The sequence below is a fragment of the Candidatus Polarisedimenticolia bacterium genome, from assembly GCA_035764505.1.
In the GTDB taxonomy this organism is placed as follows: Bacteria; Acidobacteriota; Polarisedimenticolia; order Gp22-AA2; family AA152; genus AA152.
Window position 1 is genome coordinate 1 of sequence record DASTZC010000174.1, and the last position, 53,436, is coordinate 53,436.

Here is a 53,436-nt window from a genome sequence, read left to right on the forward strand (position 1 = left end):
TCCAGGACCCTGCTGCATCTGGACCATGGCATCGAGGGAGACGTGATCTCGCGCGGCTGGATCGGCGAAGGGAAGGCACTCCTGGCGCTGCACGCCTCGATCAATCCCGACTGGAGCGAGCGTCTCGAGGTGCTGCGCATCGACACGCTGGGAAATGCCTCGAAGCTGGGGATGATGGATCAGGCATGGGGCGGGACGGCGCGCCTGGACCCGACGGGCGAGCGGATGATCCTGATCGGCATCGATGCGCAGTCGGGCGCCGACAATGTCTACGAATTCCGGCTTTCGGACGGCCGGGTAACGCCGCTGACCGACAACAAGTCGCTGCGCGCCAGCTTCTCGGGCATCGAATTCCTGGCCGACGGCCGGGTGATCTACTCCGGGCAGGAGAGGGACTCGGAGTTTCGCGTGATTCGCTATCCCAAGCCGCCCCCTTAATGAGTCCCACTTCAACGCAAGGAGGTTCCATGGCCGTTCCTCACGTACACGATCCGATCGACATTCTCGAGCTCGAGATCACCTGCACGACTCTGCAGAATGAGGTGCTGATGCGCTATGTCACCTCGCCGGACGCGAACCTGCCGCGGATCCGGCGAATCCTCAAGCGCGCGTTCGACGATCTCGCGGGTCTCGCTGTCGCAAAGGACATGGTCCGCTGCCCGGACGGCTGGGTTCACGCCATGTGCCGATGCGTAGTCCCCACGTTGAAGGATCTCAGCTACAAATCCAATGGCAAGGGGATGCAAACAAGCAAGCGGCGGACGGTATTGCCCATCGCCACCAGCTCGCCCTCCGGGTCGAGCGGACCGCGGGCCCCGAAGGGGAATTGAGCCCGGACAGCAGGGAAGCCAGTGGAAATACCGGTGCTTCCACAGGGAGGCCGCCTTTCGGCTAGGATCCGCGGGTGGACAACGTCACCCACACCCTGTCCGGGGTCGTCCTCGCGCACGCCTGCTATCGGAGGCGTCTCGGCCCGCGCGCCGTGCCAATCCTGGCGGTCGCGGCGAACCTTCCCGATCTGGACGCCGTGGTCATGCTGTCGGGAGACCCGCGGGCGGTTCTGCTGAGACGCACCTTCGGGCACTCGCTCCTGCTGCTGCCGTTCTGGATTCTGCTGGGTGTTCCGCTCCTGCGGAGGCTCGCGCCGAAGCTGGGTTTCCGGGAGGTCCTGGCGCTGGTGGCGGCCGGGGTCGGGCTGCATCTGTTGCTGGACCTGGTCAACTCTTTCGGCGTCGTGCTCCTCTGGCCGCTCAGCGACTGGCGGCCGGAGCTGGCCAGCGTCTTCATCCTGGATTTCATCCTGACGGGGTTGCTGGCCCTGCCACTGCTGATCTGCCTGCCGCGGAGCCGGCGGGAGAAGCTGGAAGGGGCCGCGCGCGCGTCGCTCGCGTTGGTGGCGGTCTACCTGCTCTTCTGCAGCCTGAGCCGGGGGCTCGCGGGGAGTATCCTGGCCCGCGAGGCGGCATCGATCCACCCGCCGCCCGAGTTCTCCTACGTCTTCCCGGAGCCTCTGGGGCCGCACCGCTGGCGCGGCGTCCTGCGCCAGGGCAACACTTATCGACTCTACCTGATTCACTCTCTCTCCGGCAGGATCGAGCCGCGCCGCGAGCTGACCACCCAGCTCGGGGACCTTCAAGTGGAAGCGGCACGCGCCAGCCCGCCGGGACGTCGCGTGGAGAGCTTCTTCAAGGCGCCGGTGTGGGAGGTGGAGGCGCGCGGAAACCCGAGCGACATCCAGGTCAGCGACCTGCGCTTCGGCTCGCTCCTGCTGGACCGGGAGCCGGTCTTCGTCTTCGACTTCGAGGTCTATCCGGACCTCAGGGTGGAGGAAGCTCGTTGAAGCTTGTCGAGCTTATTTCCAGGCCACGAGATCGTCCGTGTATTCGTGCTGCGTCGTCTTGTGGAACCGCTTGACGCCCATACCTTGATCGTCGTACCACCATGTCGTGTAAACACCCTGCGTTCCAACGGGATCTTCGCGAACGCGATGCACCTTGACCTTGCGGCCGGCCAACGTCATCTCTTCGTCGCCCTCATAGGTGTATCGAATCTGCGAGGTCTCGATCACGTTCTGAGCCAGATAAGTGACGACGACGCTCTCGTTCACCTTGGGACGGGTGCGCCAGAACCAGAGAACGGTGGGGTCCCTGAAGGTGCGATTCGGCAGGGTCGTCTTGTTGATCTTCTCGTTGATGTGCTGTTCGGCGCCTTTGCTGCCGTAGCGCGTCTCAAAGCGGTTCCAACGGTTGGACCAGGCCCCTTCCTGCCACGATGAGACCGGCGTCCCATCCATCTTGTATTCACGCTGGCTGAAAAAGACGGAGCCGTCTGGCTGAATCGTGCGACTCATGAGAATGATCTTCCCTTCGGCGACGGTTCGCTGATTGAGAATCAGATGGACCCCCTTTTCCTCGGGCGCGACAGGAGCGAGCGTCCGGGTCTCGATGGAGATACTCGGACCGGTGGCGAGCGAGGCGAGCAGCGCCAGGGAGGCGAGCTTCAAGTCAGACCACATGGCCATCTTGTTCTTCCCGGGTCCGCCGGTGGATTCCGAGCTGGACGATGTCGCGCTTGAAGAAGAGATCGGCGGTCCAGTCGAAGGCGAGACGGAGCTTGCGCGACCAGCCGGGCATCATCATCCAGTAGTAGGTGCGCCACAGGAAATAGGCGAGGAATCCCGAGATCTTGAAGCCGAAGACCTCCGCGACCGCCGATCGGCACCCCAGCGGCACCAGCGATCCCTTCGACGTATAGCGGAAAGGCCGCGGCGTCCCACCCGAAAGGACCCGCTTCAGGTTTGCCGCCACATGTTTCCCTTCGCGCAGCGCGTGCTGCGCGGTGGGCGGGTAGACGCCGCCATCGGGGTTGGGAATGGAGGCGCCGTCTCCCACCGCCCAGATGTTGTCGTGCTCCCGCACCCGCAGGAATCCGTCGCATTGCAGGTATCCCTGGGGTGTCGTGGGAAGTCCCATGCCCGCGATGAGCGGGTGCGGCCGGATGCCGGCGCACCAGATCACCGTGAGGCAGGGGAGCTTCTCGCCGCCGGAGAGCGTCGCTTCTTCGGGGTCGATCCGCGCCACCGAGCTCTTCAGCCGGATCCCGATGCCGCGGCGCCGCATCTTCTCGGCCGCGTAGCTCGCCAGCGAGGCGTCGAGCGCCGGCAGGATCCGGTCGGCCATCTCCACCAGCGTCACGTCGATGTCCGCGACGGCGACGTTGGGGTAGCGCCGCAGCGCCTGCTGCAGGAAGACTTGCAGCTCCGCCGCCACCTCCACGCCGGTGAAGTTGGCCCCCACCACGAGGAAGCGCAGCAGCGCCCGCCGCCTGGCCTCGTCCGGCGCGGCGTCGGCGCGCTCCAGCATCTGGATGGCGCGGTCGCGAATCAGCACGGCGTCGGGGAGGCTCTTCATCTCGAAGCCGTACTGTCGCAGGCCTGGCACATCGGGCAGGCGCGTGACGCTTCCGAGCGCCAGGACCAGGTGGTCGTAGGGGATCTCGGAGGAAGAAGGCTCGCCCGGGACGCGCGCCGTGACGATCCGGCGGGCGAGGTCGACGGAGGTGGTCTCGGCCATCCGGAAGCGGACCTTTCGCAGGAAGGACCTCAGCGGTACGACCGCGTGGCGCGGCTCGAGGCTGCCGGTCCCGGCCTCGATAAGAAGGGGATAGAAGACGAAGTAGTTGTTGCGGTCGATCAGCAGGACGTCGGCCTGGATGCCATCCAGGCCACGCTGCAACGCCTGGGCGCAGTAAGCCCCGGCAAAGCCGCCACCCAGGATCACGATTCGCGTCACGCGCGTCACCGTATTCGGATAAAGTTCCCGCGGGAGCGTATCAGACCTTCCCCGGAGGCGCGACAGGATGCTGCCGATCGTTCTGATCCATGGCTACAGCGCCGAGAGCCGCGATACGAGCATGTCGTCGATTGCCGCGATCTACGGGACCCTGCCGCAGGCGCTGCGCCGGGCCTTCCCCGGCAGCGTGGTGGAGATCGACCTGGGCCGCTACCTGACGCTGGAGGACGGCGTGCGTCTGGACGACATCTCGCGCGCGCTGGATCGGGCGCTGCGCGAGGATTATCCCCACCTGATGAAGCGCGGCTTCCATGCCGTGACCCACAGCACCGGCTCCCTGGTCCTGCGCAACTGGCTGCGTCGTTTCTCGCCGCGGCCGGCGCCGCTGCAGAACTTCGTCCATCTGGCCGGAGCCAATTTCGGCAGCGGCTGGGCCCACCTCGGGGAGGGGCAGCTGGCGAAGTGGGCGCGGCGTGTCTTTCAGGGAGGCGCCGAGCGCGGCATGCAGGTCCTGCAGGCACTCGAGCTGGGCTCCGAATGGAGCCTCGACCTGCACCTCCACTTCCTGGAGGCGGGCAACGGCATGCTCGAGAAGCTCGGAGTGCGCGAGCATGTCGTGGTGGGCTCGCAGGCCGACGTCGATTGGTTCTCCTTTCCAATCCGCTATGCCAAGGAGGACGGCTCCGACGGCGTCATCCGGGTCGCCTCCGCCAACCTGAACTACCAGTACTTGAAGTTGGCGCCGACCGAAGACGCCCTGCAGCTCAGCTGGACGAAGGCCGCTTCGCAGGCGGACCTGCACCTGGAGAGGCGCGGCAGCCGCCAGGGGTATTACGAAATCACCTCCGCCTCGCGCCCCGGGGTTGGCGGGCGGGCGGAGGTGCCGCTCGCCATTCCGTACGCCTGCGCCCATTCAGGGGAGAAGATGGGGATCGTGACGGGAGAAGAGCCGCGTGAGCAGGTCCTCCGTCTCCTGAAGCTGGGGCTGACAACCCAGGGCGGGCGGAGCAGCGAGAAGGGAAAGCGTGCGAGGAAAGCCGGACTGCAGGATCGGGTCGAGGCGTTCCGCCGGGAAACCGAGGAGACCTACCGCCGTGTGCGGCAAGAGAAGCCGCCCTCCTGGTGGCTCAAGTGGCTGGACAATCCCAAAGGCCAGTACGACCGCCATGCCCAGGTGATCTTCCGGGTGCGCGACCAGGACGGCCATCCCGTGACCGGCTTCGACATCTACTTCGACTCTGTCAAGGGCCGCAGGGATCCTTCCCGCGCCTTCAAGGACCTGATAGAGGACAAGCACGTCAATTGCGCTTCCCCCAACATCATGAACTTCTACCTGCGCACCGATGCCTACTCGAAAGAGGCGGACGAGTGGATCTCCCGGGTCCCGGAGGTTGAAGGCTGCTTCCTCGAGATCTCGGCGGTCGACCCTCAGACACGGGAGATTCTCTACCTTCCCTTGAGGTTCGAGTTTTTGAGTCAGGAGCTGGACGCTTGGATCTGCGGCAACCGCACCACGATCGTCGACGTTGAGCTGTTGCGTCTGCCATCCCCCGCGGTTTTCGCCCTCAAGAAACTCCCCTGATCCAAGCCCGGGCAGGGGACACTCTTATAGGCGGCGGCTGGAAAGCGGCCGCGCCTGAACGGCCGGCATTTGAACGGTGACGGCGGGGGAGAGGGATGTACTCTCGCGCGAATTCGAAGTTCGTGCGCTAGTGTTCGTACGTTTATTGCTCTAGCGGTATTTCATCTCAGCCGCTGGTCAACTCCCAATCTCTCACCTCTAGCCATGGGGAAGCCTCTAACTGAATCTGTTCAAGCGAGACAAGTGTGTTGACCTGCCTGCGTACTGAGCAGCCCTGATCCGAATGAAGAATCCTCTTGTGGTCTCAGCAGGAGTCCATCGTTCGTAACGAGCGATGGACTTCGCATTTTGAAGCTTGGCACCACATGTGGTCTTTTTGAACATTACTGGGGCTGAGTCGATTGCCAGGAGTTCTCTGCACTTCTCGGATCTTCTGTTTCACAACAGGAGGTTCCCAGAGGTCGAGAAGGAACAGTCTGGAAGCCGTCCTTGGAAGGTCGAAATGCTTCCAAGAGAATAAACAGACGAACACCAGCGCATTTACTTCGAAATCGCGCGAGAGACACCCCTCTCTCCCGCCGTCACAATTCAAATCACGGCCTTTGACGCGCGGTCGCTTTGTGCCGTCGCGTCCAAGGGTGCGCCTGCCCGGGCTCAAGTGGCGAGATGTTCGGCGAGGGCGGTGAGATCGGGGAAAAGGAGGTCGGGAGAGACGCCGCCCGGCGGCAAGCTTTGGCGGCGACGATTGATCCAGGCGACAGGTATTCTCAAAGACCGGCAGGGAGTTACATCGTGAAAATAGCTCTGCGCCGCGTGCAGCCACCGCTGTCCCTGAAGACGCTCGCCTGCCGCGAGGAAATGGGGAGGGGCCGGCTTGTAGGAGCTGAGCTGCTGTGCGGTGATGATGATATCGAAGCGGACCGAGAAATGGCGGCAGGTGGCGGCGAGGAGATCGTCGTCGACGTTCGACAGGATCCCGAGGCGGTACCCGGCCTTCGAGAGACGGAGCAGAGCGGCATTCGTGTCGTCGAAGGGCTTCCAGCCGGGAAGGCTCTCCGGCAGGAAGTCCTCGCGCCCGGCCGGAGGCTTTTCTCCGAGCGTTTCCAGCACCCGGTGTGAAGCTTCCTTCAAAACCTGGCGATAGGGTAGGTATCCCTGCGACTCGATGGCGGCCTCGACGCGGCCGTATTCCTCCAGCAGCGCTCCGGCGGGAGCCGCGCAGCCGACAGAAGCGAAGGCGCCGGTAATCCCGGCCTCCCAATCGATCAGCGTGCCGTAGCAATCGAAGGTTACGACATCGAATGGTTTGATCATGGGCACCCTTGCACGCGGCGGCAAAGGGCGGCCGCGCGTGAAGGGCCGCCGCTTGATCGGAGAAGCAGATCTGACAAGTGCACTGTTACACTCGACGGCAAAAGGGCGGCCGCGCGTGAAGGGCCGCCTTCAAAGCAAACGGGCAGGCCGTTGGCCGGCCTGCCCGCCTGCGAGGTCAGCCTCCGGAGCTATTTCATCCGGGTGTAGGTAATCTCCATCGTCTTTACTTCCTGCCCGTCGTGGTTCTCGAACATCTCGAAGCGGTGCGAGTTGGCGTCCACGAAGGTGGTCACCATTTTCACCGGGGCCTTCGTTCCGGTGGTGGGATCCTCCATGTCGGCGGTCATCGTCAGCACCTTGCCCGACGCGTCCATCGAGCCATGTGAAACTATCGCTCCCGTGCCCATGGTGTCGAACCAGACGCCGACGTATTCCTTGTGCTGGTTGTCATAACCGGTGAAGCCCATCCCTTCGAAGGGCTTGTTCATGAAGGTACCCTTGAACTGGTCCATCAGGAACCGGCCGCCCAGGGTCGGCTTGCTGACGGTAGTCCCCTCGCTCATCATCGGATCACCGGGGCCCATCCACATCTTTGAGACGGTCTTCCACTGGCCGGCCTGCTTCATCAGCTCCGCATGCTGCGGGCCCGGGGCGCCCATCTTCTCCATCATGTCCATCATCTGCTGCATCTCGGGCGGCACGGCGGGGGCCGCAGACTTGGTGCTGGCCGGCTTTTCCGCCGCCAGCGCCATCGCGGAAAGAACCATGGCCGCCGCCAGCATCCCGGCGAAGATCATCCGCCGTCCACCTTCACGGGTCCATCTCATCTTCGGGCACCTCCAGAGTAAGGGGAGTAAGGGGGTCGTGTCTCGGCGAATACCGCGCGGCGGCTCAGCCTCGCGCCCAGCGGAGAATCTCTGGAACCGTGGGACGCTTGCCGTACATCAGGACGCCGATGCGGAACACCCGCGCCACGCCGCGGAAGAAGAAGTAGATCGTGACCAGGAGGATCAGAATCGACAGGGCAATCTGCCACAAGGGAGGCGTCAGGATCGTGATCCGCATGAACATGACCATCGGTGCGAAGATCGGAATCAGCGAGGCAACGACCGCCGCCGGCGAGTCGGGATTCTGCACGAAGAAGAAGGTCATCACCATCGGCACGACCAGGCACATGACCAGCGGGCTCTGGAGATTCTGGGCCTCCTGCTCCGAGTTGCAAACCGCCCCCACGGCGGCGAACATCGAGGTGTAGAGAAAATAGCCGAGCAGGAAGAAGACGCAGAAATAGCCCAGGTTGGCCGGCGAGACGGCATCCAGCGCTCCGGTCCAGCCGGTCTGCAGGGAAGCGAGGCCCACGTACACGCGCAGGAAAGTGGCCGTGGCGACATAGATGGCCAGCTGCGTGAGGCCCACCAGGCCGATCCCCACGATCTTGCCGGTCATCAGCTGGTCGGTCGACACGGAGCCCAGCAGGACCTCCATCACCCGGTTCGATTTCTCCTCCAGGATCCCGCGCATCACCGCGATGCCGTACAGCAGAAGCGACATATAGAGGATCAGCACGAAGGCGAAGGTGCCCATGTAGGCTTCCATGAAGCCGCGCTTCTTCGCCTCCCCCTGGGCCTTGATCTCGAAACTGTCGATCTCGACCGGCTTCAGAATCTTCAGGCGCAGATCCGGGGACAGGCTCACGTTGCTCTGTTCCAGCCGGAACGCCACGACCGCCTGCCGCAGCGCGCTGCGCAGGGTCCTCAGGGCGTCGATGTTCCCCACGCTGCGCGTGTAGAAGCGGAAGTTCGAGTCGGAATCGAGGTCGGTGCCGGCCGTCAGGACGCCAAAAAGATTGCCGGACAGCACCCGGGGCTCGGCCCGCTTGCGCGTCTGCTCGAGGTCTCCCTCTAACGGCAGTATCTCCAGCAGGATGGTCGGCTTTTCCTCCCGGCCCGTTTTTTCGTTGCCGGCTTCATCGCCCTTGCCCTGCCGCTTCGTCTGCGGTCCGGCGGCTTCAGCCTCTTCCCTGGTGAGAGCGGCTTGCAGCTCCGGACCCAGCTTGCCGGTAGCATCCGCGAAGCCCACCTTGAGCTCTTTGGCGGTTTCCACGTCCGCCAAGACGATCTGCAGGACCACCAGCCCCAGCATGAGCAGCGGGAACAGCAAGGTCCCCAGCCAGAACGAGCGGGTGCGGATGCGTTCCAGGTACTCGCGGCGGATCACCATGAGCAGCTTATGCATCGGCGGTCCTGCCTCCCACCTGCTCGAGGAAGATGTTGTGCAGGGTCGGCTCGACGATCTCGAAGCGGCGCAGCGTGACGCGCCCGACGGCGGCGCGCAGGAGCGACTGCGGATCGGCGCCGTCGGTCAGGCGAATCTCCTGGTAGCGGCCGTAGTCGTCGACGCGGGCGACGCCCGGCAGCCCCGTCAGGAAAGTCCCGTCGCCGTCGAACTCGACCAGGACCGAGTTCTTGCCGAAGCGCGCCTTCACCTGCCCCAGCGGACCCTGCAGGACGAGCCGGCCACGGTTGATCAGGGCAATCTCCTTGCAAAGCTTCTCGGCGGTCTCCATCTGGTGGGTGGAGAAGATGATCGTCGCCCCGCCGCGGTTCAGATCCAGCATCAGATCCTTGAACATGTCCTGATTGACCGGGTCGAGGCCGGAGAAGGGCTCGTCCAGGATGAGCAGCTCCGGCTTGCGCAGGATCGCCCCAATGAGCTGGATCTTCTGCTGCATCCCCTTGGAGAGGTCCTCCACCTTGTGCGTCTTCCAGTCGGCGAGCTGCATCCGGTCGAGCCAGCCGGAGGCTTCCTGGCGCGCCTCGGAAGGGGAGCCGCCGCGCAGCGCGCCCAGGTATTCCAGCATGTCGAGGACCTTCGTCTTGCGATAGAGCCCGCGCTCCTCGGGGAGGTAGCCGATGCGATCGTTCGCCTTGTCGCCGGCCGGCTGGCCCATGATCCGGACCTCCCCGGAATCGGGCCTCAAAATGTCGAGGATCATACGGATGGTGGTGGTCTTGCCGGCCCCGTTGGGGCCGATCAGCCCGAAGATGATCCCCTTCGGGATGTCCAGGCTGACGCCGTCGACCGCCCGGTGGGTCCCGAAGGTCTTGACGAGGTTCTGGAGGGAGACCGCAACGTCCATGGCTCTTCCTAATCGGGGCTGTTCCTGGAAACGAGGAGCGGGATTATACCGGAATGTCAGTACGGATTTTCAAGCGCGGGGTTTCACGGAAGGCGAACACCTCCACCTGCACGTCATTACCCATGTTGATCTTGCGGCCCTGGAAGGGTTGCGGCGAATCATTGCCGGCGTGCAGCGCCCAGCGGAAGCCGGCCCCCGAGAGCAAAGCAAGCAAACGTGGTAGCTCCTGGGGGTCCGAGGCGGCCCCATGGTGCTCGACGAACAGACGATCCACGTTTCCCAGCCTCCCCACGCAATCCTCCAGGAGGCGCGTTTCCCCCTGCTCGATGTCGAGCTTGAGAAAGTCGACGCGGCGATCCAGGTAATCGCTCAGCCGCACGGTGGAGACCGGATTGCCGGCGGGGTCGCCCGGCCGCGCGATCCGGCCGGCGTCGCTGCCTTCGGCATAGAAGGGGAGCGTCGCGGCCTCGATCCAGAGCGCTTTGGGGACCAGCTCCACGTTGCTCAAGCCCCAGCGGCGGACGTTGCGCTCCAGCACGGCGAAGATCGCCGGGTCGGGCTCGAAGGCCACGACGCGGGCGAGCGGGTAGGCCTGCTTGAAGAAGACAACGCTCAGTCCCACGTTGGCGCCGCCGTCCAGGACCAGCGGGTCGGGACGCTCCGCCGGAAAGCGGTAGATCTGCTGCTCCCAGATCGAGCCGTACATCTCGAGGAAGGTGAGGGCGTCGACGATCTCGAAGGGTTTTCCCAGGAGGCTCGTAACGGTGGGGGTGTAGCGGGGGAGCCGCTCCAGCCGCCGGATCTCGAGGCGGTGGCGCAGGAAGGCCGGCTCCTTCGCCAGGCGGGCCCAGTGTCCGAGATGTCCTTTCAGCGTGAGTCTCAACGGTTGAGGCCTGCCCGATAGACGTCGGTGTCGGGATGATAGGTGTGCCAGTCGAACCAGTAGTCGACCAGTCCCGTTCGGCGCGTCAGGAGCTTGCCGGCCAGGGGGCCGGAAATCCCGCGGCCCGTCTCGTCCCAGATCGTGCCGGTGGCGGAATCCACCAGCTTGCCTTCCTCCTCCCCGGTGCCTGCGAAGAACTCCAGGACTTTCCCCTCCACCTCGCGGTCGAAGAGGCGGATCGACTTCGCTCCTTCGAAGGGCACGATCAGGATCGACCGGCCGCCGAAATCATCGTTCAACGGCACCCGGTCCGCAAACAGCGCGAAGGGATAGGCGCGGGAGGAGCCGTCGGGTCCCACCACCCCATAGATCAGATCGCGGCTCTGCAGCGGCTCCGAAGGGGAATGGGGCGTGACCACCGGGAAGCGGGCGACCTCCTCCTCCCAGTTGGCGGGCTCGTAGTGTGGCGCGAATTCGGGATTGGGAGCCAGGACACGTGTTTCCGGATGCTCGCGCTTCCAGGCGGCGAAGGTGACTTCATCGTGCAGGACGCCGGCGAGCTGTGTCCCTTTCATCGGTCCCTGGATCGCCTTGCCCGAGACCTGCTGCCACCAGGAGCCGGTGCGCTCGTCCTTCATCAGGAAGTTCTGGTTGTTGATCCCGGAGAGATGGAAATGCAGCGGCTTCCCGTCCAGTTTGCTCTCCCACACCAGACCGGTGTGGCAGAGCGTTCAATAGGTCACGACCAGGTCGACGCCGCCGACCCGATCGTGCACCAGGTGATGGTAGGCCATCTGGCGTACCGGATAGGCCGCCGCCTCGCCGTTGAGCGCCACGCCCAGAACGCGGTCGGCCCCGTCGAGGAACCGGGCCTGTTCGGCGGGGACGAATCCGGGCCGCGCCAGCGGGTGGAACATCGCCTCGAAATGATTCTGGCGCGCCGCCCAGGCGCCGAGCACCGGCACGATCACGGCCAGGACGATGAGTCCCCGGCGAAAGATTCCGCGCTTGCGGTTCCAGAGGGCGGCCGCGCCGCCCAGCGCCAGGGCCGCGAGCAGCAGGGTCAGCCAAGGGGACCAGGAGCGCAGCAGGTAGGAGATCTCGAGATCGCGCGGGCTTTGCCGCCGGAAGGGCTGGATCAGCCAGGCGGGGACGATCACCAGGATCGCGGCCAGCACGGCCGGGAGGAACAGCGCGGGCAGCCCAAGGCGACGTGTCACCAGATTTTCCTATCCAGCGAAAGGGTCCAATGTGGCCGGGGTTGGCAGGAAATCCACTCTCCGATCGCGGAGAATGCTCATGGCCCGGGCCCGGGACAATCCCGGCGCCGCGCGGAGGCCGCGCGGGCGGGGCTTATTCTATAACGGCAATCGGCAGGATTCGGTGGAGACGAAGGTGCGGCGATCGATTGCGGTCGCGATCCTGGCGGGCCTGGCTTTCGCCTTCGCCCCGGCCCAGGCGCAGGAATGGCTCGAGACGCGTCGCGGTCCGATCCGAATTCTCTACCGTCAAGGGAACGGCGCCGAAGCCGCGTCGCTGGCGCGCGGCATCCCGCCGGTGCTCTCCGATATTGAAAAGGATCTGGGGCTGCCGCTGCCGGGTGAGATCGTGGTGCGCATCCTGCCGCCCGGGGACCCGGGCTCCGAAGCGCCGCACTGGGCCGTGGGCTACGTGCGCGGCGGCTCGCGCGAGATCGTCTTGCGGGGCGATTTGATCCGCACCTACCCCTTCGGCGATCTCCTGTCGCTGTTCGGCCACGAGATGACCCACGTCCTGCTCAATACCCTGCCGGCGGCCGGCACGATCCCACGCTGGTTCCAGGAGGGGGTGGCGGTATGGGAATCGCGCCGCTGGAGCCTGAGCGACGCCTTCGCGCTCGGCTCTTTGGTGATCATCGGCCATCCGGCGCCGCTCCACTCTCTAACCCACTCATTTCCAGATGACGCGAGCGCCGCCCGTGCGGCCTATGCCGAATCCTTCCACTTCGTCGGGTCGCTGGAGAGCGAGCTGGGCCCCGGAGCGCTCCGCCGCATCGTGGCGGAGATGCAAGCCGGGACTCCGTTTCCGGAGGCGTTCCGCCGGGCCCTCGGCCGCTCGCTGCAGCAGCAGGAATCCGCCTGGCTCCGCCAGGTGAATTTCGCCTACCGCTGGATCCCGGCGCTGACCAGCACGGGTGCGCTCTGGCTCTTGATCACGGCGATGGTCCTGCTCGGCCGCCTGGCCCGCCGCCGCCGCGACCGGAATCTCCTGGAGCGCTGGAAGCAGCAAGGCCTCGAGTAAGCCGCCAGACACTCATCAGAAGTTCATACGCATGCCGAACTGGAAGCGCCTGCCGAATTGCCGCTGCTCGACCGACTGCAGGCTGACGGACTGATCGTCGATCTCGAAGACGCGCAGGTCGTCGGTGTTCAGCAGGTTGAAGATCTCGAAGAAGGCGCCGGCCGACATCTTGCCCAGGACCAGCTGCTTCTCGGTGCGCACGTCGATCGTGTAGGCCGCCGGGTTCCGGTGGGCGTTGCGGTCCTCCTCGAAGAACAGTCCCGAGTTGACCTGGTGCGCTCCGTAAACCCGGCGCGTCTGCGGGAAATCGACGTTGTCCGCGGAAGTGAACCGGTTCACCTGGGAGTAGGGGAGTCCCGAGGACCAGGTCACCCCGCCGCCCAGCCGCCAGTCCCCGGGCAGGAAGGCGGTGGCGAAGAACTTCGCCACATGGGTCTGATCGAAGTTCAAGTATCCGTTGCGCAGCTCCGTCAGCGCCGGATCGTCCCCGCTCTCCGCGTTGAAGCCTTCGGCCTGGCCCGTGGCCCGCGAATAGACGTAGCTGGCGTCCATCTGCCACTTGCGGCTGAGCCGGCGGACGAGATGCAGCTGGTAGCCGGTGTAGTCCTGGGTGTTGAGGTTCCCAAGCCGGAAGATCTGGTTGAAATTGTAGTTGTTGATGTAGAGATCGGGATGCCCGTCGGGCACCCGCTCGTCCGGTCCGTTGCCCGCCTCCCCGCCGTTGCCCTGGGGTGGTCGGACCAGGTTGAGCCCGAACTCGTCGCAGTATCCTGAAGGGGTCAGGTTGCCGCAGGCGAAGAACTCCGACGGCCGGCGCGTGGAGTGGTTCACGTCGACGTCTTGCAGCTGGTCGCGGAACTTGCGCCGGATGTAAGTGAACGACACCGTCACCTCCGGGGCAATCTCGCGCTCGTAACCGAGGGTCAGCTCGTCGCTGTAGGGGGTGCGCAGTCCACGGTCCACCTGGTTCGCCGAGGGGGGCGCCTGCGAGATGACGCGGCCCACCTGGTTGTCGGGAAAGCCGAACGGGTTGATGCCGTCGGAGTCGTAGCCGTAGTAAGGAGTGAGGAAATCGGGTCCTTCCTCTCCGATGACCGTCTGCAGGAAGAGCCGGTCGTAGAAGCGTCCCCAGCTGACGGTGGCTTTGCTCTTGCCGTCGGCGGCAGGGTCCCAGGACAGGCTCAGGCGCGGGGACAGGTTGTTGTTCGTTAGAGTGAGATCCTCCGGCTGACGGGGCCGGCCGGCGCGCAGCAGCCCAGGGTCGGCGATCCCCTGGCCACCGAGCTGCGTGCTCAGGATGTCGCTCACGAAGTTGTGGCGCGTCAATCGGCCGGCCGCCGCGACGCTCAGATGGGAGTTGAGGACCGGGACGCGCAGCGGGTCGGCCGGCGTGGTCACGATCGAGCCGTACAGTGGGTCGGCATCGAGGCTGCGGGTCAGCATGCCGTCGGCGTTGAGGTCCCCGCTGCTCTCGATTCCGGTGAGATTCGCGAGCGTGTCGAACTCCCGCCTCTGGCCGGCCGGATCGAAGAACTCATAGCCGTGCGAGGAGACCGCTTCACGGTCGAAGCGGATACCCACGTTCAGGGTGAGATTGGAAAGAGGCTTGAAAGTGTCGTTGAGATAGATCCCGAAGTTCTCGCTGCTGGCCGAGTTGGCGGCCTCCTGCCGGGTGGGGAGGAAGGCATTGATGGTCCCGCCGATCTGGCCCGTGGTCGGGTTGAGGGCGCCCAGCCGGACCTGCCAGATCGGCCGCGCGCTGAACTCGGCGTCATAGCCTTCCCGCTCCACCGCGAAGCCGGCCCGCAGCTCGTGCGTCCCTCCGAGATCGCTCAGGAAGTAAGACAGGTCTTCCTTCCAGCTGTCCCGCGTGCGCGAATCGGAATAGGTGCGGAAATACGGCCCGCTGGTGCGGTTGGTGTTGGTATTGATGGTGTAGCGCCCGTCCCCGGATGCCGGCGCGGTGAACTCGCCCCGCTCGGGGATGCCGTTCCCGTTGGCGTCCATCCAATTGGGAAAAGGAGTGTCGTCGAGAATGTGGTTGGCGTTGTGGTCTTCCGTGTCGAACCGGCCGTTGCCGGCGGTGGACCTCCCGGACGAATCGGGCATCATGCCGTCGTGGCACAGCGCGGGATTGCTGCACTGAATGCCGATATCTTCCTCGGGATCGAGGATGCCGTCCTCGTCGAGATCGGCCTCGAAGTCGAGCTTGCCGTTGCAGTTGAAGTCTTCGCGGTTCTGCCCCTCGCAGCCGAAGACGCCGGTCAGCCGGCCGTCCCGGTCGCGGTCCTCGGCGCAGGTCCTGGCCCCGGTGATCTCATCCACGGTGCAGCCGTCCAGCGTGCCGTTGTGGTTGGCGTCCTCGAAGACATCCCATCTCCCGTCGTCGTCCCAGTCGGACCCGGGATCCCCTTCCTTGAGATTCACGAAGCCGTTCTGGTTCCCGCCGAGATCGGGACGGTCGTCCACCGTGAGGATGCCGTTGCCGTTGGTGTCGGGATCGATGGTGGGGATCTGGCGGAAAGTCTGATCGAAGCGCGCCAGCGTCGTTTCCAGCGAGACCGTGGGTGAGAAGACCGCCGAGTCCTGCAGCGTGAGGGTCGGGCCGCCGCGCTGGAAGGAGAACCCCGATTCCAGCGCGACGTTCGAGGCGACCCCCTGGTGGTTGACGTCCTGGCCGTCGTACAGGCCCGTCAGCGAGAGCTTGTTGGTCGCGGTGACCTGCCAGGTCAGCTTGGCGGTGACACGCGTATCGGTGAGGCGCTGGACGTAGGCCTGCGTGCCGGCGTTGATCGGCGTCTCCTCCTGGATGAACTCCGGGGCGAAGTAGTACCAGGCGCGGTCGTGCACGATGGGCCCCGACACCGACAGGAAGGGATAGAGATTGGTGAACTTGGTGTCGCTCAACGAGTCGGTCTGTCCGAGGCCGCCGCGGATCTCGGCCGGGTCGATGCCGGCGCCGTCGCCGTCCAGGAGGTAGGAGCGCATCGTGAAAGTGAAGGTGCCGCGGAACTCGTTGCCTCCCGATTTCGTCACGATGCTGATGAATCCCGCCTGCGCGCGGCTGAACTGGGCTCCGGCCCCGGCGCTGATGATCTCGATCTCCCCGATCGACTCGGCGTTGAGGTTCTGGCCGAAGTGGCCGTCGAACGGATCGGTGGTGCTGGCTCCGTCCACCAGGGTCATGACGTCGGTGTCCCGTCCCCCGTTGATGTTCGGGTTGCCGGTCCCGTTGCTGTCCTGGACCCCGGGGGCCGCCGTCAGGATGTCCTGGTAGTCGGTGCCCAACAAGGGCAGGTTGTCGATGAATTCCGCGCTCAGCTTCGTCACGGTCGCGGGCTTGTCAATCTCGACGGCCGGCGTCGTGTCGATGACCTTGACGATCTCGGTGATGGCCTGAAGCAGCGTGACGTTCTGGCGGATGGTCTTTCCAGCCGGGATCTCGAGGGTGAACTGGAGGACCTGAGAACCGGGCATCCGGACGCCCAGCAGATACCCCTTGCCGGCGGGGATTCCAGAAATGCGGAATTCTCCCTGGGCGCCGGTGACGAAGCCGACTTGCTTGAAGCCGAGCTGCGGATTTTCCAGGGTAATCGTCACTCCGGGCAGGACCTCCCCGTTCTTGTCGACCACGGTGCCGACGAGGGTGCCTAACGTGGATTGAGCGTGAAGCACGGCGGGAGAGACGAACAGCAGGATGGCCAGCAGAATGCACGAACGGCGCGCGCGGGCTCCAGGCATCGGAACCTCCTCATGGCCCCGAAGGGCGGAGCGGATGGGAGGGACAGGAGAGGTCCGCCCCCCGGCGGATCACCCCGGTCGTTCGATCTGGACTCGGTGTTGGATGGGAGCCGTCCCACGGCTGCGGCCGCGGCCGCGGGATGACGACGATGGAGGACTTCCCCCCGGAAGTCTTCGACAAGCTACTCCCGTTCGGGAGAATGTCAATTCAGGGAATTGTCTCGGTGCGGAGCGAGCGCAGCAACCGGCGCGGCATGCGGGAGCGGATCCGGAGAAAAGCGTACGAAAGACGACCAGCGCCGGTGCCGCGCCCGCTCTCAGCCGCGCCGATCGGTGCCGACACGGTCCTCCAGGTTACGGACGCCGTGCTGGCCGGCGCAGTGGGCGCAGCAGAAGAAGGCGTTCGCCGTCTCCATGCCGTGGCCCACGATGCGGCAGCCGCAATGGGCGCAGGTCGGGGCGAGCGCGTGGATGGCGCATTCGAAGCTGTCGAAGACGTGCCGCTCGGCTCCCTTGTGGATCTCGAAGCACTTGTCATAGTCGTTCCCGCACACTTCGCAGGTGCCGTGCATCGCCTGGCTGGAATTCATGGCAATCCCTCGTTCCGGGAGATGGGGTTCCTCAGAAGCTCGAGCGCGACACGCGCCGCGCGGCTTCCCGCCTCAGGGCCGGCCTGCCACAAAAGGGGACGGTCGGCGCCCTTGCCTGCGAGTCTAAACCCGGGGGCGGCATCGAGAAAGAAACGGGCGGAAAAGGGGAGGGATTACTCGTAACGCAGCGCTTCAATCGGATCCAGCAGGGAGGCTTTGCGCGCCGGGTACAATCCGAAGGCGATTCCCACCAGCGAGCTGAAGCCGACTGAAATCAGGATGATGTCGGGCCGCACCAGCATCGGCCAGTCGAACTGGGTGGCGAGGCGGTTGGCGACGAAGAGGCCCAGCCCGACGCCGAACAGTCCCCCGGCGGTCGACAGGGCCAGCGCCTCCGCCAGAAACTGCGCCAGGATGTCCTTGGGCTTCGCGCCGACCGCCATACGAAGCCCGATCTCGCGCGTCCGCTCCGTGACGCTGACCAGCATGATGTTCATGATGCCGATGCCGCCCACCAGCAGCGACACGGCGGCGATGCTCGACAGCAGCAGCGTCAGCGTGCGCGTCCCTTCCTGCTGGGCGCTGGCGATTTCGGTCAGGTTGCGGATGGAGAAATCGTCATCGGTCCCGGGCTGAATCCGGTGGCGGTCGCGCAGCAGCGCCGTCACCTCGCTCTCGGCGCGGGCGGTCTCGCCCGGGGAGACGGCGCCCACGAAGATCGCCCCGTTGATGAACTTCTGCAGCCCTCCCTGGATCTTGGTCTGGAAGGTGGAGGCCGGGACGAGCACGGCGTCGTCGTAGTCCTGACCCTGGGGCGACTGCCCCTTGCGCTGCATGACGCCGACCACCTGGAACGGGATGTTGCGGATGCGGACGATCTGTCCGACGGCGTCGTTGCCCGGCCCGAAAAGGCGGTCCGAGACCGTCTGTCCGAGGACCGCCACCTTGGTCGCGCCATCCACGTCGGAAGAGGTGAACGCGGCCCCGCGCTGCATCCCCCAGGAGCGGATGTCGAAGTACTCGGGGGTCGTCCCGGTGATCGTGGTGGTCCAGTTCTGATCCTCGCTGAGGACCTGCGAGACGGAGCGCAGCGAGGGGACGGCGAGCCGCACGCTCGGCACCTCCGTCTGGATGGCGCGCAGATCGTCCCAGGTGAGCGTCGGCATCGATCCGAAGCCGCCGCGCGCCCCTCCCGAGGTGGTCGTCCCCGACATGACGATCAGCATGCTCGTCCCCATGGCGGCGAACGACTGCTCGACGCGCGCCTTGGCCCCCTCGCCGATCGCCACCATGGCGATCACCGCCGCCACGCCGATGATCACCCCCAGGGTGGTGAGGAAAGAGCGCATCCGGTTGCGCAGCAGCGCCTTCCAGGCGACGCGCAGGATTGAAAACGGGCTCATGCAACGTCTCCCTCTTCCGGCGCCTCCTCGGGGCGCGCCACCATCGGCGTCTGTCGCCGGTCGGAGCGCACCTGCCCGTCGCGCATCACCACGACGCGCGAGGCGTAGGAGGCGATGTCCGATTCGTGGGTCACCAGGACGATGGTGATGCCGTCGCGCCCCAGCTCCTGCATCAGCGCCATGACCTCGACGCCGGTCTTGGAATCGAGGTTGCCGGTCGGCTCGTCCGCCAGGATCACCTTGGGACGCGTGACCAGGGCGCGCGCGATGGCGACGCGCTGCTGCTGGCCGCCGGAGAGCTGGCCGGGGGAGTGGTCGAGCCGCCCGGCGAGGCCGACTCGCCCCAGGGCTTCCTCGGCGCGGCGGGCGCGCTCGCGGGTGCCGACGCCGGCGTACAGCAGGGGCAGCTCGACGTTCTCCAGCGCGCTGGTGCGCGGCAGGAGATTGAAGCTCTGGAAGACGAAGCCCAAGGTGGCGTTGCGCACCTCCGCCAGCTCCTCGCGGGTGAGCCTCGAGACTTCACGTCCTTCCAGGAGGTAGCGGCCCGAAGTGGGGCGATCGAGACAGCCGACGGTGTTCATGAGCGTCGTCTTGCCGGAGCCCGAGGCCCCCATGATCGCGACGAATTCCCCCTGCTCGATGGAGAGATTGACGCCGCGCAGCGCGGGCACCTCGACGTCCCCCATGCGGTAGACGCGGGTGACGTCCTCCAGGAGGATGAGCGGCGTCGCGGACGCCATGTCAGAAGATCCTGCGGAACGAGCCGGGACCGCCCCCTCCGGCGCCCGCGGGATTGGAGGAGCCTCCGGAGGCGCCGATGATCACGCGATCGCCTTCGCGCAGCTCTCCTTCCACCACCTCGGTGAGGCTGCCGTCACTGACGCCGGCCCGGATCGACACGGGCGTGGGCTTGTCGCCGCGCATCACCCAGACACTCTTGCGGTCGGGAGTCTCCCCGCCTGCGCCGCCCGGGCCTCCTGCTCCTCCGGCCCCGCCGCCACGCCACGCGCCTCGTCCGCCGGAGCGGCCTCCTCCGCCGCGCGCAGCGCCGCCAGCGGCCTCACCGCCTGAGGCGCCACCGGCTGCGGCAGCGCCACCCCCCTTTCCACCGCCCAGCATCTCGGGCGGCGGCCGGAAACGCAGCGCCGCGTTGGGGACGCGCAGCACTCCCTCGCGCTCGGCGACCAGGAACGTGACGTTGGCCGTCATCCCCGGCTTGAGCTTCAGGTCGGGATTGTCGACGTCGAGCACGGCGTCATAGGTGACCACGTTCTGCACCGTCTGCGGGGCGTTGCGAATCTGGCGGACCCTCCCCTTGAAGCGCTCGCTCGGGAAGGCGTCGACGAAGAAAGAGGCCTCCATGCCCGCTTGCAGCTTGCCGACGTCGGCCTCGGCCACGCTGGTGTCGACCTGCATCTTGCGCAGATCCTCGGCGATGGTGAACAGCGTCGGGGCCGACAGCGAGGCGGCCACCGTCTGGCCGACGTCGACGCTGCGCGAGATGACGGTGCCGTCGGTGGGGGAGACGATGGTGGTGTAGGCCAGGTTGATCTGCGCCTGGTGCAGGGAGGCGCGCGCCTGCTCGACCTCGCTCCTGGACGCGACCACCGAGGCGTTGGCGGAATCGGCGGTGGCCCGCGCCGTCTCCAGATCCGACTCGGAGATCAGCTTCTGGATCTCACTCGTCTTGGCGCGCTCGTACTTCAGCCGCGCGTCCTCCGCGAGTGCCTGGCTGCGGGCCAGGTTCGCCTCCGCCGCGCTCAGGTTGGCCGAGCTCTGGCGCACCGCCGCTTCGAACAGCTGCGGATCGAGCCGGGCGATCACCTCACCTTTCTTGACGGTGGAGTTGAAATCCGCGAAGAGCGCCTGGATGCGGCCGGAGACCTGGCTGCCGACCTGCACCTGCACGAGCGGCGACAGCGTGCCGGTGGCCGTGACCCGGGCGGCGATCCGCCCGCGGTCGACCGCTCCGGTGTCGAATTTCAGGTCGCTCTTCTTCTCGGAGCGGCCGAACCCCAAAACGGCGAGGACCAGGATGGCTGCCGCCAAGGCGAGAAGCCAGAAAGCTCGGCGTGAGCGCTTTCGGTTCGGCTCCGGCATCGATCTGTCTCCCGGCTCAGGGGCCGTGCTCGAGCGGCGCGGGGGTGGCCACCCCGGTGGCGGCCACGGCGTCGGCGTAAGACCTCTCGAACGCTTCGCGGCGCGTGCCCATCCAGGCGTCGAAGAGGTGGTAGGCGGCGGGGACGGCGAACAGCGTCAACAGGGTAGACACCAGCACTCCGCCGATCACCGCCAGGGCCATCGGCTGGCGCAGCTCGGCGCCCGGACCGAGCGAGATGGCGGCGGGCAGGGCGCCGGCGATGGTGGCGAGCGAGGTCATCACGATCGGCCGCAGGCGCACCGGGCAGGCCTCCAGCAGCGCCTCCTCCCGGCTGCGGCCGGCGCGCCGCAGCTGGTTGGTGTAGTCCACCAGGATGATCGAGTTCTTCTTGACGAGTCCCATCAGCAGGATGATGCCGATCATCGAGTAGATGTTCAAGGACTTGCCGGTCAGGAACAGCGCCAATACCGCGCCGGTGAACGAGAAGGGGAGCGCCATCAGGACGGTGATCGGATGGATGAAGGAGTTGAACTGCGAAGCGAGGACCATATAGGAGACGATGACTCCGAGGATCAGGGCGAAGATCAGGCTCTGGATCGACTCCTGGAAGGTCTGGGCGCTGCCGGAGAGGACCACCTCGTAGCCTTCGGGCAGGACCCCTTTGGCGATCTTCTGGACCTGCTGCAGCGCTTCGGCCTGCGACTCGCCGGCGGCCACGTTGGCGAAGATGCCGATGGCGCGCGCCTTGTTCTTGCGCGTGATCGACAGGAGCGAGGGTTTCACCTGCACCTCGACCAGGTCGGTGAGGCGCACCAGCTGGCCATTTCTGGCGCGCACGAAGAGGGGGGCGATGTCCTCGGGGCGCAGCCGCTGATCGGCCAGCAGCCGCACCCGCACGTCGTAGCGCTTCCCCTTGTCCTTGAACTTGACGGCGCGCACGCCGCCGATGAGGGCGTTGAGGGTGTCGCCGATCTCCTGCATGGACACCCCCAGGTCGGCCGCCAGCTTGCGGTTCGGCATGATCTGCACCTCGGGCATGCCGAGCTGGTAGTCGGTGTCGACGTCCACGAACAGGGGCGAGGCCTTCATGCCGCTCATGATCTTGGCGGCGCTGTCGGCGAGGACGCCCCAGTCGCCGCCACGCACCGTGAACTCGACGGGGAAGCCGCGCTGGGCGGTGAAACCCGCCTGCGAAAGGTCCTGGATGGTCACGCGCAGCGACGGAATGGTGTTGAGCGTCTTGCGCATGTCGGCCATGAACTGGGCCTGGGTCACCGTGCGCTCGCTGCGTGGCTTGAGGGTGACGAACAGGATGGCGTTGTTGACCTCGCCGCTGCTGCCGCCCCCGCTGCTCCCCACCGCCACGAAGTAGCGCTCGACTTCCGGCCGCGTCACGACCCACTGCTCGCACTTCTTGACCATCTCGTCGGTGTAGTCGATGGACGAGCCGACCGGAGTCTGGATGCGCGCCAGGACACGCCCGATGTCCTGCGACGGGACGAACTCGCGGTTGACTCCAAAGAGCAGCAGCAGCGATAAGGCGAACACGGCCAGGGTGCCGCCGAGGACCAGGAAGCGGTGGCGCAGCGTGGGGCCCAGGACGCGGCCATAGAGCCTGGCCAGCGCGGCAAAGGCGGCTTCCGCCGCCTGGCCGATGCGGGTGGTGCGCTCGCCCACCGACAGGAACTGCGAGCAGCGCGACGGGGTCAGCGTAATCGCCTCCAGCAGCGAGAAAGCGACCGCCACCGACACGGTCACGCCGAACTGGAAGAAGAACCGGCCGATGATCCCCTTCATGAACGCGACGGGCAGGAAGATGGCGATGATCGCCGCGGTGGCGGCCATCGCCGCGAAAGTGATCTCGCGCGCCCCGTCGATGGATGCCTTCAGCCTGGAGGCGCCGTGCTCGGCGTGGCGGTAGATGTTCTCCAGGACCATGATGGCGTCGTCCACGACGATGCCGACGGCCAGCGACAGCCCCAGCAGCGTGAAGGTGTTGAGGGTGAAGCCGCAGAAGTACATGACGGCGAAGGTGCCGATGATGGAGGTCGGAATCGACAGCAGGACGTTGAACGTCGACGAGAAGGACCCCAGGAACAGCCAGCAGACCATCCCGGTCAGCAGGACCGACAGGATCAAGGTGAACTCGATCTCGTGAATCGCCTCCTCCACCGGCTTGGTGCCGTCGAAGACGATGTCGAGGCTCAGGTCGGAGGGAAGGCGCTTGCGGATGTCCGCCATCTTCGCCTTGACCGCCTGGCCGACCTCCACGGCGTTGGAGCCGCGCTGCTTGACGACCCCCATCCCCTGGGCCGTCACCCCCATCGTCCGGCTGATGCGGCGCTTGTCCTCCAGCCCGTCCTGCACCACCGCCACGTCGTTCAGAAGAATCTGCGACCCGTTGTGCTCCGCGACCACGATGCCGCCGAACTCCTCCACCGTCGGCGCCTCGCCCTCGGCACGCACGTTCATCTCGCGCTCCGCCGATTCGATCCGGCCGGCGGGAATCTCCACGTGCTGGCGGCGCAGCGCGTCCAGGACGTCGCTGACCGACAATCCGTAGGCTTCCAGGCGGCGCGCGTCGAGCCAGACACGCACACTGCGCTCGCGATAGCCGCCCAGGAAGATGTTGCCGACCCCGGGCACCGTCTGGAAGTCGTCCTTGAGCTTGTTCTTGACCAGATCCGCCAGCTCCTGCGGCGGCCGGTTCCCGGATAGGGCCACCCACATGATCGGCTGGTCCTCGGGGTTCACCTTGGTCACGATCGGCGGGTCGATCTCGCGCGGCAGGTTGCGCTGCGCCTGGGCGATCTTGCTCTGCACGTCCTGCAGCGCCGCGTCGATGTCGCGCCCCAGCTCGAACTCGATGGTGATGTTGGTCGTCCCCTGGCGGCTGTTGGAGGAGACCTCGCGGATCCCCTCCACCGTGCTGACCGCCTCCTCGATCACGTCGGCGATGTCGCTCTCCATGATCTCGGGGGCCGCGCCTTCCATGCTGACGCTCACGTTGACCACCGGGAAGTCGACGTCGGGCATCTGGCTGACGCCCAGCCTTGCGAAGGAGATGCCGCCGAAGATGATGAGGGCGGCCATCAACATCCAGGCGAAGACAGGATTGCGGATCGAGAGGTCGGAAAGAGTCATGGCGTCTTCTCGGGAGCGGTCGGCTTGACGACGGAATCCTCGGTGAGAATGCTGGCGCCCCGGGTGATGACCCTGTCCCCGAGGCTCAGTCCCTCCAGGACCTCCACGTCGCCTTCCTTGGTGAACAGCCCCAGCTTGAGCAGGCGCCGCTCGACGCGGTCGTCGCCCTTCAGGACGTAGCCGACGAAGCCGCGGTCGGTGGGGAGGACGGCGGTCTGCGGGACCACCACCGACGCCTTGCGGTCCTCCAGGTGGATGGCGACATCGGCGAAGGAGCCGGGGCGCAGCTCGCCCGTCTCATTCTCCGCCCAGGCGAGGCACTGGACCATGCGCGTGCCCGGATCGGCCGTCTGCCCGAGGTGGTAGAGCTTCGCCGGGAACTCGCGTCCCGGCAATCCGCGGATCTTGAAGGACACCTTCGAGTCGGGAGTCAGGCGCTGCGCCTCCGATTCGGAGACCCGGAAGGAGAGCTTCAGCTTGCGCGCGTCCACCATCGTCGCCACGGGTGTGCCCGCGGTCAGGTATTGCCCCGTGTCCGCCAGCTTGTCGTCGATGTAGCCGGCCGTCTCGGCGCGCACCTCCGAGTCGCGCGCGTCTTTGCGCGCCAGGTCCCACTGCGCCTTGGCGGAGGCCACGGCGGCCTGGGCTCGGTCGAGCTGAGCCTGGAAGTTCGACAGCTCCTCGGCGGTCACCCATCCGGCATCCTTCTCGCGCAAGGCGTGCCGCTTGTCGAGCGCCGCCTGCGCCTCGCGCGCCTGGGCCTCGGCCTGCTGGTACTCCGCCTCGGCGCGCTGCGCCGCCAGCCGGTAGTGCTCCGGATCGATGCGGGCCAGGACCTTCTGGGGCGTGACCTTCTCGCCTTCCTGGAAATTCAAGCTCTCGATGACGCCGGCGACGCGGGCGGGAATGCGCACGATCTCGCGCGCTTCGAGCGAGCCGACCGCCGACAGCGAGTAGTCGACGTCGCGGCGCTGCACCGTCTGCACCTCGACCGGAACGGGCGGCGGCGCGAAGCCGGAGCCGCCGGCCTGCGCCGCCGGCTTGCCGGCCGGAGAGGCGGCGGCGGTGGCCGCCTTGTCCCGGGCGCAGCCGGCCGCCGTCAGCAGAACAAGCGCCGCGACAGAGCCGCGCAGCAGGCGATCGAGGGCTCGGTTCATGGTTCCCCTTTCTGGGAGGAGTCGGGAGCCGGCCCGATCCAGGGATCGGGCTGCGCCCCTTCGGGGACGAGCCCCTGGACCAGCTTCAGGAGGACGTAGTCGAGGCGGACCTGGTATTTCTGGTGCTCCTGGTTGAGGCGCGCCGAGAGGAGCTGGTTGCCGCCGGTCACCACCTCCAGATTGGTGGCCAGGCCGCGGCGATACTCTTCATTCACCAGGTTGTTGTTCTCCTCCGCCGCCGTGACGCTGGCCTGCAGCGTCCCAAGCGTCGCCAGGTCGGATTGCAGCGTGAGGTAGGCGTTCTGGACGTCGAGCTCCACCTGCCGCAGCAGCTCGTCGCGCTGCAGGCTCGCCTGGCGCATCTGCGACTTGGCGGTGAGGACATTGGCGCGAATCCGCCCGCCGTCGAACAGGGGAACCGTGAAGAAGATCTGGGCGGACCAGTCGGTCTCCTCCGCGAAGGTGGAGTAGTTCTTGCGGCTGAGGTAGTAGTTTCCCTCGAAGTCGATGGCGGGGAAGAACTCGCCGCGGGCGGTCGAGACCTGGTACTCGGCGGCCTCCACCGCCTTGTCGGCGGCGCGCAGGTCGCTGCGGTTGGCGCGGGCGACCGCCATCATGGCGCCGAGCATTTCCTCCTGGCCTGCCGTCCCGGGGGGAGGCACGGGGACATCGGGGAGGAAGAGATCGTCCTCCAGGGGAAGCTCGACCGGCGCCGTGGTCCAGAAGGCGAGCTGGAAGCGTGTTCCCTGCAGCTGGTTCGTGGCGCGGATCAGGTTCGACTCGTCCTGCTCCAGCTCCGATTTCACCAGCAGCACCTCGGTGCGCCGGGCCAGCCCTGCCTCGTGGCGCGCCTCCACCTCGCGCAGGCGCTCGCGCTCCAGCTCGACGGTGTCCTGCAAGGCGCGCATCTGCCCCTGCACCTGCAGCGCGCCGTAGAAGGACTCGGCGACGGCCCCGTAGATCAGACGCCGCGCCTCCTCCACCCGGTAGCGGTTCGACTCGAGGTTGCTCTCGGAATACTTCAGGAAGCTGCGGTCGCGCAGGCCGTGGAAGATCGGCTGGGTGAGGGTCACACGCGTCTCGTTGCGCCATTCCGCCACCGAGAAGACGTTGCCGGCATCCGTGATGTTCACGGGATTCTGGCGGTAGTAATCGTCGTTGAGCGTGAGGTCAGGGAGGACCTCGGCGATGGCGCTCTTGCGCAGCAGGCGCGCCTGGTCGAGATCCTCGCGCACCCGTTCGACCCGCTCGTTATAGGCGGCGGCGAGGACAAACGAGTCCATCAGGGTCAAAGAGCCGCGCTCGCGCGCCTTGGCCAGGGCCGGTGAGGACTGCGCCCCCGAGGGCACCGGCGGCGCGGCGGCCGCGAGCAAGGTGAGCGCCAGGATGCCGGCGGCGCAGATCAAGATCGCCTCCCCGGTGCGCCGGTGCCTTGCAGGAATACGCGCACCACCGCCCGGGCCAGCGGATCGATGGGCGTGCGCATGATGACCTCGTCGTTGAAGAACCGGCGCTGCATCATCGAAGAGAGAATCATCCCGTTGAAGAGCCGGGCTGCGAGGGCGGGGTTGAGCCCATCGCGGATGCCCAGCCTACGATAGCGATCCTTCAGGCGCCGCGCTATCCGGGTCAGGAGCCGGCCGGCGCGCGCATGGTGGAACTGGAGCGCCAGCTCGTGGCCGTCCAGCGCGCTGCGGATCATCAGACGGCAGAAGGCGTCGTCGGCATCGACCCGGCGCATGATATGGGTGGCAATCTTGAGGAAGAACTCCTCGTCCTCCAGGCGATCGAGCGTCTCGTCGAGGGGCAGGGCGCTCTCGGCCTCACGGATTTTCGACTCCAGGATGGCCCGGTACAGCGCCTGCTTGTTGGGGAAGTGCTTGAAGAGCAGCGCCTCGCTCACCCCCGCGGCGCGCGCCAGCTGGCGGGTGGTGGTGCCGTCGAACCCCTCCCGCGCGAACAATCCGAGGGCCGACTGGACGATGGCCTGGGATCGCGCTTCGCCCGCCAGCCTGCGACCCGACATCCCGCCTCCGAACAAGTGAGTAAGTGCTGACTATCCTATTCACCCAGGGGGTGGAGGTCAAGCGCAAAGAAACGGAGATGGCGGCGGTCGGGTCAAAGATCGGCGGAGCGGGGGGCGGTGTCGCCGCCTTTCCAGGCCGTCTGGAGCTGGCGGGAGACCCAGGCCGCGTCAGCCTCCTTGTGTTGTGCCTTCAGACTTTCCAGCAGACCCGACAGGGTTCGGGGATTGCGCGGATGGTCCTCGAGATCCTCGCGGAAAACCTTCTCCGCCTCCTGGGCTCTGCCGGCACGCAGCAGCTCGCCGCCGAGCGATTCGCGCACCGGGTAGAACCAGGGGGGAGGCTCGTCATAGGTCAGCTTGTCCTGGGCCTCCACCGCCGCGGTCCAGGCCTCGATGGCCGCGTCGTGGTCCGTGCGCGCCCCGGCGATGCGCGCATCCAGAGCGTGGCGCGCCACTTCGAGAACCATCTTTGCCGTGGTAATCAGCGTGCCGCTGTAGGGAGTGTCGTCCGCGACCTGCTCCGCCAGCTTCTCGAAATCTTTGCGCTCCGCTTCGGCGCGATGCAGCTTCCCGGTGGCGGCGAAGGCCGACCCCCGGGCGTAATGCCACAGCGCGCGCGTCGTCAGCGCCTTCTCGGAAGGCTCCTTGGCCGCCAGCACGGCGTCCCAGCGGCTGAAGCGCAGATCCACCAGGAAGGAGGTGGGGAGCATGAACTCGAGCTCCTTGATTTCCTTGTAGCCCGGCGTTGTGATTGCCTGCAGGTCGGTCGCGGCTTTCTTTGCCACGTCGTAGCGCCCTTCCATGGCCGCCGAGTAGGCGAGGAAATGCAGATTGTGGGCGCTGTACATGTAGCGATACATCCCTGTGGTCCCGGTCAGGCGGGTATAGGCTTCGTCCGATTTGGCCGCGTCGGCGTTGCTCTGGGAGGCGGCGGAATAATCGCCCGTCCGGGCATAGATATGCGCCGGCATGTGGACCAGATGTCCGGCGCCCGGGACCAGGTTCTGCAGCCGCTGCGCCGAGGGGAGCGCCCTCTCCGGCTGGTTCGAGGCCTCTACGGCGTGAATGTAGTAGTGGTTCGCCCCGACATGGTCGGGCTGCCGCCGCAGGACCGACTCCAGGACTGACACGATATTCTCCGTGCCGGGGGCCGGCTTGCCTTCCTGGTCGTAGAGCCTCCAGGGGCGGAGATCCATCAAGGCTTCAGCATAGAGCGTCGCGGCGTCGAGATCGTCGGGGTACTGCTTGCTCAGATCGCCCATGGCCTTGGCGAAGGCTTCGTCCAGCTTGGCACGGTCGGTCCCCGCCCCTGCCGAGTAGCGCCTGGTGAGCGCTTCGACATAGGCGCGCTCGTTGTCGGGCGCCTTCCCGGCCAGCGCCATCGCCTTCTCGGTCGTCGCCACCGCCTTCTTGTTGGCTTCTTCGTCCATCCCCATGTTGATGTTCGGCCCCAGGGCGTAGGCGATCCCCCACAGCGGCATCACCGCGTTGTGGTCGAGCGCCGCCGCCTTCTCGAAAGAGCGGATCGCCTCGACATGGTTGAAGCCGTAGATCAGGGTGAGGCCCTGGTCGAAGTAGCGCTGCGCGTCGCGGCTCGTGGTGGCGATCGGGTGGTGCAGCGATCCCATGCCCGGCAGGAACGAGGTGTTCTTGTCCGGGGCCGGCTTGCGCGGCGCGGTTTTTCCTGGAGCGGGCTTGGCCGGGGCGGAAGCAGGCGGGTGCTGGTGGGTCTCCGGAGCGGCGTCAATCAATGAGAGGGTGAGCGGGAGCGACAACAGAAGCGCGAAACGTCGCATGATAATCCCCTGGGAGCCGCCCTAGAAGGGCGGTCCGTCGTGGTTCGTCAGCAATGCGGTGGTCTTGTGCCCGATGTCCTGGCGCAGGACCAGGCGGGAGGGCGCCTTGAGGGACGAGAGGAAGCGGTCCATCTCGCTGCTCTCCACCAGGAGGAAGACGCGCCGCTCCTGGGAGAGATAAGCCTCGACTTCGTCGGGCGAATGCAGCACCGGCATCAGCCTTCCGGTATAAAAGATGTAGGCGGCGTCCCAGCGCCAGAGGCCATAGGAGCGGATCTCCTCCTCCGGCGGGACCACGGCCAGGACCTGGCGCGAGAAGGGGGCGGGCGATTTGAAGCGGTCCGCCAGCGGAAACAGGAACAATCCCGCGTAGAGGTAGACCGCGGACATCGTCAGCCCCACCGCGACCGCCGCTTCCGGCAGCCGGTGGGCGCGCAGCGCACGCCACAGCATGATGCCGCCGGTCAGGACGATCGCTCCCGCCGGGACCAGCCAGATCGCTTCGCGACCGTAGCTCCCGGAGCGCAGCCCATAAAGCATGCCGCCGAAGCAGGCGAGCGTCATGATTCCCAGGCAGATTCCCAGGAAGCCCAGCCCGTATCGCGCCCACTTCTTCATCCACCCCGCGGCCCGGTCGGCGAAGACATCGTCCCAGAACTTTCCCATCACCAGGGCCGCGGCCGGATATAGCGGCAGCAGGTAGACGCCCCGCTTGGATCCCACCGAGGAGAATGCCACGAGAACGACTCCGAGCCAAAGCCTGATGAAAAGCCTGCCGCGGCGCTCCATCTCATTGCGAACGGGGACGAACAAGGCGGCCGCCAGGAAGATCGACCAGGGGAACAGATCGGAGAGCAGGCGGGGCCCGTAATACCAGAAAGGCTGCCGGTGGTTGAAGGGATCGGTGGCGCGCTCGAAATTGTGGCGGATGAAGAAATCCTCCAGCACCTCCCGATGTCCGGTCAGCGCCAGAGAGGCGAACCAGGGAACGGCGAACAGCAGGAAGAGCGCCCCCATCCAGACCATCTCGCGCCGGAAGAGCCAGCGGAGCTCTCCGGCCAGGAGCAGGTACAGACCCATGATTGCGGCGGGGAGCACCAGTCCGACCGGTCCTTTCGTGAGAAAGGCCAGTCCCATGCAGGCCCCCGAGGCGGCCCACAGCAGCGGGCGACGCGGGCTGGCCGTCTCCTTTCCCTCGAAGAAAGCGTACAGCGCGGCGAGCATCAGGAAGGAGAGGAGCTGATCCATCTGGATGTACTGCGAGTGCCACCAGAACATGATCGTGGTGGCCAGGCATGCGCCGGCGAGGAAGCCGGCGCGGATCCCGAAGATCCTGCGCCCGAGGCGGTAGACCAGCAGCACCGACAGGACCCCGGACACCAGCGAGGGTATCCGCAACCCCGCTTCCGACATTCCTCCGGTGAACAGGCACCCGGCCAGCATCGTCCAGAAATAGAAGATCGGCTTGTCGGAGTAAATGACGCCGTTGACGTAGGGGAGGAAGTAGCTGCCGCGCAGCATCATCTCACGCGCCCCTTCGGCATAGACCGGCTCGTTCGGGTTCCACAAGGAGCGCATGCCGATGCCCGCGCCGAACAGGAGCAGGCTTCCGATGAAAAGAAAAAGGATGCGGGATCGCTCCCGTGAAGGGGCGAAGTGGTCGGCGCGGGGGGTCGCGGCGGATGAAGGCATGGTCAAAGGCGATTGATCTTAGGGAGGGCGAATGCTACTGTCAACGACCCCGATGGTCGTCCTTCACCTTATCAGCCGCTATCGCTGGACCGGCAGCGCCGAGCCCGCCGTGACGCTGTGCGCCACGCTGGCCAAAGCGGGCGTCGACGCGCGCTTGTGCTGCATTCCGGGGGAAAGCCTGGAGCGCGAAGCCGCCGCTCGCGGCGTGTCCAACTTCCCGTACGCCCGGCTGGATCGGAACTACACTCCCTGGGGAATCCTCTCCACGGCCCGCGGCCTGGCGCGCGCCGTGGAGCGCGAGTCGATCGACCTGATCCATGCGCACACCCAGCACGATCACTGGCTGGCGGCGCTGGCGCTGTCGTACTTCGCACGGCGTTCCTGCAAGCTGGTCCGCAGCCACCACGAGATACGTCACATCCGCGCCGGCCGGGTCTGGCGGCGGATCTTCAACCGAGACACGGCCATGAACCTCACGCCGTCCCGCGCCGCGCGCGAGCACTTCATCGCCAGCGGCGCGATGCTTCCCGACAAGGTGCGCACCATCTATGGCGGTCTCGATCTGTCCCGCTTCCGCGTCTCGGGGGCCACATCCGCCGTGCGCCAGGCCTGGGGAGTGCCGCCCGAGGCGCCGCTCATCGCCCACCTGTCGCACGTCGGGCCGGATCGCCGGCAATCCGAGATGCTGGAAGCCTTCGCGCTGCTCTCCGACGAGCTGCCGCAGGCCCGCCTGGTCTTCCTGGGGCAGGGGAACAAGAGCACCGTCGGGGAGCTGAAGGAGGTCGTCGTCCGGCGCGGCCTCGAGGCGCGCGTCGGTTTCAGCAAGGACCATGCTTCTCTCCATCTCCCATGGCCCGATCAGGTGGCGGCCGCCGATCGGGTGGTGGTGCTGGCGGTGGGCTCGGAAGGATCGAGCCGCGGCGTCATGGAGGCGATGGCGATGGGCAGGATGGTGATCGGGGCGCGTGTCGGGGTGCTGCCCGAGCTGATCGAGGAGGGCCGGACGGGGATGCTGGTGGAGCCCGAGCCGCTGTCGATCGCCGGCGCGCTGCGCGCGTCTTTCGCCGATGCGGCCGGCGCCGCCGCCATGGGGAGCGCCGCGGCGGCGGTGATCAGGACCCGTTTCCGCTGTGAGCGCCAGGCGGAGGAAGTCCAAGCGCTGTACCGGGAGCTCCTGGGACGGGAGACTCCCGCGGCTCGGACGGCCGGTTCGAGATGAGGACGTCGCGGCGTCGCCCGGCCCCGCCGCGCGCCAGGACGTGCGCCGGCCCCTTCAACGCAGACTCCAGGCTGTCGTAATCCTCCGACGGCAGGACGCAGAACACCCTCTCCGGACGACCCAGGAAATCGCGCAGGGCCGGAACATCCGCCAGCCTCGGCATCGGCCGGCCCGTATAGAAGATGTAGCCGCAGCGGAAGCGATACAGGCCGTAGGTCATCAGCGGAGCGCCGATGGGGACCTGGCGCAGAATCTCCTGCGCGAAAGGGCGGGGCGAGTTGATCGGGTTGGTTGCGGGCAGCAATCCAACCACCGCCACCAGCCAGACGGCGAACAGGCTCGCGAGCAGCGCCGCGAAAGCCCCCGAGAAACTGCCGCGGCGCAGGCGTCCCAGCCCGGCGGCGGCGCCGGCCACCGCGAGCAGGGCGGCGATTCCCGCCGGGGCGAGCAGCGACGGGGCGCGGCGCCAGGCCAGAAGGGGGGCGCCGATCCCGGCCAGCGCCAGCGCGCCCAGGGCCAGAGCGATCCCGGCAAAAGCACACCGCCGCGCCGCCTTGCCGGCCGTGCCGCGTGCCATGGCATCGATGAGCGAGCCGCACAGCAGCGCGATGGGAGGCAGTGCCGGGAGCATGTAGACCGGACGCTTGCTGGCGGAAAGGGAGAAGAAGACCAGCGGCACCAGGATCCAGATCCAGCAGCGCCGGTGCAGCCGCCGCCGCGCCGGATCGGCGGGCGACAGGAAAGCGGCCGCCGGCAGCAGGAGGGTCCCGGGCAGCAGGTCCACCGGGAAGTGGGCCAGGAAATACCACCAGGGCTGCTCGTGGTCGAAGCCGGCCACGAAGCGATCCATGTTGTGGCGGAACAGGAAGGTCTCCAGGATCTCCCAGCCGCCGCGGCGCGCCAGCGCGAGGTAGTAGAGGAGCACCGGCACCATTCCCAGCGCCGCGGCGGCCGCCATCCTTCCGGAGCCTTCGAAGAGGCGGCGCTCGGCGATTGCGGTCCCGGCCAGGACCAGGGCCGGAAGCGCCAGGCCGATCGGCCCTTTGTCGAGCACTCCGACGGACAGACCGGCGGCCGCCAGCAGGATCCAGCGCCCGCGCGGCTCCTCCCCGTCCTTCAGGCGGAAAAGCGCCAGGATCGAGAGGGTGACTCCCAGGCAGAGAAGCATATCGTGCTGCACGTAGCGCGCCTGCTCGACGAAGAAGTTGCTCACGGCCAGCGTGGCCGCGGCGAAGGCCGCCCCGCGGCTTCCCAGCTCCCGGCGCGTCATGAAATAGAGAGCCAGCACGGCGAGCGTCGCGGCGCAGGCGGAAGGGAGGCGCGCGCCGATTTCGTTGACCTCTCCAAAAGGGGCAGAGGCCAGGGCGATCGCCCAGAAGAGCAGCGGCGGCTTGTCGGGATAGGGCTCGCGGTTGACCGTCGGGAAGATCCAGTCGCGCCGCTCCACCATCTCGCGGGCCGCCTGGGCCGAGGTCGGCTCGTTGGGCTCCTTCAGATCGGTGCCCCCGAGATGGGTGAAATAGAGGGCGGCGCACAATCCGAGCAGGAGGACCGGGTGCAGGCGCGCCGGCAGTCCCTTCATCGGCGCGGGCGTGGCGCGAGATCGGCTGTTCGCGGAGTCACCGCGTGATTATGGGCGAAAGCGCGCGGGGTTCTCAAGCTTTCACGCGGGAAACGCGCCGGAGGGAATCTCGTCTCGAAACGGATCCGAATCCGTCTTGAAGTGTTGAATATGGAGCGTTGCATCCCGTAGCATAGCGCCCCATGATCGAGCTGTACCACGTCAACAAGGACTACGGACGTGCGCACCACGCCCTGGTGGACGTCAGCCTGGCGGTCGAGAAGGGGGAGTTCGTCTTTCTCACCGGGTCCAGCGGCGCCGGCAAGACGACGCTGCTGCGCCTGCTGTTCCGCGAGGAAATCGCCACCTCGGGGAAAATCCTGGTCGACGGCATCAATGTGTCCACGCTGCCGGCGTCCAAGGTTCCAGGCCTGCGGCGTCGGCTGGGGATCGTCTTCCAGGACTTCAAGCTTCTTCCCAGGCGCACCGTGTTCGAGAACGTCGCCCTGGTGATGGAGATCACCGGTGCGTCGCGCAAGGTGCAGCGCTCGCGGACCTACGCCGTCCTCGAGATGCTGGGGCTGAACCACAAGGTGCGCGCGCACCCGCTGGAGCTGTCGGGCGGCGAGCAGCAGCGCGTCGCCATCGCCCGCGCCCTGGTGAGCGAGCCCGTGCTGCTCCTGGCGGACGAGCCCACCGGCAATCTGGACCCCGATCTCTCCTGGGAGATCATGACGCTGTTCAAATCGATCAACATCCGCGGCACCACGGTCCTGGTCGCCACGCACGATCGCGATCTGATCGCGCGCATGGGCAAGCGCGTCATCGCTCTGGACGCCGGCCGGCTGGCAAGCGCCTGATGCTGCGGCATATCCTGAGCGAGAGCCTGCTCAACCTGTGGCGCAACCGCTTCATGAACCTGGTGGCCGCCTTCGCCATCGCGGTGTCGCTGCTGGTGCTGGGGCTGTTTCTTCTGCTGGCGCACAATCTCGCGCGCGTCGTTGAGGCGGCCGGGAGCCAGGTGACCGTCAGCGTCTATTTGCGCGCCGACGCCGGCGAGGCGCAGCGCGACGCGCTGGTCGAGCGGCTGCGCGGCCGGCCGGAAGTGGCCGCGGTGGAGTACCTGTCGCCCGAGGCGGCCCTGGACAAGTTCCGGCGCCTCTTTCCGGCGATGCGCGAGGTGGCCGGATCCTTGGAGGAGAACCCGCTCCCCGCCTCGCTGGAGGTGGCGATCGCCGAGGGCCATCGCCATCCGGAGGCGCTGCAGGCCTTCGCGGCGGAGATGAAAGCGCAGCCCGGCGTCGAGGACGCCGCCTACGACCTCCCCTGGGTCACGAAGCTGCGCGACCTGGTCCGGATGGTGCGCGCCGCCGGCATCTCCCTGGGGGGGATCGTGGGCCTGGCGGCGGTGCTGACGATCGCCAGCGTGATCCGCATGAGCATCTACGCCCGCCAGCAGGAGATCGAGATCCTGCGTCTGGTGGGTGCGACGCGCGCCTACATCGCGGCCCCGTTCCTGCTGGAGTCCTCTTTCCTGGGGTTCCTGGGAGGGGGGATCTCGCTGGCGCTTCTCTACGGGCTGCACCGCCGGCTCGCGGGCGGCTGGGGCCAGCCGGTGCCGCTGCTGCGCGACCTGATGAGCGGATCGTTTCTCCCCGGCTCGTCCTGGGCGCTCCTGCTGGGGCTGGGACTGGTGGCGGGGGCGGTGGGCGGCCTGCTCTCCCTGAGACGAATCTCCCTTTGAGCCCTCAGCCGAGCAGGCGGCGGTAAGTCGGCTCGTCGAATCCCACCAAAAGCGTGCGACCGACCCGAAGCGTCGGGGCCCGCAGGTTGCCGGTCGGTCCGAGGATCAGGCTCTGAAGCGTCGCATCGTCCGGCGTCTCGCGCTTCAGATCGATGCGCACCACCCGCTTGCCGCGCGCGACCACGATCTCGTCGGCCTCGCGCGCCAGCCGCAAGGCTTCTTGCGGACCAATCACTTCCTGCTTCGCGTTCGTCGTCTGCAGCGATTCGATCTTGCGCTTCGCAAGAAACTCCTGCGCCTTGCTGCAGCTCATTCAGCCGGGGCGATGGTACCGCCAGCTCACCTGAGCCATGAGGCCGTCTCCTCATGAGAATCGGGAACCCCTCGCGTCCGGCGCGGCGGGCTCGCAGGAGCCGCATCGGGTGGACGATAGCTGAGCACCACCACCTCCGGCACCGGACCGCGGCGCGCCGCGTTGGAGTTGATGCTGCGCCGCACTTTCACCGGCCGGATATCGAAGGCGCCGTAGAGCCGGCGGATGAGGGCGGTGTCGCTGTTGCTGAGCATGACGCGACAGCCGCGATCGGTCAGCACCCGGTAGACCTCGGCCAGCTCCTCCTGGTCGCGCTCACGGAAGGCGCCGTTCATGTAGCTGGTGAACGACGAGGTCGCGGAGAGCGGATCGTAGGGAGGATCGAAGTAGATGAAATCGTCGGGCCGGGCGTCGTCGAGCGTCTCGCGGAAATGCGCCCCTTTGAGCCGGACGCCGCACAGCGCCCGCGCGACGCGGCGCAGGTTCCCGGCGTCCAGGATCGGCGGATCGTCGTAGCGTCCCATCGGAACATTGAAGATGCCGGCCGCGTTGACGCGGTAGAGACCATTGAAGCAGGTCTTGTTGAGATAGATTAGGCGGGCAGCTCTCTCGGCCGGGGAGAGCGACTCCGGCGATCGCGCTCGGACGCGGTAGTAGTGCTCCCGGCCGTGCCGGCGCCGGTGCCGCTCCAGGAGCGCGATCACCCCTTCCACGTCTTTCTGGATGGAACGCCAGGCGAGGACCAGCTCCTCGTTGCCGTCCGACAGGAGAACGGTCCGCGGGGAGCAATTCGACTGCACCCTGAAGAAGACCGCGCCGCTGCCGAGAAAAGGCTCGAGGTAGCGATCGAAGCTCCCGGCCTCGGGAAACAGCGCCTCGAGGCGCGACAGCAGCTGTGTCTTGCCGCCGGCCCACTTCAGGAAGGGGCGCGGCGTCTCAAGGCTTCTTGCCGGCGGCATCCTTCACCAGGTCGCGATAGCGGGGATCGGAGCGCAGCACGTCGAGGTCGGTGTCGTTCAGGGAGAAGGCTTTCAGGGACGGGTTGAGAGGAAAGGCGCGTGTCAGATTCTCCAGCGCCTTGTCCGCGAGGCCCGCCAGCGAGTAGAAGCAGGCGAGATCGTAGTAGGCGTCGCCGCGGTCGGAGTCCTTGGCGGCGTCGTGCAGCCGCCGGCGCGTGGCGTCCTCCATGATCTTGACGGCTCGGTCGCGCTCGGAGCGCTCCAGGTAGAAGCGGGCGTCGGCATAGGCGTTGGTGGTGTGGTGCATCTCGAGCAGGCGCGCCAGCTCCTCGATCGGCCGCGGATGGTCGTCGACGCGCAGGTCGATGTAACGATCATTGAATCCCGCGTAGCCCCCCTTGGCTCGGACCACCAGGAGCGCCGCCGACTGCTGGCCGCGCGAGTCGCCGCCGGCGGTCTGCCCCGCGGCGAGCGCCTTCACCAGCCGGTCGGCCAGGGGAAGACCCGCCGTGTCTTCGAAAGTCGCGGCCATCGCGGCGACCACCTCCTTGCCGGTCAGGATGTTCCCCTGCGCCGCGTAGTTCTTGCCGGTCTTGCCTCCCGCCCAGGGATTGCACTTGTCGCCGGTGAAAGTGGCCGGCGTGCCGTGCGCATCGACGATCCCTGCCTGGCGCTGCGATGAGTTCGGGTCATCTTTGAGGAGCATCTGGAGGGCCTCGGGCGCCGGCTTGCCCGACTCGAGCAGCTCCAGACCCTTCGGACCGAAAGTGGTGTTGGCGAAAGACTGGGTGGCGACGGCGCCCACGCCCGCTTTGGCCCAGGGGACGACCGCGCCGACGGCGAAGAAGCGCGACTCCACCGCGATACCGAGATCGCCGGTGGCGGGATCGAAGCCGACGATGCTGAAGGTGGCCACCGGCTTGCTCTTTCGCGCCGGGAGCGCCGACATCAGAAGCGGCGTAATCAGCAGGAGGGCGAGCGAGAGACCCCAACGCGCGGGCATGAGTGTCCTCCGGAGCGTTTTTTCCGGCGACATTATAGGGCGTTCGCCCCTGACGCTGCGTGAAAAAGTCGTCGCGGAGTGTCGGGTATCGGAATCACATTGATAGGGAGCCGTCGAGCCCTCGGATTGCAAGGCGCCGCGGCCGTGGGTCGCTCCACCGGCGACGCGCCGCGAACTCATCTCGCGGCGCGAGCCAGGCACAACGCCGCAAGCCGGGATGGGCCTAGCGCGCGGCGTCCGCGGCAGGGGAGCGATTGCTCACCACCACCACTCCACCGCTGCGCGACAGCAGGAAGAGAGGCGGGAAAGGGCGGCGGGTGCGCATCTGCTCGAAGAGATCGCGCTCCATCAGGCAGAAGGCACGCTGCGGCAGCGCCAGAATCCGCTGCAGCGCTTCCTCGCCGCTGACGCGCTCCGGGATGCGGTCGAGGTAGTAGGCGAACCCGGGGGGAAAGCGCCGGTACACGACGACCCGGTCTCCCGGGCCGATCATCGGCTTGACGGCATAGGCCGCCGGCCGGCTGCTCCTCCAGGGCTCGAGCGTCGGAAAGCCGTAGGCCAGCAGCGTGAAATCCAGGATGGCGCAGCCGCCGGCAAGGAGCAGGAACGCGAGCCGGGGGCGTCGCAGCAGCAGGGAGCTCAAGGTGAACAGCGAGCCGAGCAGCCCGGCGAAGCAGATCGGCAGCAGGGCCGCCTTGAAGGAGAAAGGAATCGCCCCGAAGTTGTCGCGCGAGGTCGAGAAGAAGACCATGCCTCCCATCAGAATCACCAGGAGGAGCAGCGCTCCCATGCCTTTCAAGCGCCGCTCCCCCGCGCCCTGCTCCAGCCAGCTCGAGATCGGCTCGGCCGCCAGGATGGCCGCCGCCGGCAGGGCCGGGAGAATCGAGGAGGAGAAGCGGCCCGCCGCCAGCGTGAACAAGGCCAGCATCGCCAGCAGCCAGATCGCCGGCACGACTCGCAGCCGGGCATCCGGAAGGCCCTGTGGGAACCGGGCCGCCGACCGCGCCAGGGCGCCCGGCAGGAAGAGGGACCAGGGAAGAAAGCCGACCAGCAGCATCGAGCCGAAGGCGAACGGCGAAGCCGGCGCGGCGCCGGCGCCGTAGCGCGCCGCATCCAGCACCCTCCCCGGAGCCAGCCAGCGCGAGGCCAGGGACGGATCCCGGGCGGCGACCGTCACGTACCAGGGCAGCACCACCGCCAGGAAGGTCGCGCAGGAGAGCAGCGGGCGCAGTGACGTGACCCGGCCGCGCGCGACCAGGAGGACGCAGGGCACCGCGACGGCGGCGACCAGCACGAAACCGGCGGTACCCAAAAACAGGACCGAGACTCCGAGCAGCGCCGCTCCCGCCGGCCCCCAGGCCCCGCGTGCGGGTCGCCGCAGCGCCTCGAGCAGGCAAACGATCCCAGCCGTGAAGCAGAGGGTGAAAGGGACGTCGGGATCGGCCGAGCGGCCGATGAGAACGAACTGCAGGGATGAAGCGAGGATTACCGCGGCGGTCCAGCCGCCCAGCCGACCCGCTCCGAGGCGCAGGGCGAGCCTCCAGACGACGGCGAGCAAGGCCAGCGCCGCCAGCACCGAGGGGATGCGCGCCGCCATCTCGCTCTCGCCGAACAGCGCGAAGGAGCCGGCGACCACCCAGCACATGACCGGGGGACGCTCCGCCGCGGGCTCGCCGTAGAGGGTGGGGACGAGCCAGTCGCCGCGCTCGCGCATCTCGCGCGCCGACTGCGCGAGCGACGACTCACCCGGATCGCTGAGTCCCTGTCTCCCCAGCAGCGGGACGAGCAGCGCCCCCGCCAGGCCGAAGAGCAGAAGGAGCGGGGCCCATCGCTCGGACCGGCGTCGGCCCGGCGATCCGGATGCTGCGCCGGCGCTAGAAGGAGCGGCCAATGTAGAAGGAAGTCTGCAAAGAGCTGTCGAAGGTGGGGTCCTTCTGCCATTCGTACTCGTTGGCGATCAGCGGACTTCCTCCGGTATCGATAGGGATCAAGGCGCTGTTCTCGAAACGCTTCGCCCAGACCCAGGTCAGCTCGAAAGGCCCAAGGTACCAGGCGAATCCCAGCCCCCAGGCGGCCCGGCAGTCGCCCAGCCGGTCGTTCTTCTCGTCCCAGCAGTTGAACTCACGCGGGATGGCTGTGACCGTCCCGTCTGGTCTCTCGAGCAGCAGGTCGACGCCCTGGTAGTTGACGTCGCGGCCGGTGTTGGGATCGAAGTAGCGCGGCCCCTGGAACCAGCCGGCGCCGACGTCCAGGAAGATGAAGCCGCGCAGCGCGTGAATCCCTCCGAACGGAAAGCGCAGCTCGTCCACCAGGGGAAAGCGCAGCTCCAGGTTCGAATAGGCGATGCGGTTGCCGAAGAACTCCCGGAATTCATAGCCGCGCAGCGTGTTGTAGCCGCCGAAGGAATAGATGGTGCTGCCGTCCTGGCCCAAGAAGCCGGTGCTGTTGCTGATGGCGGTCGCGAAGCGCCAGGCGAACAGCGAGCGGCTCGTGAGCTTGCCGTAAGCGCGGTAGTCGACGTAGTACTCCGCGAACGGGCTGCCGTCCCCCACCACGAAAGGTGCGTAGGCGATGGTGAAGCCGAAGCGCTTGCCGTGGTACGGACCGAAATCCTTGTAGCGGGTGGTGTCGCCGGAGAAGGTGGTGGTCAGGAACGCCAGGTTGTCCTTGAAAGTCTCGAAGCTGACCGTCTGGACCGTGATCCCGTTGATGTCTTCGAGCTCGCTCACCGGCCGGGACAGCGACCTCTGATAGGCACCGATCGACGCCTCGATCCGATAGTAGACCGACAAGGGGTAGGAAACCTGTGTCGAGATTCCGGTGGTGCGGGTGGCCTGTTGGCGCTGCACGCCGCCGCTGGAGGTTCCCAGCAGGTAGTAGTCGCGGAAATCCATCGCCCGGTAGCCGTACTGCCAGCGGTGCTTCAAATTCCAGTATTGCAGGTCGATGTTCGAGTAGGTGGACACCGACTGGAAGTTCATGAAGACGCGGTGATCGCCCAGCAGGTCCGAGAGCACCAGCTGCGCATTGGTGAGGATGGTGCCGTCATTGGCGACCCCGATCAGCACGCTCGGGCTGCTCTCGACGTGCCATTTGAGCTTGTCGTAGCGCCCCTTCTCCTTCTCGTCCAGCGTCAGCTTCAGGGGGGGCTCGAAAGGCTCGATTTCGGGCGGCTCCTGCGTCTGCTCGCTGGGCTTGATGACCGCCACCGGCTCGTTGAGCTCCATGCGGTAAAGGTGAAAGCGTCCCTTGTCGTATCCGGTGAAGGCCAGCGTCGCCTTTCCGTCCTGCGAGTCGATCTCCAGGGGGTTGAAGCCGCTGCCGATCAGATCGGTGTACTGGCGGATCTCGCCGTCCACCAGGCTGAGCGAATAGAGGTTGTAGATCTGGTGTCCCGCCAGATCGGAGGAGTAGTAGAGCGTCTTGCCGTCCTTGGAGAAAGAGGGCTGGATGTCGGAGGATTCGCCGAAGGTCAGCTGCGTGAGCTTGCCCGGATCCGATGCGTCGACCATGAAAATCTTCACGTAGCGGTCGATGCGCCGGTTGAAGACGATCGTCTTGCCGTCGGGCGACCAGGCGGGGTTGGCGTCGTAGTATTCGTCGTCGGTGACCTTCGACACCTTCTTGGTGTCGAAGTCGTAGCGGAAGATGTCCACCACCCCCGCGACGTTGCCCGAGAAGATGACCGATTTCCCGTCGGGCGAGAAAGCCGGGGATTCCTCCACTTCGACGCCCGGGATGACCACCTCCTGCAGGAGCTTTCCCTTCAGCGCGTCGTAGACGAACAGGTTCCGCTCGTCCTCGCGCCGCGCGAAGAAGGCGATCCGGTCCCCCTCGGGCGACCAGGTGAGGTCGTTCTTTCCGTCGAAGGCGCCGGTCACGATGTACTGGTACTTGTTGGTGAACCCCTTGGTGATGTTGCGCAGGTTCGTCCCGTCCTTGGTCGAGAAGACCACCACGTCCAGATCCTCGTAGCGCGTGGTGAGGGAGGCCACCAGGTCGCCGCTCGGGGACAGGGTGGGGGAGAAGGTGTAGATCCCCTCGTTCTTGAAGCCGATCTCGTGGCCGTAGTCCTCGGGCTCCTTCTTGTCCAGGTAGAGCGGCAGGTACTTGTGCTCCAGGTAGCGCCGAAACTGCCGGTCGAACTCGTCCGGTTCCACCCCGAACGCCTCGCGGATCGGCTTGTCCAGGTTATTGCTCAACAGGACCTTGCGGTACTCCCACAGGAAGTTGCGGATGCCCTCGAGGCCGTACTTCTCGCCGATGTAGTCGAAGGCCGCCTGGCCGAAGCGGTAGGTCAGGAAGTTCACCACGTTGACGCGGTGGATGGGCGGGATGATGTTGTGCACCACCGCGTCGCGGATCACCATCTCGTTGAGCGGGCTGCTGGCGTTGGCCAGATGCTCCGCCAGCCCTTCCATCAGCCAGGGAGGCGTATTGGATCGCAGCGCGCGGCCGATCGACCCCTCGTAGAAGATGGAGAACTCGAAGATGTGCACCAGCTCGTGGGTGATCAGCTCGTACAGCAGGTCGGGGGGCCGGTCCACCGGCAGCACCATGCGGTTCTCGAAGGGCTCGGCGAAGGCCGCCACGTACTCGGGGATGAAGTCGAGCTGCACGTTGGTCTGCTCGAACTCCCCATGGGTCTTGTAGAAGATGAGCGGAATGCGGATCTTGACCTCATGATCCAGGTCCTGCGACAGCTTGACGTAGGCGCTTTCGGCGAAGGAGACCACCTGCTCGAGGCGGCCTTCTTCCTCCGGATAGTAGTAGACGTCGAAATGCGGGGACTTGTAGATGTGCCAGTCGAAGTTGTCGTAGTTGATCTTGTTCTTGCCGAAGGGAAATGCTGCGCCCGGGACCAGGGCCAGGAGGAGGCCCACCAGGGAGCGAGCGGCAAGGCGCCGGGGGCTCAGCGGCACGGGAGCGATCCCTTCAGTCGGTGAACAACGTTCGGGTCTCGACTTTCTGCTTGGTCGCGATGATGCCGAACATGTCCGATTCGATGTGCTCGAACATCGTGAACAGGACCGTCAGCGGATCGTTCCCCTTGCCGTCCACCGTGGTGTCCTCGGAGAACTCGTCGTCGTACAGGAGCACACCGTCGCGGCCCCTCAGGAAATAGACGTGGAACACCACCTGGAATCCTTCGCGGTCGGCGAAGCGGGTACGACGAATCCTCTGGCCGGTCACCGGGCTGATGATGTCCTCGGTGACGAAGCTGGAGCGGTCGGTGATCTCGTACTTGAGGCTGCCGGTCAGGACCATGTCGGCGCCATACTTCGCCGCCAGATCCTTCCAGAACTCAGGGTTGCGCGCCAGCTCGTCGAGCGGCTGCTCGGGCAGCGGCGGTGCCTCCACGTCGAGGACGTGCAGCCGGGTCCGCTTGCGCAGCTCCCGACGCAACAACCCGACCGTCTCCTTGTTCATATCCACCTTGGGGTTGTCGTTGAGCAGGACGGCGCGCGTAACCAGGATCGAATCGATGCCGGTCATGTCGACCCGCTCGGGGACCGGAAGGCTCACCTGGACCTGCACCGTGCCGGCCGTCAGCGCCCCGAAGGGAAGACCCAGCAGGAGAACGCACGCCAGGAGCTCAGCGGGGCGGCGGCGCATCGTCTTCGAGAGGAGGCTCTTCCTCCTCCCCGGGGGGGGGATTCACCGCCGCGCCTGCGCCGGGATCCCCGGCCCGCTCCTTGCGGGCGAGGACCTGCTTGAAGTAATTGGTGAAGAGATCGAAGTTCTGCTTGATGTCACGGTTCGAGGGATCGGCCTCCAGCGCCCGGCGGTATGTGGCGTCCGCCTTCTCGAAATCTCCGGCGGTCTCGTAGGCCACCGCCAGGTTGTTCAGCAGGCGCGGGTTGTCGGGCTGCAGCTTGACGGCTTTCTCCCAGCGGAACAGCGCCTCCTTCCACAGCCCTTTCTTCGCGGCCTTGACGCCGAAGTCCATCTGCTCATGCACCGATTCGCCCGACGGCGCCGCCGCTAGGGTGGTCAAGGCGGCCATCAGAATCAGAAGAGGAAGGCGCGGCATCCGCAGAGGAGTCATGAGGCGGAAAGGGGTTCCCAGATTCGGTTTCCGCTGCAAGCAGGTCGAGGATGGGTCGCAGCAACGCGGCAACTATAGCCCACGGGGTCAGGCATTTCAACGCGGCTCCGGCGCGCCGTCAGCGGATAGCGGGAGGGATCGTGTCGTCTTCGGGAGGAGAAACGTCTTCCAGCTCAGCCGGAGCCGGCGGCGGCGCCGGCGGCTTTGCCGGGCGGGCGGCGGGGAGCGGCGCGGGAGTCTCTTCCGGTGGCGGCGGTATCGGCCCGGCCAGGTAGCCGGGACGGGAGCGCACGATCGCCCCCGGGACCCGGACATGGATCGAGACGCTGCGCCAGCCCCCTTCGGAGATCGGTCGGGTCGGGTAGTAGCTCAGCGTGTACTGGTGCTCGAGGCTCTGTGAAATGCGCGCGAAGATCCCCGGCAGCGCCGCGGGATCGGAGGAGTCGAACGACTCGCCGCCGGTCTCCTCCGCGATTCGGCGCAGCACTTCCTTGTCCGCCCTGGGGCCGAAGGCGACGGTGTAGAAGGTGACGCCCGATTCCCGGGCGGCACGCAAGGCCTCCGACAGCCGATCGCGCGCCTTGACCGGATCGGCAATCTGCGTCTCCCCGCCATCCGAAAAGACGACCGCCACGCGGCGATCCGGACGCGAGGCGAGCTGCTCGCCGGCGGTCCCCAGTGCATCGTACAGGGCCGTGTTGCCCGCCGGCTTCATCGAGCTGACGGCGAAGGCCAGGGAGCGCCGGTCGAAGGTGAACTCCTTGGCCACGCGGGCGGCATCGGAGAAGCCGATCAGGCAGACCTTGTCGTAAGGCGGGAGAGTGGCGACGAACTCGTTGGCGGCCTTCTGGGCGCTCCAGAAGGAGCCTTGCATGCTGTCGCTGCTGTCCAGGGCCACCACCACCGAGGCGGGAGTCGGGTCGCGGTCGAAGTGCACCAGCGTCTGCTCCACCTCTTCCTCATCCAGGGTGAAATCGCTCAGATCCAGCCGGCTGACGAACCTGCCGTCCGCACCGATCACGGCCACCGGCATGGTCACGAGCGAGACCTCGACCCTCGAGTCGACGTGGGCCGGCCGGGAGATGCGCGACAGCCGGGCGGCCCGTCCCGCGCCGGTCTGCGCGATTACCACCAGCGAATGGCTCACGATCTCCTCGCCGAAGTCGGCCTGGATGCGGTAAGGCGGCTCGGCCAGCGTCTTCATGAGGCCGCCATCCACGAAGAAATCGATCGTCTTGATCCGGTCGCCGGAAGGAAGCTGCACCTGAACGGCGATTTCCTGCCGGCCGAACCAGAAGGATCCGCGCGGCGCTTCAAGCGTCAAGGCCAGGGCGCCATCCTCCGAGCGGGCCGACACGACGTCCTCCGCTTCGCTTGGAGTCGTGCCGGCGGGCGCCGACAGGCTGGCGGAGCGTGCCGTCTTCTCCATGAAGAGGAAGGCGAGGGTCGACAGGAGGCTCACGGCGATGACAATGAGGAAATAGCGCTGGCGGTTGGGCATCGAGGATCCACCGAAAGGCACGGGTCTGGGGCGAATATAGGTTCGGACCCGGCAGCACGGCAAGGCTGGAAAACCGGCGTTGATCGCTTCTCGGCCCCTCTGCTAGGGTGTCACCGCCATGTTCAATGAAGCCCGCGCCATCCAGGCCGGGGGGGCCGTCGACGCGGATCTGGTCGCCCCTCCCTCGAAGAGTGTCACGCAGCGCCTGCTGATCCTTGGGGCTCTCGCCTCCGGCGTCTCCCGCATCGTGCAGCCGCTGGATGCCGATGACACGCGCGTGATGGCGGAGGCCCTGCGGGCGGTCGGGATCGGGATCGGGCAGGGCGCACGGGCCTGGGAAATCCGCGGCGGGGGAGGCCGTCTCCCGAGCCCCGGCGCCTCGGTCGACGCGGGCAGCGCCGGCACGGCGGCCCGGTTCCTGACGGCGTTGCTCTGCCTCGGGCGGGGCCGCTACCTCCTCGATGGATCGCCGCGCATGCGCGAGCGTCCGATCCAGCCCCTGGTCGACGCCCTGCGGGAGCTGGGCGCACGCATCCGCTACCTGGGGACGCGCGGATCTCCTCCTCTGGAGATCCTGGCGGAGGGGCTCCGAGGCGGCCGCGTCAGCATCCGCGCCGGGATGAGCAGCCAGTATCTTTCAGCTCTTCTGTTGGTCGCGCCGCGGGCCGCCGGAGCGCTGCGCATTGCACCGGAGGGGGAAATCGCCTCGGCACCCTACCTGCGTCTCACCGCCCAGGTGATGGTCCGCTTCGGAATCGAGCTGCAGGAGCCGGCGCCTCTGAGCTTTTCGGTCGAGCCGCAGGACTTCGCAGGCCGCGAGCTGCGCGTCGAAGGCGATTACTCGAGCGCCGGCTACTTCTTCGCGGCGGCGGCGATTACCGGCGGGCAGGTCCGGGTGAGCAACCTCCAACCCGATTCCGCCCAGGCGGATCGGGGCATTCTCGAGGTGCTGGAGAAGATGGGCTGCAAGGTGATCGCGCAGGGCGAAGGAGTTGCGCTGTCGGGCGGGGAGCTGGAGGCGGCCGATTGCAATCTCTCGGGAATGCCGGATGCCGCGCCGACGCTCGCCGTTACCGCGCTGTTCGCCCGCGGCCGAAGCCGCTTCACCGGGTTGTCCACGCTCCGCGTGAAGGAGACCGATCGGGTCGCCGCGCTGGCGCGCGAGCTCGCGCGCCTGGGCGCCGAGATCCGGGAAGGCCCCGATTTCCTCGAGATCCAGCCGCGTCCCCTGCAGGGGGCGTCGATCGAGACCTACGAAGACCACCGCATGGCGATGAGCTTCGCCCTCGCCGGCTTACGCATCCCGGGGGTGATCATTCGCGACCCCGGCTGCGTGTCGAAGAGCTTTCCGGAGTTCTGGGAGGCTTTCGCGAAGCTGGAGAGCGCGTGATGAGGGCGGCCACGGGTCGTCCCGTCCGCTAGGGCCGCGCGGCACGGACGTAGAGATCGAGGGGCCGGTAGGCTGCATCGAGATCGATCGCCTTATCCTCGGCGGCGGGGCCGTGCTTAACCTGGGTGGAGAAAGAACCCAGGAGAGTCTTCCCCATCGGGTCCGCCAGCGGGGGAGCCGGCTGCCTTCCCGTTCCTTTGCGGTCTCCTTCACTGAGAACTCCCTTCGGGGGCGCCTCAGTCCGGGCCGCGTCGGCCGCCTTGCGAAAGTAGGAGGCGGCCCGTGTCCTGTCACCCGATCTCCACGCCAGGTATCCAGCCAGGAACGGCGCATCGACGCACTTCGGGTTGGTGCGCGTGGCGGAGAGCAGCCAGCGATTCGCCTCCTCCAGCCGGCCCTGCATGATGAGCACCTCTCCGAGTCGGAGCATGGGGCCGGTCTCCTCCGCATTGATCCCATGGGCGCGGCTCAGGTGCTCCTCGGCCCGGGCGAGATCGCGCGGGGCCCTGGGATCGGGCGAGGCCAGCAGTGCGCCGAGCGCGAGATGTCCGCGGGCGCTTTGCGGGTTGACCTCGACCAGCTTCTCCCAGGCGGCGTTCGCCGCATTGAAGTCCCCGGTCTCGAGCAGGCTCTGTCCAAGGTAGTAGAGGCAGTCCTCGTGATGGGGGTCCAGCTCCAGCGCCTGGCGATAGAGCGACGCGGCCGAGGCGAAGTCCCGCTTCGTGCGCATCCCGGTCGCGTCCCGGTACAGGCTCCAGAAGCGCAGCACCTTCTGCGAATCGGCGGTCTTGCCGTTCTCCGCGGGCCGCGCGGGAGGGGTGTCGGGCGCCTCGGATGACACCGTGAGAACAGCGAGAGGAGCAATCTCGCCTCCTTCCCTCACGAGGAGGACGGACCGGGCCGGCACATCGTGGAACGACTGAGTCTTGCCGTCCGGCCAGCGAATCTCCAGATTATCGATCCGCTCCGCCGATCCGAGGCCGAACCAGACCTCTCCGGGAGGCGACTGACTGAGATAGGAGGAGCTGCCTCCCAGCTCGCGCAGCTGGGTCCGCCCTGAAGCTGTCAGGCGCACGCGGGCGCCGTTGGCGAAGGTGCTGGTGGCCAGCCCGCGGACCGCGCCGCGGCGGCCCTGCGGCCCGCGCAGGAGCAGCCGCAGCCAGCTCTGGCGATTGCCTCCCTCGTTGCGCAGCAGGCGCACATCGCCTCCGTGGACGACCACCGCGATGTCCTGATCGCCGTCGCCGTCGAAGTCGGCTATGGCGGCGCCGCGACCGACGTTCTCGACGCCGAAGGCGGGCCCGCTCGCCGCGCCGACCTCGAAGAAGCCGCGCGAGCCGCCCCCGTTCCAGAACAGCTGGTTCTTCATCGGGACCAGATGGGAGGGATCGGACTCGCTCTGGAAGGTGCTGCCGTTGGCCGCGAAGAGATCCAGCCGGCCGTCATTGTCGTAGTCCAGAAAATCGGTGCCCCAGCCGATGAAATCCAGCGAGATCTGCCCCAGCCCCATCTGGTCGGCATCGTCCACGAAGTGGAGCGGCTCGCCGGCCGTCGCGGCAATGACGCCGCGCTGGTTGACGTACAGGGCGTTCTCCTGCGCCAGCCAATGCGTGATGAAGAGATCGAGATCCTGGTCGTTGTCCCAGTCCCCCACCGCCAGTCCCATGGCGCCGCGGTAGTCGGCGACCCAGGCGGGGTGGCTGATGTCCTCGAACCGGCCGTTCCCGAGGTTGTGGAACAGGGCGTTGTCGGAGATGTCGTTGGCGACGTAGAGATCGGGGAGCCCGTCGGCATCGAAATCGGCCCAGCTCGCCGACAGGGATCGGCCGGTCGGATTGTCGACTCCGGAGGCCTTGCCCACTTCCCGGAAGACGCCGCCTTCGTTGCGATACAGCAGATTCCTCTCCGGGGGATAGCTGGAAGGGTTGAGGGTGTAGGGGACCTCGGTGTCGTATTGCCGCGTGACGTGGGCGCCGCCCTCCGCCTCGCCGGCATAGCGCACGTAACCGCAGATGTAGAGATCGAGATCGCCGTCCCGGTCGTAGTCGGACCAGGAAACTCCGGTCCAGAACCCTGGCGGCCCGGCGAGTCCGGTCTCGCCCGCCACCTCGCGGAACGTCCCGTCTCCCTGGTTGCGGAACAGCAGGTTGGTCCCGTAGCGCGTGACCGCCAGGTCGAGATCGCCGTCGCCATCGTAATCGCCCCAGGCCGCTCCCATTCCCAGCCCAGGCACGGCGATTCCCGCGCGGTCGGTGACGTCGGTGAAGCGGCCGCCCCCATCATTGCGGAACAGCTGCGTCCTCGCACCGGACGAGGCGGCTTCCTGCTCTCCGGCGGTGAGAGGGCCGGTCTCGTTCACCAGGAGCAGGTCGGGATCGGAGTCGCCGTCGTAATCACCCCAGGCCGCGCCGGATCCCATGTCCTCCGGCAGCTGGGTCGAGCGCACCCCCTGGAAGTGGCGGAAGCGGATCCCGGCTGCCTGCGCGGCGTCGACGAACGCGATGCGCGGGACCTCGGCGGGCAGGTCGCGCCGGAGCGACCGGGTGATCTCGTCGCTGCGCTCAGCTTCCTCCCCGGGCACGTAGGCTTCCGATCCTCTGCCGAGCAGGAGCAGGGCCGCGAAAACGACGGCGACGAAGACCGACCCCACGATGAGCAGGAATCGCGACTTCCGGCGCCAGGAGGTTGTCGACGCCGCCCTCATGGAGCCGATCCGAGCGGCGGCCCGGCCTTGGGGGCCGCCGCCTCTCCCACCCTCACCGGAGTCGAGCCGGCGGGGCGGCCAGCCGGCAGGACGCGGATCACGCCCTCGGCGCTCGCCAGGGAGGTGATCGGCGCCGTCAGGCCGGCGTTCTCCCCGAACATGAAGTTGAGCAGGTACTGGTCGATCTTCCGGTACAACAGACGGGCGGAGACGTGCAGCGATCGGCCATCCCCCGGGACCTTGAAGGAATAGGCGTCCTCGGAAGCCGTCTTGCCGCCGCCGGAGGCCCCGGGGCAGCGGAAGGAGAATTCGGCGACATCCGAGAAGCCCGGGAAGAGCGATCGGCGGAAGCGCACGCCGACCATCTCCCAGAGGTTGTGCCGATCGATCAGGTTGCCGTACTGATCCACGGGCTCCGCCTTGAAGATGAACGAGCCGGGCTGGATGAAGCGCTTCTCATTCACCCCGCCGGTGGCATAGACGGGGCGGCCCGCGTCGTCCGTGACGTTCAGCTCGATCCAGGACTGGATGATGTCGAGCGGCCCGGTCGGGAAGTCGTGTCCGACCTTGTTGGAGGTGACCACCGCACGCAGGCTCACGAGAGAGCCCGCCGCGGCGCTCTCCGGCAGATCCAGCTCCAGGGCCACCGCGGGCCCCTTCCTCCACTTGTCGGCGATTTCCGGAACCTCGATCTGGCCCCTCAGCCATTGCTCGGTGAGCGCCACCTGCTCGGCCGCACCGGGCAGCTTCAGCACGGTCGGCATGAACTGGTTGGCTCCCAGGAAGCGGTGGCTGCGCACCCGTCCGTCCGAGGCGGAGCGGTTGTAGTCGCTCCCGTCTCCGGCCGCGGGGTCCCGGGAAGGGACGAGCGGCATGTGACACTCGCGGCACTCGATCGTCTTGCGGGGGTCGCCGGGATGGTTCCAGCGGCTCTTGCGCCAGTTGTCGTACTGGTTCTGCAGCTGCACCCAGCCGACATTGTTCACCTCCTGGTCGATGAACTGCTTGTGGCAGGCGGCGCAGTACTCCGGCGTCTTGAACACTCTCTTGGAGAGGTCCTCGACATGACGGCGGGGATAGGCGCGGATCAGGAAGTCGCGCGCCGCGCGCGCCGTCGTGCCGTCCCGCAGCTCGAAGAGATAACGGGTCGGCTGCGCGACGATGTAGTTGGCGTTGCCCGCGACGTCGGTCTTGCGGACCGAGTGGCATGCGAGACAGGAGACCCCTTCCTGGTATCCCGACAGGCCGGTGAGCTTGGGAGTGAACAGGTTCTTGGTTCCCGAGAACAGAGAGATCGGATCGTGGCACCCGCCGCAGTAGCGCGTCGATTCGGCGCCGTTCTGGCGCGCCATCTCCTCCTGGATTCTCTGGAAGCCGGCGTCCATCGCGGCCCAGCGGTGGGCGCTCACCCGCCACTGGGCGGTGATCTCCTCGTGGCAGCCCGCGGTTCCGCACGATTCCGATCCGGAGAGGGAGCGGGCATCGTAGGCGCCGCCCGAGGCGGTACGGGCCAGGCTCGGCGCGAACGGCCGGTCCTTGCCGAGGGAATAGGAATAGTCAGCCGGGAACCGGTTGTTCCACGATTCCCCCGGGTAGCTGGCCCAGAGGGCCGCGACGAGGGCCGTGCAGCCGAGAGCGACCGCCGTCGTGCGTACCAGAGTAAGGCGCTGCGAGGCGCCCAGGGCCGACCCTGGAAGCGACCGGTCCCGGAAGAGGATCACGAGGACGTGCGGCAGGACGAAGGCCACCAGGGCGAAGGTCGACAGGATGTGGATCTGATCCCACAGGTACGAAATCCTGGGGCCCAGCAGAGCCTCCCAGGTCAGCACCAGTCCCGAGATCAGGACGACCACCGTCGCCAGGCTCCCCAGGTAACCCATGAGCTTGATCGCGTTGAGAGGGCGGTTCCAGTGGACTTTCAGATGGCGCACCTGATACGCGAGCGCGGGGACGAGGAACACCATCCCGACCAGGGTGTGCACGATCACGATCCACTGGTTCGGGACGGAGAACGGCAGGAGGTAGATGGACAGCCCGGTCAGCGTCTCGAACGCCAGCCATCCGAGGGTCCATCCCAGGAGCTTCTTCGACCATTCACGCTGCCGCGCGGCGAGTCCCGGTCGTGCCGCCGCCGCAGGGCGTACCGAATCGTTGCCGATCACGTTGCCCTCCGCGATGCGGCCCGCGCATCGCCGTGGGCGCGGGACGTTGGATGGAAAGATGGCTCGAATATCCGAGCAATGCGCAGGGGCGACAATGACCCGAATGGGGGAGTTTCCTCCCCTATTTGGGGGAGGGTGGGGCGGTTCTCACCGGCGGGAGGTCATGCCGTGCGATAGGGCATAGGCCACCGCTTGAGAGCGGTTGCGGGCTCCGAGCTTGGCATAGAGGCGCTTGAGGTGGGAGGCGACGGTGTTGGGAGCCACCTTGAGCCGCCGCGCGATGGCGGTGTTGGTCATGCCGCCGGCGAGGAGCTCGAGGACCTCGCGCTCGCGCCGGGTGAGCAGGAGAGAGGGATCGGGGCCGGGAGCGCCGGCTATGTCGACGAGCCGGCGCGCCACCTCCACGGGCAGGTCGACCTGGATGCGCTTCTCACGCGTGATGTCCCGGAGCAGCAGAGCGCGTCCGATGAGCCCGCCGGCATGCGAATAGCAGCAGGCGATGGTCGCCCGCGTGAGGCTCCCGGCCGACAGGACGATCTCGGTGGAAGCCGACTCCCGTCGTCGCGAGGCGGAATTCCAGAAGCGGGCCACCGACGCCGCGGCCACTGTCGAGCGAAACGGCTTGCCTACGGCGGTGGCATCGATCCGGAGCAGCTCCTGGGCCCGGCGGTTGATGTGGAAGATCCGGCCTTCGGGATCCACCAGCACCAGACCATCTTCCAGTCCCTGGATGGCGCCGAACAGCAGGCACTCACCGCAACGGCTTCCCAGATCCAGCTGCATTCCCCCGGCTCCCTGATGCGCCAAATCCGCCATCGGCGGCGGACGGAGGGCACGGTAGCACGTGGCGCGACAACGCAGCAAGGGCGCCGGAGACGCAAAAAAAGGGCGGGGACGAATCCCCGCCCTTGAACGCTCGATGCTAGCCGGTTACCAGCGGAGCCGGACCTGCGTCAGCAGGCGGATGCCGGTGTCGCCATCGGAAGGCGCGAGCAGCGCGTCGACCTCATCGCCGGGCATGAAGTAGGCCGCCCCGACCATGATCTGGGTGTTGGGGTTGTACTGCAGCTTCCACCAGCCGTCGACCTCCTGGCCGAGCTGGTCCTCGCCCGTGACGTCGTCCTCCTCGGTCATCGCCTGGTTGAAGTAATCGACGCCCCAGGTCTGCGTGTCGTTAATCGAGGCGCTGAAGCCGACTCCGAAGACCGTCAGATTGGAGAATACGAAGCGGTCGGTGAAGCCGTAGCGGTAGTGAGAATCCTGGAACAGGGGATCAAAGGTCTGCGCGTCGGTGTCGGTCGGGTCGTCGTCGCCCGAGGCCATGTCGTACCAGCCGCGGACTCGGAAGTTGTGGTCCCCGCCGAACTGGAAGCCGAGCATCCCTTCGAAGCCCATGGCCTTGATGTCGCCGGTGTCGCCGAGGCCCGGCCCGATGTTGTACTCGCCGGTCTGCAGCGCCGCCTCGGCGTTGAAGAAGAAGCCGCTCTTGCCGCCCTCGACGTCGCGATCGACGCGGCCGCCATAGGTCCAGAAGTCGCGCCGAATCTCATCCGCCGAATTGTTTCCGGCCTGGTAATAGAGAGCGTAGGCTGCCCATCCAATCCCGTTGTCATATCGATCCCAATTGAGGTAAGCACCGTAGAAATTGACGCTGTCGTGATTGGGAACGACTGGCGGAAACGTTCCGTCGATAACAGCGTCGGGACGCTGCAGGGGACGGGTCCAGAAGATGTCCAAGCTGAAGTGCTCGGCATTCCAGCTGCCCATCAGGGCGTCGTGCGAGATGCCGTCGTAGAAGTCGTTATCGCCCAGGAGGAACTCGGTGCCCCGCACGATCTCCTGCCGCCCGATCTTCACGTCCCACTTGCTCCCGCCGATCTCCGAGAGGTTTATGTACGCCTGGTACAGCTCGATGTCGTTGCTGAACTGCTGACCGGTGTTGGTCTCAGCGTTGATGTTGGCAGGAAACGGGGTGATGGGCACGAACGGCGAGTCCTGATTCTCGCCTCCGACGGGACCGAACGTGAAGTCCTTGATCGGGGGGACGTCGCCCCAGAAGCCGAAGCCCTGCATCTCGATGTAGCCGATCACGCCCTTGCCGAAATGCCCCTCGGCCGCGATCCGCGCCCGGTAAGGGAAAAAGAGGAACGAATCGCTGGTGTCGTCGGTGCCATCGACCAGGTTGTCGTTGT

At 66.8% G+C, this 53,436-nt stretch carries 41 protein-coding genes; 9 read left to right on the plus strand and 32 right to left on the minus strand.

Features of this window, described 5'->3' with window-relative positions; translation table 11 throughout:
• The 3 genes from VFW45_11440 to VFW45_11450 form a co-directional block, all read left to right on the plus strand.
• Positions 1-438, plus strand: a 438-nt coding sequence (locus VFW45_11440) for a hypothetical protein (GenBank protein ID HEU5181398.1), incomplete at its 5' end; no start/stop codon positions are given.
• A 29-nt stretch (positions 439-467) separates the two neighbouring features.
• Entirely contained in the window at positions 468-830 is a 363-nt protein-coding gene (locus tag VFW45_11445; GenBank protein HEU5181399.1) for a hypothetical protein, read from the plus strand.
• A gap of 74 nt (positions 831-904) precedes the next feature.
• Positions 905-1,840, plus strand: a complete 936-nt coding sequence (locus VFW45_11450; GenBank protein ID HEU5181400.1) for a metal-dependent hydrolase — start codon at positions 905-907, stop codon at positions 1,838-1,840.
• A gap of 12 nt (positions 1,841-1,852) precedes the next feature.
• On the opposite strand, the gene VFW45_11455 is transcribed toward VFW45_11450, so the two are convergent.
• Together VFW45_11455 and VFW45_11460 are read right to left on the minus strand one after the other, a co-directional pair.
• A complete protein-coding gene (locus VFW45_11455) occupies positions 1,853-2,521 on the minus strand; it encodes a hypothetical protein (protein HEU5181401.1) in 669 nt (222 codons plus the stop codon).
• Positions 2,505-3,791, minus strand: coding sequence for an NAD(P)/FAD-dependent oxidoreductase (locus tag VFW45_11460; GenBank protein ID HEU5181402.1), 1,287 nt, complete (start codon positions 3,789-3,791; stop codon positions 2,505-2,507). Before VFW45_11460 ends, VFW45_11455 begins: the two co-directional genes overlap by 17 nt.
• Positions 3,792-3,858: 67 nt before the next feature.
• On the opposite strand from VFW45_11460, the gene VFW45_11465 reads away from it, so the two are divergent.
• Positions 3,859-5,373 carry a hypothetical protein gene (locus VFW45_11465; protein ID HEU5181403.1) on the plus strand — a complete coding sequence of 505 codons (1,515 nt, stop codon included), beginning with the start codon at positions 3,859-3,861 and terminating at the stop codon, positions 5,371-5,373.
• Between the two features lie 654 nt (positions 5,374-6,027).
• On the opposite strand, the gene VFW45_11470 is transcribed toward VFW45_11465, so the two are convergent.
• From VFW45_11470 to VFW45_11495, 6 genes are all read right to left on the minus strand, one after another.
• A complete protein-coding gene (locus VFW45_11470) occupies positions 6,028-6,687 on the minus strand; it encodes an HAD-IA family hydrolase (GenBank protein HEU5181404.1) in 660 nt (219 codons plus the stop codon).
• Between the two features lie 188 nt (positions 6,688-6,875).
• On the minus strand, positions 6,876-7,514 hold the full coding sequence (locus tag VFW45_11475) for a DUF1579 domain-containing protein (protein HEU5181405.1): 639 nt from the start codon (positions 7,512-7,514) through the stop codon (positions 6,876-6,878).
• 64 nt (positions 7,515-7,578) lie between these two features.
• On the minus strand, positions 7,579-8,922 hold the full coding sequence (locus VFW45_11480; protein ID HEU5181406.1) for an ABC transporter permease: 1,344 nt from the start codon (positions 8,920-8,922) through the stop codon (positions 7,579-7,581).
• Positions 8,915-9,826: an ATP-binding cassette domain-containing protein gene (locus VFW45_11485; GenBank protein HEU5181407.1), complete on the minus strand. Its 912-nt coding sequence runs from the start codon at positions 9,824-9,826 to the stop codon at positions 8,915-8,917. Before VFW45_11485 ends, VFW45_11480 begins: the two co-directional genes overlap by 8 nt.
• A 43-nt stretch (positions 9,827-9,869) precedes the next feature.
• Positions 9,870-10,709, minus strand: a complete 840-nt coding sequence (locus tag VFW45_11490) for an FkbM family methyltransferase (GenBank protein HEU5181408.1) — start codon at positions 10,707-10,709, stop codon at positions 9,870-9,872.
• Positions 10,706-11,626, minus strand: coding sequence for a DUF3179 domain-containing (seleno)protein (locus tag VFW45_11495; GenBank protein HEU5181409.1), 921 nt, complete (start codon positions 11,624-11,626; stop codon positions 10,706-10,708). The genes VFW45_11490 and VFW45_11495 overlap by 4 nt, the downstream gene beginning before the upstream one ends.
• A 478-nt stretch (positions 11,627-12,104) precedes the next feature.
• Here VFW45_11495 and VFW45_11500 point away from each other — a divergent pair, with 478 nt between their 5' ends.
• On the plus strand, positions 12,105-12,989 hold the full coding sequence (locus VFW45_11500) for a hypothetical protein (GenBank protein HEU5181410.1): 885 nt from the start codon (positions 12,105-12,107) through the stop codon (positions 12,987-12,989).
• 15 nt (positions 12,990-13,004) lie between these two features.
• Here VFW45_11500 and VFW45_11505 read toward each other — a convergent pair whose 3' ends face one another.
• The 11 genes from VFW45_11505 to VFW45_11555 all read right to left on the minus strand — a co-directional run bounded on the left by VFW45_11505 (position 13,005) and on the right by VFW45_11555 (position 30,639).
• Positions 13,005-16,730, minus strand: coding sequence for a TonB-dependent receptor (locus VFW45_11505; GenBank protein ID HEU5181411.1), 3,726 nt, complete (start codon positions 16,728-16,730; stop codon positions 13,005-13,007).
• A gap of 317 nt (positions 16,731-17,047) precedes the next feature.
• Complete coding sequence (locus tag VFW45_11510) at positions 17,048-17,302, minus strand: hypothetical protein (GenBank protein HEU5181412.1); 255 nt, start codon at positions 17,300-17,302, stop codon at positions 17,048-17,050.
• 191 nt (positions 17,303-17,493) lie between these two features.
• Entirely contained in the window at positions 17,494-18,723 is a 1,230-nt protein-coding gene (locus VFW45_11515; GenBank protein ID HEU5181413.1) for an ABC transporter permease, read from the minus strand.
• Positions 18,720-19,463 (minus strand): ABC transporter ATP-binding protein, encoded by a 744-nt coding sequence (locus VFW45_11520; GenBank protein HEU5181414.1) that lies wholly within the window; start codon positions 19,461-19,463, stop codon positions 18,720-18,722. Before VFW45_11520 ends, VFW45_11515 begins: the two co-directional genes overlap by 4 nt.
• 1 nt (position 19,464) lies before the next feature.
• Positions 19,465-20,823, minus strand: coding sequence for an efflux RND transporter periplasmic adaptor subunit (locus tag VFW45_11525; GenBank protein HEU5181415.1), 1,359 nt, complete (start codon positions 20,821-20,823; stop codon positions 19,465-19,467).
• A gap of 16 nt (positions 20,824-20,839) precedes the next feature.
• A complete protein-coding gene (locus VFW45_11530) occupies positions 20,840-23,968 on the minus strand; it encodes an efflux RND transporter permease subunit (GenBank protein HEU5181416.1) in 3,129 nt (1,042 codons plus the stop codon).
• On the minus strand, positions 23,965-25,125 hold the full coding sequence (locus VFW45_11535; protein ID HEU5181417.1) for an efflux RND transporter periplasmic adaptor subunit: 1,161 nt from the start codon (positions 25,123-25,125) through the stop codon (positions 23,965-23,967). The genes VFW45_11530 and VFW45_11535 overlap by 4 nt, the downstream gene beginning before the upstream one ends.
• Positions 25,122-26,531 (minus strand): TolC family protein, encoded by a 1,410-nt coding sequence (locus tag VFW45_11540; protein HEU5181418.1) that lies wholly within the window; start codon positions 26,529-26,531, stop codon positions 25,122-25,124. The genes VFW45_11535 and VFW45_11540 overlap by 4 nt, the downstream gene beginning before the upstream one ends.
• The gene (locus VFW45_11545; GenBank protein ID HEU5181419.1) at positions 26,528-27,151 is read right to left on the minus strand and encodes a helix-turn-helix domain-containing protein; all 624 of its coding nucleotides are present in this window, start codon (positions 27,149-27,151) and stop codon (positions 26,528-26,530) included. The genes VFW45_11540 and VFW45_11545 overlap by 4 nt, the downstream gene beginning before the upstream one ends.
• A 92-nt stretch (positions 27,152-27,243) precedes the next feature.
• A complete protein-coding gene (locus VFW45_11550) occupies positions 27,244-28,947 on the minus strand; it encodes a hypothetical protein (protein ID HEU5181420.1) in 1,704 nt (567 codons plus the stop codon).
• Between the two features lie 21 nt (positions 28,948-28,968).
• Positions 28,969-30,639, minus strand: a complete 1,671-nt coding sequence (locus tag VFW45_11555) for a glycosyltransferase family 39 protein (protein ID HEU5181421.1) — start codon at positions 30,637-30,639, stop codon at positions 28,969-28,971.
• Between the two features lie 31 nt (positions 30,640-30,670).
• Between VFW45_11555 and VFW45_11560 the strand changes: the two genes are divergently transcribed.
• Positions 30,671-31,858 (plus strand): glycosyltransferase family 4 protein, encoded by a 1,188-nt coding sequence (locus VFW45_11560; protein ID HEU5181422.1) that lies wholly within the window; start codon positions 30,671-30,673, stop codon positions 31,856-31,858.
• Here the strand turns inward: VFW45_11560 and VFW45_11565 are convergent.
• Positions 31,752-33,440, minus strand: coding sequence for a glycosyltransferase family 39 protein (locus tag VFW45_11565; GenBank protein ID HEU5181423.1), 1,689 nt, complete (start codon positions 33,438-33,440; stop codon positions 31,752-31,754). The genes VFW45_11560 and VFW45_11565 overlap by 107 nt on opposite strands.
• Positions 33,441-33,622: 182 nt before the next feature.
• Between VFW45_11565 and ftsE the strand changes: the two genes are divergently transcribed.
• Both ftsE and VFW45_11575 read left to right on the plus strand, forming a co-directional pair.
• Positions 33,623-34,279: a cell division ATP-binding protein FtsE gene (gene ftsE, locus VFW45_11570; GenBank protein HEU5181424.1), complete on the plus strand. Its 657-nt coding sequence runs from the start codon at positions 33,623-33,625 to the stop codon at positions 34,277-34,279.
• Positions 34,279-35,163 (plus strand): permease-like cell division protein FtsX, encoded by an 885-nt coding sequence (locus VFW45_11575; GenBank protein ID HEU5181425.1) that lies wholly within the window; start codon positions 34,279-34,281, stop codon positions 35,161-35,163. The genes ftsE and VFW45_11575 overlap by 1 nt, the downstream gene beginning before the upstream one ends.
• Positions 35,164-35,167: 4 nt before the next feature.
• Here the strand turns inward: VFW45_11575 and VFW45_11580 are convergent, their stop codons facing one another.
• The 8 genes from VFW45_11580 to VFW45_11615 form a co-directional block, all read right to left on the minus strand.
• A complete protein-coding gene (locus VFW45_11580) occupies positions 35,168-35,476 on the minus strand; it encodes an ArsC family (seleno)protein (protein HEU5181426.1) in 309 nt (102 codons plus the stop codon).
• A 26-nt stretch (positions 35,477-35,502) separates the two neighbouring features.
• Entirely contained in the window at positions 35,503-36,435 is a 933-nt protein-coding gene (locus VFW45_11585; GenBank protein ID HEU5181427.1) for a DNA adenine methylase, read from the minus strand.
• The gene (locus tag VFW45_11590; protein ID HEU5181428.1) at positions 36,413-37,384 is read right to left on the minus strand and encodes a DUF1028 domain-containing protein; all 972 of its coding nucleotides are present in this window, start codon (positions 37,382-37,384) and stop codon (positions 36,413-36,415) included. The genes VFW45_11585 and VFW45_11590 overlap by 23 nt, the downstream gene beginning before the upstream one ends.
• 277 nt (positions 37,385-37,661) lie before the next feature.
• Complete coding sequence (locus VFW45_11595) at positions 37,662-39,329, minus strand: glycosyltransferase family 39 protein (GenBank protein ID HEU5181429.1); 1,668 nt, start codon at positions 39,327-39,329, stop codon at positions 37,662-37,664.
• Positions 39,313-42,360 carry a hypothetical protein gene (locus tag VFW45_11600; GenBank protein ID HEU5181430.1) on the minus strand — a complete coding sequence of 1,016 codons (3,048 nt, stop codon included), beginning with the start codon at positions 42,358-42,360 and terminating at the stop codon, positions 39,313-39,315. Before VFW45_11600 ends, VFW45_11595 begins: the two co-directional genes overlap by 17 nt.
• A gap of 13 nt (positions 42,361-42,373) precedes the next feature.
• Positions 42,374-43,054, minus strand: coding sequence for a hypothetical protein (locus VFW45_11605; protein ID HEU5181431.1), 681 nt, complete (start codon positions 43,052-43,054; stop codon positions 42,374-42,376).
• The gene (locus VFW45_11610; GenBank protein HEU5181432.1) at positions 43,035-43,487 is read right to left on the minus strand and encodes a tetratricopeptide repeat protein; all 453 of its coding nucleotides are present in this window, start codon (positions 43,485-43,487) and stop codon (positions 43,035-43,037) included. The genes VFW45_11605 and VFW45_11610 overlap by 20 nt, the downstream gene beginning before the upstream one ends.
• A gap of 118 nt (positions 43,488-43,605) precedes the next feature.
• Complete coding sequence (locus VFW45_11615; protein HEU5181433.1) at positions 43,606-44,988, minus strand: VWA domain-containing protein; 1,383 nt, start codon at positions 44,986-44,988, stop codon at positions 43,606-43,608.
• A gap of 118 nt (positions 44,989-45,106) precedes the next feature.
• Here VFW45_11615 and aroA point away from each other — a divergent pair, with 118 nt between their 5' ends.
• Positions 45,107-46,378, plus strand: a complete 1,272-nt coding sequence (aroA, locus tag VFW45_11620; protein ID HEU5181434.1) for a 3-phosphoshikimate 1-carboxyvinyltransferase — start codon at positions 45,107-45,109, stop codon at positions 46,376-46,378.
• A gap of 28 nt (positions 46,379-46,406) precedes the next feature.
• On the opposite strand, the gene VFW45_11625 is transcribed toward aroA, so the two are convergent.
• The 4 genes from VFW45_11625 to VFW45_11640 form a co-directional block, all read right to left on the minus strand.
• Complete coding sequence (locus VFW45_11625) at positions 46,407-49,082, minus strand: FG-GAP-like repeat-containing protein (GenBank protein HEU5181435.1); 2,676 nt, start codon at positions 49,080-49,082, stop codon at positions 46,407-46,409.
• Entirely contained in the window at positions 49,079-51,244 is a 2,166-nt protein-coding gene (locus tag VFW45_11630) for a multiheme c-type cytochrome (GenBank protein HEU5181436.1), read from the minus strand. The genes VFW45_11625 and VFW45_11630 overlap by 4 nt, the downstream gene beginning before the upstream one ends.
• Before the next feature lie 147 nt (positions 51,245-51,391).
• The gene (locus VFW45_11635) at positions 51,392-52,027 is read right to left on the minus strand and encodes a LuxR C-terminal-related transcriptional regulator (GenBank protein ID HEU5181437.1); all 636 of its coding nucleotides are present in this window, start codon (positions 52,025-52,027) and stop codon (positions 51,392-51,394) included.
• Positions 52,028-52,174: 147 nt separating this feature from the next.
• A partial coding sequence (locus tag VFW45_11640) for an alginate export family protein (GenBank protein ID HEU5181438.1) occupies positions 52,175-53,436 on the minus strand: 1,262 nt, incomplete at its 5' end.

Bases quoted from the DNA above. Each gene is read 5' to 3' on its own strand.
- VFW45_11445 (HEU5181399.1), top strand. From the start codon at position 468: ATGGCCGTTCCTCACGTACACGATCCGATCGACATTCTCGAGCTCGAG.
- VFW45_11455 (HEU5181401.1), bottom strand. From the start codon at position 2,521: ATGGCCATGTGGTCTGACTTGAAGCTCGCCTCCCTGGCGCTGCTCGCC.
- VFW45_11465 (HEU5181403.1), top strand. From the start codon at position 3,859: ATGCTGCCGATCGTTCTGATCCATGGCTACAGCGCCGAGAGCCGCGAT.
- VFW45_11470 (HEU5181404.1), bottom strand. From the start codon at position 6,687: ATGATCAAACCATTCGATGTCGTAACCTTCGATTGCTACGGCACGCTG.
- VFW45_11475 (HEU5181405.1), bottom strand. From the start codon at position 7,514: ATGAGATGGACCCGTGAAGGTGGACGGCGGATGATCTTCGCCGGGATG.
- VFW45_11480 (HEU5181406.1), bottom strand. From the start codon at position 8,922: ATGCATAAGCTGCTCATGGTGATCCGCCGCGAGTACCTGGAACGCATC.
- VFW45_11485 (HEU5181407.1), bottom strand. From the start codon at position 9,826: ATGGACGTTGCGGTCTCCCTCCAGAACCTCGTCAAGACCTTCGGGACC.
- VFW45_11505 (HEU5181411.1), bottom strand. From the start codon at position 16,730: ATGCCTGGAGCCCGCGCGCGCCGTTCGTGCATTCTGCTGGCCATCCTG.
- VFW45_11510 (HEU5181412.1), bottom strand. From the start codon at position 17,302: ATGCACGGCACCTGCGAAGTGTGCGGGAACGACTATGACAAGTGCTTC.
- VFW45_11515 (HEU5181413.1), bottom strand. From the start codon at position 18,723: ATGAGCCCGTTTTCAATCCTGCGCGTCGCCTGGAAGGCGCTGCTGCGC.
- VFW45_11520 (HEU5181414.1), bottom strand. From the start codon at position 19,463: ATGGCGTCCGCGACGCCGCTCATCCTCCTGGAGGACGTCACCCGCGTC.
- VFW45_11525 (HEU5181415.1), bottom strand. From the start codon at position 20,823: ATGCCGGAGCCGAACCGAAAGCGCTCACGCCGAGCTTTCTGGCTTCTC.
- VFW45_11530 (HEU5181416.1), bottom strand. From the start codon at position 23,968: ATGACTCTTTCCGACCTCTCGATCCGCAATCCTGTCTTCGCCTGGATG.
- VFW45_11535 (HEU5181417.1), bottom strand. From the start codon at position 25,125: ATGAACCGAGCCCTCGATCGCCTGCTGCGCGGCTCTGTCGCGGCGCTT.
- VFW45_11545 (HEU5181419.1), bottom strand. From the start codon at position 27,151: ATGTCGGGTCGCAGGCTGGCGGGCGAAGCGCGATCCCAGGCCATCGTC.
- VFW45_11550 (HEU5181420.1), bottom strand. From the start codon at position 28,947: ATGCGACGTTTCGCGCTTCTGTTGTCGCTCCCGCTCACCCTCTCATTG.
- VFW45_11555 (HEU5181421.1), bottom strand. From the start codon at position 30,639: ATGCCTTCATCCGCCGCGACCCCCCGCGCCGACCACTTCGCCCCTTCA.
- VFW45_11560 (HEU5181422.1), top strand. From the start codon at position 30,671: ATGCTACTGTCAACGACCCCGATGGTCGTCCTTCACCTTATCAGCCGC.
- VFW45_11565 (HEU5181423.1), bottom strand. From the start codon at position 33,440: ATGAAGGGACTGCCGGCGCGCCTGCACCCGGTCCTCCTGCTCGGATTG.
- ftsE (HEU5181424.1), top strand. From the start codon at position 33,623: ATGATCGAGCTGTACCACGTCAACAAGGACTACGGACGTGCGCACCAC.
- VFW45_11575 (HEU5181425.1), top strand. From the start codon at position 34,279: ATGCTGCGGCATATCCTGAGCGAGAGCCTGCTCAACCTGTGGCGCAAC.
- VFW45_11580 (HEU5181426.1), bottom strand. From the start codon at position 35,476: ATGAGCTGCAGCAAGGCGCAGGAGTTTCTTGCGAAGCGCAAGATCGAA.
- VFW45_11585 (HEU5181427.1), bottom strand. From the start codon at position 36,435: ATGCCGCCGGCAAGAAGCCTTGAGACGCCGCGCCCCTTCCTGAAGTGG.
- VFW45_11590 (HEU5181428.1), bottom strand. From the start codon at position 37,384: ATGTCGGCGCTCCCGGCGCGAAAGAGCAAGCCGGTGGCCACCTTCAGC.
- VFW45_11605 (HEU5181431.1), bottom strand. From the start codon at position 43,054: ATGCGCCGCCGCCCCGCTGAGCTCCTGGCGTGCGTTCTCCTGCTGGGT.
- VFW45_11610 (HEU5181432.1), bottom strand. From the start codon at position 43,487: ATGACTCCTCTGCGGATGCCGCGCCTTCCTCTTCTGATTCTGATGGCC.
- VFW45_11615 (HEU5181433.1), bottom strand. From the start codon at position 44,988: ATGCCCAACCGCCAGCGCTATTTCCTCATTGTCATCGCCGTGAGCCTC.
- aroA (HEU5181434.1), top strand. From the start codon at position 45,107: ATGTTCAATGAAGCCCGCGCCATCCAGGCCGGGGGGGCCGTCGACGCG.
- VFW45_11625 (HEU5181435.1), bottom strand. From the start codon at position 49,082: ATGAGGGCGGCGTCGACAACCTCCTGGCGCCGGAAGTCGCGATTCCTG.
- VFW45_11635 (HEU5181437.1), bottom strand. From the start codon at position 52,027: ATGCAGCTGGATCTGGGAAGCCGTTGCGGTGAGTGCCTGCTGTTCGGC.